The sequence below is a fragment of the Pseudoalteromonas sp. OF5H-5 genome (assembly GCF_021530695.1).
Lineage (GTDB): Bacteria > Pseudomonadota > Gammaproteobacteria > Enterobacterales > Alteromonadaceae > Pseudoalteromonas.
The window spans coordinates 1-57,671 of record NZ_JAKGBF010000024.1 but is presented as its reverse complement, the minus strand read 5'-3'; the positions used below and the strand labels follow the sequence as shown (position 1 = coordinate 57,671).

Annotated in this window: 61 protein-coding genes (1 of these 61 running past the window's edge); 15 read left to right on the top strand and 46 right to left on the bottom strand. The window is 42.8% G+C overall.

Annotation, left to right across the window (positions count from 1 at the left end; all coding sequences use genetic code 11):
- Positions 1–416, top strand: partial view of an RNA recognition motif domain-containing protein gene (locus L1271_RS22715; protein WP_102057648.1) — the 3' portion only. 52 nt of this gene lie to the left of the window's left edge; the window shows 416 of its 468 coding nt (coding positions 53–468); its start codon lies beyond the left edge, outside the window; its stop codon occupies positions 414–416.
- On the opposite strand, the gene murI is transcribed toward L1271_RS22715, so the two are convergent.
- Together murI and L1271_RS22705 are read right to left on the bottom strand one after the other, a co-directional pair.
- Positions 417–1,193, bottom strand: a complete 777-nt coding sequence (gene murI / locus L1271_RS22710) for a glutamate racemase (RefSeq protein WP_102057649.1) — start codon at positions 1,191–1,193, stop codon at positions 417–419.
- A 63-nt stretch (positions 1,194–1,256) separates the two neighbouring features.
- Positions 1,257–2,384, bottom strand: a complete 1,128-nt coding sequence (locus L1271_RS22705) for a DUF5610 domain-containing protein (RefSeq protein ID WP_235368861.1) — start codon at positions 2,382–2,384, stop codon at positions 1,257–1,259.
- 164 nt (positions 2,385–2,548) lie between these two features.
- On the opposite strand from L1271_RS22705, the gene trmA reads away from it, so the two are divergent.
- Positions 2,549–3,643 (top strand): tRNA (uridine(54)-C5)-methyltransferase TrmA, encoded by a 1,095-nt coding sequence (trmA, locus tag L1271_RS22700; protein ID WP_010604384.1) that lies wholly within the window; start codon positions 2,549–2,551, stop codon positions 3,641–3,643.
- Between the two features lie 10 nt (positions 3,644–3,653).
- Here trmA and L1271_RS22695 read toward each other — a convergent pair whose 3' ends face one another.
- From L1271_RS22695 to ccoG, 5 genes are read right to left on the bottom strand one after another with little or no spacing between them, the layout of a single operon-like run.
- Positions 3,654–4,112, bottom strand: a complete 459-nt coding sequence (locus L1271_RS22695; RefSeq protein WP_010604383.1) for a DUF523 domain-containing protein — start codon at positions 4,110–4,112, stop codon at positions 3,654–3,656.
- Positions 4,113–4,160: 48 nt separating this feature from the next.
- Positions 4,161–4,790: a thiol:disulfide interchange protein DsbA/DsbL gene (locus L1271_RS22690; RefSeq protein WP_010604382.1), complete on the bottom strand. Its 630-nt coding sequence runs from the start codon at positions 4,788–4,790 to the stop codon at positions 4,161–4,163.
- 18 nt (positions 4,791–4,808) lie between these two features.
- Complete coding sequence (locus L1271_RS22685) at positions 4,809–5,432, bottom strand: thiol:disulfide interchange protein DsbA/DsbL (RefSeq protein WP_010604381.1); 624 nt, start codon at positions 5,430–5,432, stop codon at positions 4,809–4,811.
- A 16-nt stretch (positions 5,433–5,448) separates the two neighbouring features.
- Positions 5,449–6,423, bottom strand: coding sequence for a serine/threonine protein kinase (locus L1271_RS22680; protein WP_235368860.1), 975 nt, complete (start codon positions 6,421–6,423; stop codon positions 5,449–5,451).
- A gap of 48 nt (positions 6,424–6,471) precedes the next feature.
- Positions 6,472–7,929 (bottom strand): cytochrome c oxidase accessory protein CcoG, encoded by a 1,458-nt coding sequence (ccoG, locus tag L1271_RS22675; protein ID WP_099031905.1) that lies wholly within the window; start codon positions 7,927–7,929, stop codon positions 6,472–6,474.
- A gap of 249 nt (positions 7,930–8,178) precedes the next feature.
- Here ccoG and L1271_RS22670 point away from each other — a divergent pair, with 249 nt between their 5' ends.
- Positions 8,179–8,538, top strand: coding sequence for a hypothetical protein (locus tag L1271_RS22670; protein ID WP_223193819.1), 360 nt, complete (start codon positions 8,179–8,181; stop codon positions 8,536–8,538).
- Complete coding sequence (locus L1271_RS22665; protein WP_099031904.1) at positions 8,538–8,741, top strand: hypothetical protein; 204 nt, start codon at positions 8,538–8,540, stop codon at positions 8,739–8,741. Before L1271_RS22670 ends, L1271_RS22665 begins: the two co-directional genes overlap by 1 nt.
- Before the next feature lie 3 nt (positions 8,742–8,744).
- Here L1271_RS22665 and L1271_RS22660 read toward each other — a convergent pair whose 3' ends face one another.
- The 13 genes from L1271_RS22660 to gspC form a co-directional block, all read right to left on the bottom strand.
- Entirely contained in the window at positions 8,745–9,314 is a 570-nt protein-coding gene (locus L1271_RS22660; RefSeq protein WP_017219430.1) for a UPF0149 family protein, read from the bottom strand.
- A 106-nt stretch (positions 9,315–9,420) separates the two neighbouring features.
- Positions 9,421–10,179 carry a type II secretion system protein N gene (locus L1271_RS22655; protein WP_099031902.1) on the bottom strand — a complete coding sequence of 253 codons (759 nt, stop codon included), beginning with the start codon at positions 10,177–10,179 and terminating at the stop codon, positions 9,421–9,423.
- A 2-nt stretch (positions 10,180–10,181) separates the two neighbouring features.
- Positions 10,182–10,655 (bottom strand): type II secretion system protein GspM, encoded by a 474-nt coding sequence (gspM, locus tag L1271_RS22650; RefSeq protein ID WP_235368859.1) that lies wholly within the window; start codon positions 10,653–10,655, stop codon positions 10,182–10,184.
- Entirely contained in the window at positions 10,652–11,857 is a 1,206-nt protein-coding gene (gspL, locus tag L1271_RS22645; RefSeq protein WP_235368858.1) for a type II secretion system protein GspL, read from the bottom strand. Before gspL ends, gspM begins: the two co-directional genes overlap by 4 nt.
- On the bottom strand, positions 11,854–12,855 hold the full coding sequence (gene gspK / locus L1271_RS22640; RefSeq protein WP_099031899.1) for a type II secretion system minor pseudopilin GspK: 1,002 nt from the start codon (positions 12,853–12,855) through the stop codon (positions 11,854–11,856). Before gspK ends, gspL begins: the two co-directional genes overlap by 4 nt.
- Positions 12,852–13,490: a type II secretion system minor pseudopilin GspJ gene (gspJ, locus tag L1271_RS22635; protein ID WP_235368857.1), complete on the bottom strand. Its 639-nt coding sequence runs from the start codon at positions 13,488–13,490 to the stop codon at positions 12,852–12,854. Before gspJ ends, gspK begins: the two co-directional genes overlap by 4 nt.
- Positions 13,490–13,867, bottom strand: coding sequence for a type II secretion system minor pseudopilin GspI (gene gspI / locus L1271_RS22630; RefSeq protein ID WP_099031897.1), 378 nt, complete (start codon positions 13,865–13,867; stop codon positions 13,490–13,492). The genes gspJ and gspI overlap by 1 nt, the downstream gene beginning before the upstream one ends.
- On the bottom strand, positions 13,864–14,457 hold the full coding sequence (locus L1271_RS22625) for a prepilin-type N-terminal cleavage/methylation domain-containing protein (protein ID WP_099031896.1): 594 nt from the start codon (positions 14,455–14,457) through the stop codon (positions 13,864–13,866). Before L1271_RS22625 ends, gspI begins: the two co-directional genes overlap by 4 nt.
- A gap of 3 nt (positions 14,458–14,460) precedes the next feature.
- The gene (gene gspG / locus L1271_RS22620; RefSeq protein WP_026001105.1) at positions 14,461–14,886 is read right to left on the bottom strand and encodes a type II secretion system major pseudopilin GspG; all 426 of its coding nucleotides are present in this window, start codon (positions 14,884–14,886) and stop codon (positions 14,461–14,463) included.
- A gap of 64 nt (positions 14,887–14,950) precedes the next feature.
- Positions 14,951–16,177, bottom strand: a complete 1,227-nt coding sequence (gene gspF, locus L1271_RS22615; protein WP_010378505.1) for a type II secretion system inner membrane protein GspF — start codon at positions 16,175–16,177, stop codon at positions 14,951–14,953.
- The gene (gene gspE, locus L1271_RS22610) at positions 16,177–17,664 is read right to left on the bottom strand and encodes a type II secretion system ATPase GspE (RefSeq protein ID WP_174171065.1); all 1,488 of its coding nucleotides are present in this window, start codon (positions 17,662–17,664) and stop codon (positions 16,177–16,179) included. The genes gspF and gspE overlap by 1 nt, the downstream gene beginning before the upstream one ends.
- A gap of 91 nt (positions 17,665–17,755) precedes the next feature.
- Positions 17,756–19,822, bottom strand: coding sequence for a type II secretion system secretin GspD (gene gspD / locus L1271_RS22605; protein ID WP_010604368.1), 2,067 nt, complete (start codon positions 19,820–19,822; stop codon positions 17,756–17,758).
- A 27-nt stretch (positions 19,823–19,849) separates the two neighbouring features.
- On the bottom strand, positions 19,850–20,734 hold the full coding sequence (gene gspC, locus L1271_RS22600) for a type II secretion system protein GspC (RefSeq protein ID WP_010604367.1): 885 nt from the start codon (positions 20,732–20,734) through the stop codon (positions 19,850–19,852).
- Between the two features lie 276 nt (positions 20,735–21,010).
- Between gspC and hslR the strand changes: the two genes are divergently transcribed.
- The 4 genes from hslR (at position 21,011) to L1271_RS22580 (ending at position 24,435) form a co-directional block, all read left to right on the top strand.
- Positions 21,011–21,421 carry a ribosome-associated heat shock protein Hsp15 gene (gene hslR / locus L1271_RS22595; protein ID WP_010378496.1) on the top strand — a complete coding sequence of 137 codons (411 nt, stop codon included), beginning with the start codon at positions 21,011–21,013 and terminating at the stop codon, positions 21,419–21,421.
- Positions 21,422–21,432: 11 nt separating this feature from the next.
- Positions 21,433–22,278 carry an Hsp33 family molecular chaperone HslO gene (gene hslO / locus L1271_RS22590; RefSeq protein WP_010604366.1) on the top strand — a complete coding sequence of 282 codons (846 nt, stop codon included), beginning with the start codon at positions 21,433–21,435 and terminating at the stop codon, positions 22,276–22,278.
- A gap of 263 nt (positions 22,279–22,541) precedes the next feature.
- Positions 22,542–24,080 (top strand): phosphoenolpyruvate carboxykinase, encoded by a 1,539-nt coding sequence (locus tag L1271_RS22585; RefSeq protein WP_235368856.1) that lies wholly within the window; start codon positions 22,542–22,544, stop codon positions 24,078–24,080.
- Positions 24,081–24,240: 160 nt separating this feature from the next.
- A complete protein-coding gene (locus L1271_RS22580) occupies positions 24,241–24,435 on the top strand; it encodes a hypothetical protein (RefSeq protein WP_010604365.1) in 195 nt (64 codons plus the stop codon).
- Positions 24,436–24,479: 44 nt separating this feature from the next.
- Here L1271_RS22580 and L1271_RS22575 read toward each other — a convergent pair whose 3' ends face one another.
- The 3 genes from L1271_RS22575 to ompR are packed head-to-tail and all read right to left on the bottom strand — an operon-like array spanning position 24,480 to position 27,268.
- The gene (locus L1271_RS22575; protein WP_233525187.1) at positions 24,480–25,205 is read right to left on the bottom strand and encodes a hypothetical protein; all 726 of its coding nucleotides are present in this window, start codon (positions 25,203–25,205) and stop codon (positions 24,480–24,482) included.
- Between the two features lie 24 nt (positions 25,206–25,229).
- Positions 25,230–26,543: a two-component system sensor histidine kinase EnvZ gene (gene envZ, locus L1271_RS22570; RefSeq protein ID WP_235368855.1), complete on the bottom strand. Its 1,314-nt coding sequence runs from the start codon at positions 26,541–26,543 to the stop codon at positions 25,230–25,232.
- Between the two features lie 5 nt (positions 26,544–26,548).
- The gene (gene ompR / locus L1271_RS22565; RefSeq protein ID WP_010378483.1) at positions 26,549–27,268 is read right to left on the bottom strand and encodes an osmolarity response regulator transcription factor OmpR; all 720 of its coding nucleotides are present in this window, start codon (positions 27,266–27,268) and stop codon (positions 26,549–26,551) included.
- Positions 27,269–27,482: 214 nt separating this feature from the next.
- Between ompR and greB the strand changes: the two genes are divergently transcribed.
- Both greB and L1271_RS22555 read left to right on the top strand, forming a co-directional pair.
- Positions 27,483–27,968 carry a transcription elongation factor GreB gene (gene greB, locus L1271_RS22560; RefSeq protein ID WP_010378480.1) on the top strand — a complete coding sequence of 162 codons (486 nt, stop codon included), beginning with the start codon at positions 27,483–27,485 and terminating at the stop codon, positions 27,966–27,968.
- A gap of 83 nt (positions 27,969–28,051) precedes the next feature.
- Positions 28,052–30,364 (top strand): Tex family protein, encoded by a 2,313-nt coding sequence (locus L1271_RS22555; RefSeq protein WP_235368854.1) that lies wholly within the window; start codon positions 28,052–28,054, stop codon positions 30,362–30,364.
- A gap of 115 nt (positions 30,365–30,479) precedes the next feature.
- On the opposite strand, the gene L1271_RS22550 is transcribed toward L1271_RS22555, so the two are convergent.
- From L1271_RS22550 to bioH, 3 genes are all read right to left on the bottom strand, one after another.
- A complete protein-coding gene (locus tag L1271_RS22550) occupies positions 30,480–31,364 on the bottom strand; it encodes a putative metalloprotease CJM1_0395 family protein (RefSeq protein ID WP_010604361.1) in 885 nt (294 codons plus the stop codon).
- On the bottom strand, positions 31,364–31,672 hold the full coding sequence (locus L1271_RS22545; RefSeq protein WP_010378475.1) for a hypothetical protein: 309 nt from the start codon (positions 31,670–31,672) through the stop codon (positions 31,364–31,366). The genes L1271_RS22550 and L1271_RS22545 overlap by 1 nt, the downstream gene beginning before the upstream one ends.
- A 104-nt stretch (positions 31,673–31,776) precedes the next feature.
- Entirely contained in the window at positions 31,777–32,508 is a 732-nt protein-coding gene (gene bioH / locus L1271_RS22540) for a pimeloyl-ACP methyl ester esterase BioH (protein ID WP_045988268.1), read from the bottom strand.
- Positions 32,509–32,565: 57 nt separating this feature from the next.
- Between bioH and L1271_RS22535 the strand changes: the two genes are divergently transcribed.
- On the top strand, positions 32,566–33,237 hold the full coding sequence (locus tag L1271_RS22535) for a ComF family protein (protein WP_235368853.1): 672 nt from the start codon (positions 32,566–32,568) through the stop codon (positions 33,235–33,237).
- 85 nt (positions 33,238–33,322) lie between these two features.
- On the opposite strand, the gene L1271_RS22530 is transcribed toward L1271_RS22535, so the two are convergent.
- On the bottom strand, positions 33,323–35,845 hold the full coding sequence (locus L1271_RS22530; protein ID WP_235368852.1) for a M14 metallopeptidase family protein: 2,523 nt from the start codon (positions 35,843–35,845) through the stop codon (positions 33,323–33,325).
- 145 nt (positions 35,846–35,990) lie between these two features.
- Here L1271_RS22530 and nfuA point away from each other — a divergent pair, with 145 nt between their 5' ends.
- Both nfuA and L1271_RS22520 read left to right on the top strand, forming a co-directional pair.
- Entirely contained in the window at positions 35,991–36,566 is a 576-nt protein-coding gene (nfuA, locus tag L1271_RS22525; protein WP_010378467.1) for a Fe-S biogenesis protein NfuA, read from the top strand.
- Positions 36,566–36,844 (top strand): hypothetical protein, encoded by a 279-nt coding sequence (locus tag L1271_RS22520; RefSeq protein WP_235368851.1) that lies wholly within the window; start codon positions 36,566–36,568, stop codon positions 36,842–36,844. Before nfuA ends, L1271_RS22520 begins: the two co-directional genes overlap by 1 nt.
- 31 nt (positions 36,845–36,875) lie before the next feature.
- Here the strand turns inward: L1271_RS22520 and L1271_RS22515 are convergent, their stop codons facing one another.
- Positions 36,876–38,123, bottom strand: a complete 1,248-nt coding sequence (locus L1271_RS22515; RefSeq protein WP_235368850.1) for an MATE family efflux transporter — start codon at positions 38,121–38,123, stop codon at positions 36,876–36,878.
- A gap of 27 nt (positions 38,124–38,150) precedes the next feature.
- Between L1271_RS22515 and L1271_RS22510 the strand changes: the two genes are divergently transcribed.
- Positions 38,151–39,194, top strand: coding sequence for a polysaccharide deacetylase family protein (locus L1271_RS22510; RefSeq protein ID WP_235368849.1), 1,044 nt, complete (start codon positions 38,151–38,153; stop codon positions 39,192–39,194).
- Between the two features lie 33 nt (positions 39,195–39,227).
- Here L1271_RS22510 and L1271_RS22505 read toward each other — a convergent pair whose 3' ends face one another.
- The 13 genes from L1271_RS22505 to L1271_RS22445 form a co-directional block, all read right to left on the bottom strand.
- A complete protein-coding gene (locus L1271_RS22505; RefSeq protein WP_235368848.1) occupies positions 39,228–40,256 on the bottom strand; it encodes a protein-glutamate methylesterase/protein-glutamine glutaminase in 1,029 nt (342 codons plus the stop codon).
- A gap of 9 nt (positions 40,257–40,265) precedes the next feature.
- Positions 40,266–40,880, bottom strand: coding sequence for a chemoreceptor glutamine deamidase CheD (gene cheD, locus L1271_RS22500; RefSeq protein WP_010604353.1), 615 nt, complete (start codon positions 40,878–40,880; stop codon positions 40,266–40,268).
- Positions 40,867–41,697 carry a CheR family methyltransferase gene (locus L1271_RS22495; RefSeq protein ID WP_095728126.1) on the bottom strand — a complete coding sequence of 277 codons (831 nt, stop codon included), beginning with the start codon at positions 41,695–41,697 and terminating at the stop codon, positions 40,867–40,869. Before L1271_RS22495 ends, cheD begins: the two co-directional genes overlap by 14 nt.
- A gap of 51 nt (positions 41,698–41,748) precedes the next feature.
- Positions 41,749–44,436 (bottom strand): methyl-accepting chemotaxis protein, encoded by a 2,688-nt coding sequence (locus tag L1271_RS22490; RefSeq protein ID WP_235368847.1) that lies wholly within the window; start codon positions 44,434–44,436, stop codon positions 41,749–41,751.
- Between the two features lies 1 nt (position 44,437).
- The gene (locus tag L1271_RS22485; protein ID WP_010604350.1) at positions 44,438–44,959 is read right to left on the bottom strand and encodes a chemotaxis protein CheW; all 522 of its coding nucleotides are present in this window, start codon (positions 44,957–44,959) and stop codon (positions 44,438–44,440) included.
- Positions 44,956–47,040 (bottom strand): chemotaxis protein CheA, encoded by a 2,085-nt coding sequence (locus L1271_RS22480; RefSeq protein WP_235368846.1) that lies wholly within the window; start codon positions 47,038–47,040, stop codon positions 44,956–44,958. Before L1271_RS22480 ends, L1271_RS22485 begins: the two co-directional genes overlap by 4 nt.
- A gap of 18 nt (positions 47,041–47,058) precedes the next feature.
- Complete coding sequence (locus L1271_RS22475; protein ID WP_010378447.1) at positions 47,059–47,421, bottom strand: response regulator; 363 nt, start codon at positions 47,419–47,421, stop codon at positions 47,059–47,061.
- 9 nt (positions 47,422–47,430) lie between these two features.
- On the bottom strand, positions 47,431–47,703 hold the full coding sequence (locus L1271_RS22470; protein ID WP_010604348.1) for an STAS domain-containing protein: 273 nt from the start codon (positions 47,701–47,703) through the stop codon (positions 47,431–47,433).
- A gap of 155 nt (positions 47,704–47,858) precedes the next feature.
- Complete coding sequence (locus L1271_RS22465) at positions 47,859–48,452, bottom strand: SCO family protein (protein ID WP_235368845.1); 594 nt, start codon at positions 48,450–48,452, stop codon at positions 47,859–47,861.
- Entirely contained in the window at positions 48,449–49,348 is a 900-nt protein-coding gene (gene cyoE, locus L1271_RS22460; RefSeq protein WP_029215745.1) for a heme o synthase, read from the bottom strand. Before cyoE ends, L1271_RS22465 begins: the two co-directional genes overlap by 4 nt.
- Positions 49,332–50,345 (bottom strand): COX15/CtaA family protein, encoded by a 1,014-nt coding sequence (locus tag L1271_RS22455; protein WP_227386784.1) that lies wholly within the window; start codon positions 50,343–50,345, stop codon positions 49,332–49,334. The genes cyoE and L1271_RS22455 overlap by 17 nt, the downstream gene beginning before the upstream one ends.
- A gap of 9 nt (positions 50,346–50,354) precedes the next feature.
- Positions 50,355–50,846: a transmembrane cytochrome oxidase associated protein gene (locus tag L1271_RS22450; RefSeq protein WP_102057668.1), complete on the bottom strand. Its 492-nt coding sequence runs from the start codon at positions 50,844–50,846 to the stop codon at positions 50,355–50,357.
- A complete protein-coding gene (locus L1271_RS22445; RefSeq protein WP_235368844.1) occupies positions 50,839–51,567 on the bottom strand; it encodes an SURF1 family protein in 729 nt (242 codons plus the stop codon). Before L1271_RS22445 ends, L1271_RS22450 begins: the two co-directional genes overlap by 8 nt.
- Before the next feature lie 12 nt (positions 51,568–51,579).
- On the opposite strand from L1271_RS22445, the gene L1271_RS24995 reads away from it, so the two are divergent.
- Entirely contained in the window at positions 51,580–51,876 is a 297-nt protein-coding gene (locus tag L1271_RS24995; protein ID WP_081489941.1) for a DUF2909 family protein, read from the top strand.
- On the opposite strand, the gene L1271_RS22440 is transcribed toward L1271_RS24995, so the two are convergent.
- The 5 genes from L1271_RS22440 to lexA form a co-directional block, all read right to left on the bottom strand.
- Entirely contained in the window at positions 51,782–52,657 is an 876-nt protein-coding gene (locus L1271_RS22440; protein WP_102057670.1) for a cytochrome c oxidase subunit 3, read from the bottom strand. The genes L1271_RS24995 and L1271_RS22440 overlap by 95 nt on opposite strands.
- On the bottom strand, positions 52,647–53,225 hold the full coding sequence (locus L1271_RS22435; RefSeq protein ID WP_102057671.1) for a cytochrome c oxidase assembly protein: 579 nt from the start codon (positions 53,223–53,225) through the stop codon (positions 52,647–52,649). Before L1271_RS22435 ends, L1271_RS22440 begins: the two co-directional genes overlap by 11 nt.
- Positions 53,225–54,799, bottom strand: coding sequence for a cytochrome c oxidase subunit I (gene ctaD, locus L1271_RS22430; protein ID WP_102057672.1), 1,575 nt, complete (start codon positions 54,797–54,799; stop codon positions 53,225–53,227). The genes L1271_RS22435 and ctaD overlap by 1 nt, the downstream gene beginning before the upstream one ends.
- Positions 54,799–55,941 carry a cytochrome c oxidase subunit II gene (gene coxB / locus L1271_RS22425; RefSeq protein ID WP_010604340.1) on the bottom strand — a complete coding sequence of 381 codons (1,143 nt, stop codon included), beginning with the start codon at positions 55,939–55,941 and terminating at the stop codon, positions 54,799–54,801. The genes ctaD and coxB overlap by 1 nt, the downstream gene beginning before the upstream one ends.
- A 360-nt stretch (positions 55,942–56,301) precedes the next feature.
- Positions 56,302–56,916 carry a transcriptional repressor LexA gene (gene lexA / locus L1271_RS22420; RefSeq protein ID WP_102057673.1) on the bottom strand — a complete coding sequence of 205 codons (615 nt, stop codon included), beginning with the start codon at positions 56,914–56,916 and terminating at the stop codon, positions 56,302–56,304.
- Positions 56,917–57,671 lie beyond the last annotated feature (755 nt).

Below are 57,671 nucleotides of genomic sequence, written 5' to 3'. Positions count from 1 at the left end.
CGAGCTTTTTCATTGTTGATCTTGCATTAAGCTCTACTCAGCTCGACGCTGCTCTTATGCTTGCCGTAGGTATTATCATCGGTGGCGTAATAAGCCAGTTTTTAAAAAGTGATACACAACAAGAAAAACAATCAAACTTATCAACCACTACATTATATGTAGGTAATCTACCATATCGAGCCAACGAACATGTTGTCCGCGAGCTTTTCGAAGAGCAAGGGCAAGTATTTTCAGTTCGCCTACTTAAGGATAAAAACACAGGCAAACGACGTGGTTTTGGTTTTGTTGAGATGTCTAAGCAAGATGCAGAAAAGGCGATTACTCAACTCAATGAACGTGAATTTCAACAGCGTACATTAAAAGTAAGAGAAGCAAAGCAAAAGCCTGAAGGTGAGATGGATCACTCACCCGCTTAATTAATCTTTATTTAAATTAATAATAGAGATTACTTCTTTACTACCCATTACTGGTGCCGTTGCATAGAAACGCACTTCCGATGCACTCGGCACCTTTTCTCCTACTACTATTTGACTTCCCAACAATGACACTGCGCGATTGGCTATTGCTTTGCCAGAATCAACCAGCTCCACATGCTTCTGTAAGCAATTCTTGATATCGTGAGCTATCAACGGAAAATGTGTACATCCCAACACTAGCCTATCAACAGTGGCTGGAATGTAAAGCCGGTCTATTTCCGCGCAAAGTGCCTCTTTATCCAACTCGTTATGCCAATAAAAGTGCTCAGCGATCCTTACAAGCTCCGTTGAATGCAAAGTTTCAACTTTACAACCTGAGGTAAAATCCATGATGAGCTTATGTGTATAAGCATTATTTGACGTTGCCGGTGTTGCCAATAGTGCGATGTGCTTGGTCTTTGAACTAGACGCAGCAGGCTTAACAGCAGGAACAACACCTATAATTGGAATCTGGGTATGTTTTCTGGCTTCTTCCAACGCGTATGTTGAAGCGGTATTACATGCAATAACGATAAGATCAACATTGCCCAAGTATTGCTGTTGCCAACGAATAAGTCCCTTGATACGTGATTTGATTAGCTCTTGAGGCTGAAGGCCATATGGGAGAAAAGCGTTGTCCATAACATAACTAAATGAACCCCCCTGCAAACATACCTTTAAGTGCGACAGCACACTGGTGCCACCGATCCCCGAATCGAAAACCAAAATATGCGACAAACTTCATACCTCAAATCAATGAAGTATGAAGTTTGCCATGAGTCCTCGCGAAAATAAACTGGCTTAGCTTGTTTGTTTTTGCTCAACTTGCTCTTTATTTAGTTCATTCAGTTTACTAAAAAAGCTACTAGCATAATCCAAAAATTCATTTAGTCTCGACTGACCTTCATTCATCCAAGCAAGCAGGTTTGGCAACTCATTATCGGCATTGAGTCCCTTAGCTTGCTCTCGCACATCTGCTAACTGCTTATTCAGTGGCATAAATGCCTTCTCTAAGTCTTTCATTGGATTGCCTTGCTGATATTGAGCAATCGCAGCAGATGTTTTACTTTGTCTTAAATCCATCGTGAAATTAGTGATCTGATCTGAGTTTAAGCTAAGCGACTTTGCCAAATCGAAAGCTTCATCGTATTCACCACCGAAAAAGGAATCACTGACATTACGGATATCTTCCATCATATCGTTAATTGCCTGCTGCTCCTCTTCGTTCAGCTCACCATTTACCTTAATTGAGAAACTGACTTCGTGAGAGGACTTAGTGCCATATGCCATGCCATAATCATTACCTTTTTGCGCAACACTCGCAGCGGCTCCCTGAGCATACGCATCGGAGAATGAAATAACGACTTCATCCCCTTCAGCTGTAGTAAATGCATATTCAGCCTGATTAGAAAGACTCGCAAACTGTGCGGCACTGATCGCTAATGCCTTTGGCGACTTTTCTTCAAACAATTCTTTTTCAAAATCATCTAAACCTTTAAAAATCCCTTCTCGTGATTTTTCAATACCATCTTCGATGTCGGAATTGAAAGCGCCCATGCCTTTTAACTCTTCGCTGGCTTCATCAATACCCTGAAGCACGCCCTTACGTGCCCCATCTAGCATGGATTTCAATTCGTCATCATTTTTGCCGTCGACTTTGGCTTTCTTCACTGCACCCTGAACAAAATCGAGTACATTTTTGACAATAGATTCAAAATCAAATAGTGGCTTGTCTTTTTTATCTTGTGTCGGCTTCTCAATCCCCAACGCTTCTGCAAGCTTATCATCAAGAATTTTAGCTGCTAGCTTAGATTTATTCCCCGCATAGCTGTCTGAATTAATTTGGATATTTGGTCCTATCCCTTTGCTCTTTCCAGGCTTATGCTGCATAGCTGGATTGAGCAACTGATTTAATTGCCCGATTTTCATGGTATGCCCTCCAATATATTAGTTAGATTATCGGCATATTTGCGCAAAGCTAAAGTATAATGATTAAAAAAACAGCAAACCAGACGCATCAGTGATGCTAGACTGGACAAATTAGCAACGCTCCCTAAAATAGCGCCTCTTAATTCAACATAGATGGTTTTAGCATGGCAGTAATAAAAATTGATGATTCAGCATACGAGCAACAGTTAGCAGATAAAGCTGAGCGTATCACAACACAATTTGCACAGTTTGATGCACCTGCACTTGAAGTGTATGAATCTGCAACTCGCCATTACCGCCAGCGCTGTGAATTTAGAGTATGGCATGAGGGTGAAGATCTGTTTCACATCATGTTTGACCAGCAAACAAAAGAAAAGATCCGTGTTGATAGCTTTGATCCTGGTGCGCCGCTTGTCAATGAAATGATGCAGGTGATGATACATCAGCTGAAAGGCAACGAAATATTGCGTCGTAAACTGTTTCAGATCGACTACCTCACGACACTGAGTGGTGAAGTACTGATCAGCTTGCTTTATCACAAGCAGTTAGATGAAGCGTGGCAAACCGCGATGCAGACATTGAGAGCCGAGTTGCAACAAACCTATAAAGTTGATTTTATCGGTCGTGCTAGAAAACAAAAGGTTGTGTTTGGCAACGACTATGTAACTGAAAAACTAAGCGTTAACGGTAAAGAGTATATTTATCAGCAGGTTGAGAACAGCTTTACGCAACCGAATGCGGAAGTGAATCAGAAAATGCTAGCTTGGGCGCAGTCCATCAGTGAACCGCTAAGCAACGATCTACTTGAGCTTTATTGTGGTAACGGTAACTTTTCAATTGCATTGGCTGGTTCATTCAATAAAGTGCTGGCTACGGAGATCTCTAAATCATCAGTAAAGTCTGCACAATTTAATATTGCAGCAAACAAAGTCGATAACTTAGATATTATTCGCATGTCGAGTGAAGAGTTTACACAAGCCATGAAAGGGCAGAAGTTTTCTCGATTAGATGGTATTGATTTACAGTCCTATGATTGCCAAACGATTCTTGTCGACCCGCCTCGTGCTGGTATGGATGAATTAACCTGTCGCTTAGTCAGCAACTACGACAACATTATTTATATCTCATGTAATCCAGACACATTAGAGCGTGATTTAGCCTTGTTATGTGAAACACATAAAATCGCACGCATGGCAATTTTCGATCAGTTCCCTTATACCCATCATATTGAATCTGGCGTTTACTTAGTGAGAAAGTGATCTCTAACGATTAACGACTGGCTGCCATCGCTGTGATAAGTGCTGGCAGTTGAGTTTCGCTAAAGACTTGAATACCGGATTGCTGTAATAAAGACGCCGTTAGCCCCTGCCCTACTATTTTTTTACCTGTATGACTACCATCGTAAATCAGATTGCTGCCGCAAGACGGACTGGACTCTTTTAACAACGCAAACTTTATATCGTGCTGAAGACAAGCCGCTAGCGCTTTTTTAGCACCGAGTTCAAACGCGGTGGTAAAATCATCCCCTTGTTTACTCAAAACTTTACCATCTGCTATTTCAGCCGATGGGCGAGGTGTTGGTAAACCACCAGATACTTCGGGGCACAGCGGTAAGACCCAATTTTTTTGCCGCCAATACTGCAACGTATTGTCTTGAAGGCTTTGTGAAGAGGCGTCATACCTCACCGGATAACCTAATAAACAGCTAGAAACTAAAACTTTAAACATAAAAAAGCCCCGCAACAATTGCAGGGCTAGTCTAATACAAATTAGATTTTATTTCTTTGCTAAATAATTCACCAAAGCTGCAATTTGCTCAGGCTTAGTCGTACCAGACTCACGAAGCAATAGCTTGTATTTACCGTTTACCACGAACATTGGTACACCTGTTAGCGCGCCTTTATCAGAAAGTGTCTTCTGCATTCGTTGCATTTTTGAAGCTTTAGTACGAACAGAGAAACTGGCATAAAGTTTATCAAACTTCTCTTCTTCAACACCTTGTGCAATAAAGATATCTTTTACATCAGCAAGTTCATTGATTTTTGCGCGCTTGCCATGGATATGATTAAACATGGCTGCAACTATCTTGTCTTTTTGTGGCAGCACTTCAGCAGTTGCAAGTGCTTGTGCCAACACCTGTTGGATCTCAGGCTCTCTTGGACCAACAAAATCTATATGGCTCTTTTTAAACTTAACGCCTTCGTCCAGCTTTGGTTTAACGTCAACGATTAAATTTTCCATTGCGTTACAGGCTGGACAATAAAAAGAAAAATACTCCATTACCTCAGGCTTTTTCGTGCCACGCTCGGCAATAACTTCATAATGCACACCTTCTTCAAATGGCGCAGCCTGAGCAAGAAGAGGAAGCATTAGTGCAACCGCTAAGCCTTTTAATACTTTCAACATACTAACTTTCTCCAGTCCTTATTTTTTTAATAGATATGCGATCAATTCATCAAGCTGCTCTTGGCTCTTGATACCTTTCATTTCGATTCTGTATTTGTCATTTACGATAAAAGTTGGAACGCCTGTTAGTGCACCCGCGTCAGAAAACTTATTTTGTGCTTTAAGCATGTTATTTTCAGCACTCACGACAGGCATACTCGTTACAGCCTGCTCAAACTTTTCAGCAGAAATCCCATTTAACTCCATTAGTGTTTTCAAATCTTTAATGTCTAACAGTTTGTTTCTTTCAACATGAATAGCATTAAAAATCTTCTCAGCAATCACATCCGCTTTGCCTTCTTGCTCGGCAATAATATAGGCATAGCTAAGATTACTTTGCGTCTCTGTAGGAATACCTCGTAGGAAGTTTACATGGCTTTTTTCAAAGCGAGCTTCCTTTGGTAAATTCTTTTCAATCGCTTTTGCAATTGGCTCAAAGCGGAAACAGTGAGGACAGTAAAAAGAGAAAAACTCGGTAACTTTCTCTGATTTACTCTGTTCGGTTGTTAAGGTCGTGTAGTGCTCACCTTCGGTAAAGTCTGAAGCCATTGCTGCAATAGGCAAAAATAGTGCGACTAATGCGATTCTGAATTTCTTTAGCATGTTACTCTCTCTAATTTTAAGGAAATAGGCTCAAACTTGGTTCATCTAATGCGGCAAATTGCTCTTTTAACGCTAGGATCTGTTGTTCCCAGTATTTGTCTGTCGCAAACCAAGAAAAGTTCCGTTCGAATGCAGGATCCTGCCAGCGCTGTGCCAACCAAGCCATATAATTCACCATTCTCATGGCACGTAGCGGCTCAATTAACGCAAGCTCTTTTGAATCAAACGGCATAAATTCTTCGTAACCCATAAGCAGGGTGTCTAACTGTACCAATTGCTCGTTGCGGTCGCCATTTAACATCATCCACAAGTCTTGTATTGCAGGGCCTTGCTGACAATCGTCAAGATCCACCAACATCAATTGATCTCTAGACCACAATAAATTTCCAGCATGGCAATCCCCATGAAGCCGAAGTGTTTTGGCAACTTGATACTTTGAGGTTGCTTTGTTAATAACTTGCTCAAGAATAGTAACAAATGGAGTATGTAGATGACTAGGTACTAGCTGGCTTTTTAGCAGTGTTTGTTGCGCATCAACCAAAAAACGCTGGGTATTGAGCTGTGGTCTATGCTCGAATGCTCGCTCAGCCGACAGACAATGCAAGCGCCCTAGATAGCGACCTAAAATTTCTAAGTGGTCTAGATTATCGAGTTCGAACTGGCGTCCACCAACGCTTGGAAACAACGTATAGCGGTAACCTTCATGAAAGTGCAGACTACGCCCAGCAATAATTAAAGGTGCCACAACTGGCACTTCAGCTTCTTTCGCTGCCAGCGCGAACTCATGCTCTTCAAGAATTTGTTCATCCGTCCAACGCGCTGGGCGGTAAAACTTCACCACATAACGCTTGCCGTCCTCAGCACCAAATTGATAAACACGGTTTTCATAGCTGTTTAAGGCCAATAATCCCGTTGTCGGATATATCTCAAGTGCCTCAATCGCATCTAAAATAAGATCCGGTGTCAGCGCGTTAAAACTAAAATCGTTCATAATGTTTATAAAAAAGCGAGGTTTTATACCTCGCTTTACCTTACTCTATTATCTTCCTTTGAAGAAATTGGTCGGCTGCGCCAGCCGCTCTTCAGGATCGTCTTGGTTAATAAGCACAAACTCAAATTCAGTTACTGGCTTTTTCAAATCATATGGGTCAATCACAACAGAGAGTGGCACATCTAATGTCGTGCCTGCAGCTAAGTGCACCTCTTGCTTACCGATCACCTGATAATTACTGAGACCCGTTATAGCAATAGAAAATTTCTGCTCAACTTGCGCTTTGTTTATCACTTTCAAGGTATAGGTATTTTCTACCAATCCCTCAATATTGACACGATAAAGCTGATTTCTATCCCGAATAATATCAAGATCCATCGGCTTACGCATCGCAATGTTCGCAACTAATGCACCAGTGATAACGACCAGAATCAATAAATAACCGATTAATTTACCACGTACTGGTTTGGTCTTTTCGCTAGATGATTCTAAATTGCGCTCTGTAGTGTAAGCAATCAATCCGCGCGGGTAGTTCATCTTATCCATAACACCATCGCAGGCATCAATACACGCACCACAGTTGATACATTCATATTGCAAGCCATTACGAATGTCGATACCGGTAGGACACACCTGAACGCACAGGTTGCAATCGATACAATCTCCTAGCCCAAGCTCTTTTGGATCTTGTTTGCGTCCTCGAGGACCTCGACTTTCACCTCGTTCGCTATCATAGGCGACGGTAAACGTGTCCTTATCAAACATGGCTGATTGGAAGCGAGAGTAGGGACAGATGTGTAAACACATAATTTCTCTCATCCAACCAGCATTACCATAAGTACAAATGGTAAACACGATGATGCTAATGACGGAATAGAAGCCTGCTGAAAAAGTAAGTAAATCAGGGATCAATGAGCGGATCGGAGTAAAGTAACCAACAAAAGTGATTGCGGTATATAGTGAAAAGAGTATCCAGCTACCGTGTTTTGCCGTTTTTCGCCAAAACTTGTCAAAATCCATCGGTCTCTGATCTAGTTTTTTCCGTTGATTTGCCGTTCCTTCAAACTTTTCTTCAAACCAAATAAAGATAAACGTCCAAACGGTCTGCGGGCAGGTGTAGCCGCACCATACTCGGCCATAAAAAGTGGTCACCAAGAACAAAGCAAATGCTGCTATCATCAGAATAAAAGCAAAGATAGTCAGATCTTGTGGCCATAGTGTCATGCCAAAAATATTAAACTTCTGCTCAAAAATATCGAACAACACCGCCTGATGACCGTGAAAATTTAACCAAGGTAAAGCCATAAATGCCAACATACCAATAAAGCCGATACGCCTTCTTAGCAGTTGATGTAGGCCAGACACCGCCCGGACATATATGCGATTGCGAGGATTAAAACGATCGGGCGTAGAGCTATTGAGCGATTTCCCTTCAGTGCCACCTATTGGCTTTTGAATTTTTACTTCAGACGGTATATTTTTAACCTTGATTCTTTCGTTCTCCATGGAAGCTCCTTAGTGCTTTGGAACGAGATGCACTTGCTACAGTGACCTTGAAAAATACAGGCTAAACTATTGCAATGTGCCCCATGACATAGTTTAGCGCTTACTATTATACGCTTTGAAACTCTATGATTAATAGTAAGTTGAGCTAAAACCCACCATAAATGATGAGAGACTTGTTGCGACCTGACAGACAAGTTTATTACACTAGGAACAAGATTTTTGTTAGCTAGATCAAATCAGCGTCAGATTATGAAAAAATTCTTAGTATTAGCCATTATAGTCGTTGCTCTGTTTACTGTGGATCATCCATTGATTAAAGAGCCAAGAGATAGATTACTTGGTCAAGGCGTTGAAGTGCTCAGCGAGTCCAGCAAAGTACAACGCAGCACGGCTGCAAGAATCGCCAGAGCCAATGTCGTAAAAACAATTACCATGACAGATGACGAAAAGCGCTACATTGACGAAGCCCTTGCAACAGATGAAAAAGTAAGGCTTTTCCACCTCAAGTATTGTAAAGAAAACGACTATAACCTGTATTTCTACGGCCCCGATCTCGTCAAAATCTGTGAAATTGCGGAGCAAGCTATTCATGAAGCAAAGGGGTTATAATGGACTTTAGTCAATTAAATAAAAAGTCGGCAAAATCCTTTAATGATCAAAAAGCGCTCATCAAAAAGCTTAGTCAAGGACGCGTTGTCAATTGCCCAAGCTGCCAGCAACCCATTGCTCTCGGTTTAAGCCAATCGACGTCAAATAGAGCCGTGGCGCAATGCCAACAGCGTTGCACATTTATCGAGTTAGATCTCGCGTAAAGATTATTCAAATAACCCACTATTCACTGCGGCAACTTCGACTAATTCAGCATAAGATGCGGCAAACTCATCAGCCAATTGTGCTTGAGTTAGTTGAAACTCGGTCAGTGACTGTCCTACTTTGTCACAATAAATCGTTAGCTGTTGCTCACCAAGTGCAAAAAGCCCCAGTTGTTCTGTGCTGACTTGCAAAGCTTGTTTAATATCGTCGGCGAGCGGACTGGACATCAATTGCTCATAAAAGGGCGTCGCCGCCATTAAAAATCCTTCGGCCCAATTAATTTTTTGCTCAAGTGGTGTTTCACCATTCCAAGGCAATTGAAATTCAGTTTCATATACCTGCTCAGAAATCTCATGATGTAAAGCCATCAATGCAAATGCAATACTCTCATCTAATTCTGGATCCGCATTGGTTAAAGTCTTAAGCCACTTATCAACCTCAATACCGTTTGGGTCTATGCAGGTAGCAAATAAATATCCTTGTAAAAAAGCAATATCAATAGAAAGCTTGCGCGCAGAAAAGTAGTTTTCTAAATTCAGCTGATCAGCTGCAGTAAAAGAGAAGTCGTGCATAGTGTTGCCTTGAACTTAGGCGCCGTATAAGCGCCTACAAAAATGCTTTTATATTAATAACTAACCTGAGATTAGATTAACTAAAGTCTGATATGACAGAAGTATATTATAAATTTACTGGGTAACGACCTTCGCCATCCGGTCTACCCAAAAACTTAACAGCATCGTGTACTTCTTTTGGTAGACTTGCATCTGGCTTGATATTACCAGACACGCGAAACTGGAAATTGGCAGCTAATGTCGCATCAGCCTGTAAGCCCAAACGGTTTTCAGGGTCAACAACCACGGCAATATCTCCTGATTTACAATCGAGCTGACCACTAAGATCGCCGATACTAAACCAACCATTCATGCCTTTAACATCAATATTTGGACTACTTATCTCACCATTTAGCCCTTCACAGTACGGTGCACCACTTTGGTACTCCTTCACATTGACGATAACGCGCCCTTTGGCATCAACCGGCAATGGCAGAGTTACTTGATCCATAGCCTGCTCAACACTGAAACGAAGTGAGGCATTATTTACCGTCACTGATTTACTTACTAAATTCGATGAGAAATTAGCTTTCCCTGAGATCTCATTTTTATCTCTCGCATTACCAAACTGTACATTGCCTGCCAGATCACCAAGTAGTAATGACGACGGTTCAAGCTCCCACTTAACCTGATTCAATTGAATGTTATTGAATCTCACACCGCTCACTTGACCATGCCAAACAGAACCATTTACTGCACCTAGCTGCAAATTAGCTGGCAATTGACCTTTAAAAACTTGCAGCAACACCGCTGCTGGCATAGTAAAAGCACTAAAAATAATAAATGCGAGTAAAAATATAATGAGTAGAGATAGTGTTTTTTTCATAATTATTTCTCTAAAACCAAGCGACTAACACGCACAAAGCCAGGTAAATTCCCTTGTGTAAGGTCTAGGTTATCTACTTTTACTCCATGCTTATTTGTCAGTTCATCTATCCAAGCAACAAGTTTATTAAATTCCACATCATCGATGGTTAAACGCAAGCTTTCGCCACTAGGTTGCATTTTGCTGATATCAATTTGAAAACGGCCACGGGTGTTATTGACTATCTGACTGATATTGCCGCCGCTAATCACCTGTGCAGGACTGCTAGATTTCAGCTTACTCACGCTTTGACCAACCCAATTTACGAGTTCGTGATTACGTTTTAGCTTAGTTTCGGCATCGCTGACAGCCTGATTCAAAGGTTTGAATATACCCATTACTAGAACAAAAACGACAAAAATAACGCCAGCAACAATCAACAGTTTTTGTTCTTGCTCTTTTAAACCACGCCAATAGTTCACTACTTGCTGCTTCATGCTGCACCTCGAATGCGAATTTCACCCACCACAAAGTCACCATCATTGTTCAGGGCCCCCTGTTCAACACTTACACCGCGTTGCTCTAAAATTGCTTTGACCTGACCAAATACTTGGAACTCTTTTGCGCGTGCTCTAATTCTAAGCTCATTCCTACGTTTGTCGTAACGCAGCGTTTCAGGCGCGAAGGCATCGACCTCTTCATAAATAGCCACAAAGTGATTAGTTAATTCGAGCAAACCGCCTTGTTCCGTGCCAGATAACGCATCAAGCTCATTCTGGATCTGTTTTTTCAATAAGTGCGGACGCACTACTTTATTTGGAAATGCCTGTTGATACATAGCGACCGCTTGGGTTTCTAGCTGATTAGCTTGATGACTTATCACATACAGCTGAGTGCCTTTAATTGCGATAAAGCTCACTACTGCCACGCTCGCCGCTATTAGGCCACTGCGCCAGTCACGCCACCACTGCGGCTGCTTTTTCTTCGCAGCGAACCGACCTTGACGCAAATTAAAATCAATATTTGATAGTGATTTCGCGAAGATGGCTAAAGGTAAATCGTAATCTTGTTGTTGCGCAGTAAGCGTTATCGTTTCTGAGAAATCGCTTGCAGGGCTAAAATGCGCCAGCTGTTCAACACCCGCAATGGCGAGGTACTCATTAACCCAGCTAAGTTCAGCAGTGCCAACTTGCCAAGCATTGTGTTTGAATAGCCATTGCTGACCTAACTGCACGGCACTAGTCATCTCTTCATGAAGCGGCAGACATAAGGCGTCCGGTAGCGCTTTACTTACACTGATCTCTGCATCATCGAAGGCACTAAACCAGCTTTGTAGCCAACTGCTATCACAAATCGCGACATCGATAGTATGTGTGTCGGCTTTCATGCCCGGTTTACCAATTGCGATAAATAGCGCATCGATGTCGGTCGCGACATGCTCCTCAAGCATAAACGGTAAGGCTTGCTCTAGTTTTCTATTCCATTTTGCTGGTAACTCTAGCGTACGTAATTGCACCGCAGTCGCTGGTAGTAACAAAACAACCGGTCTCGTTTGCGCTTTTTCGGCAAGGCTACCAAGTTGTTCACTCCCTTCTAATTCACCACTGGCAATAATTTGTTGTTGTTCTGTTGACCACACTAACCAGTGTATTGTCTCCTGGTGTGACTGACCCACACGGATCAATAATTGTTCTGTCACTCTACGCCTCCAAATTTACGAGCAAGCACGTACGCTTTACCATCTTTTGTTTCTATAATTGATGTGAGAGAAAAGCGTCGCTCATCAAACACAGCTGTTGCTCGCAACTGAAAATAATTGCTGTTAATCGTAAAAATTTTGGAAGTCTTGTTAGGGTCTTTGACCCCTTGATTCGCGACTTCCGTGTAAAATTCATTGATATCGGTAAAACCTTTTTTTGGTCTTGCAGAAATAATAGCTTCAGCACCTGATTTCGATAAACCAGGTATAAGCGCACTGAGTAAAAGCGCTTGCTCTGGCAATATCGTATTGACGTTTACCGCGAGCTCCTCACTTCCGGGGATCACGCAAACATAAGGCTTAATCTTTTCCATCACCAGCGGATTAAAGCCCTTAATTACTCGTAGCTCACTTACGGACGCCATCAAATTATTAGCCGTTAAATAAGGCGTCTGATTAGACATATACTCGTCTTCTTCTGCCCCTGAGCGGTAAGTAATGCTATCTTCGTCAAGCCAGTCGTACACACTATCAGCAAGGGCTTCCTCGCTTTCGTTACTCGGCAAATCCTCAATATTCTTCAAAAGTTCCAATAGTGCAGCATGGGCTGGGTTTGTATTCTTTCCACCAATCTGCTGACCACCTTGGTTATTTCCATTTGTTTGTGACTTTGCTCTCAAGGCATTCAGGTTTAAGCATGCCTGTAAGTCTGTAACTTTACCGCTCAACGTACCATGGTCAACAGGGTAAGGCACTTCTTCACGAGCCCAAGGCTGGTCTAGATTAACGGTATCAGGATCATCTTTTTTCGCTTGTATCAACGCTCTTTTGACTAATTCCTCAGCACCATAGCTATACCACTTGGCTTGTTGCTGAGTTTGAATATTCGAGGCCTTTTGTACCTGCACCATTAAACTACTTGCCATTTCAGCGGCAATTGTCGCTGCCAATGCAACGATGAAAAGTACGATAACTAGAGCTGCACCTTGCTGCTTCATGGCTGTTGCCCCTTATCATCAGCAACACCACTGCCTGGCGTTAAAAATAAACGGCTTATTGGATCCGAGTCTTTTCTTTGTAATGTAACTTTAACCGCTTTAGGTAACGATTTAGACTTCCAATCAGCTTGCCATTTTAGTTTGTCATCCAAAAATTCAAACTTTAACTCTTCTACATCTTCCAAGATAACCTGAGCGCGGGGCTCTGTTCCATCTAGCTGATCAACGTATATTCGATAAATACGCTCAAGCTTGTCATCGATAACCCGATAGCCCACAGCCTGCAGTTCAGAGCGAGGCAATAAACTAATAGGGTTAGTCCAACCATCACGAACAAAAGCGATACCATCGTATTGGCTATCGAGCTCATAACGACCATGAATGATATAAGTTGGGCTAAAGTCCCCAGCTTCATTTCTAACTTCCCGCTTAGTGATCTGATTAAAATCCTGATCCATCAACCGGAAAGTCGTTTGTAGCCCTTCTATTTCGGCAATTTTTTCCGCTGAGGCCGTTTGAGCCTTTAGCGTTGAATCTAAAATTTGATGAGTCGCCGTCACCACTACCGCTAAAATCGCTAGAGCCAACAAGACTTCTATTAGTGTGAAACCACGCTGTGGTGTATGAACAGTCACTACTTACTCCGGTACATAAAAGTGGTGATGTCATACACTGAGTTTTTGAGTTCAGGCTCGCGGAAAACGTGCACGGTGAGCTTTACAAAGTTAGGATCTGCGGTTTGTAGGATATGTTGTTGCCAATACCAAGTGACCCCGGCCATTTCCTCTTCGCCTTTATTACCATTTTTCCCATGCCAGTCATCACCTTGCGCGCGCAAAAATACCAAGCGATTTTCTGCCACCCACGATGCATAGGTTTGTTCTTCAAGCGAGCTGATATGGTTTATATGTTCGCTTGTTGCTTGCATTGCAGCAATACCAGCCACAGCGCAAATACTTAACGCAACCATGACTTCAAGTAAAGTAAATCCTAAGCTTTTTCTTGGGCTCATTCTTCCGGTTCCCGCTTAAGCCCGACGGGCGCCATAAACTCACCTTCAATGAAGAAGATAGGCTCTTGTAGCTCTTTATTTTCCACACTTAATCTAAATGCGCTGACCTCACCGGAAGATAAAATAAGTACTTGCGGGATCTTGAGTTTTTTAAGTTCAAGTAAATTGTCGTCGTCGCCGCCACTCATCAGCTCTCGCCAATTTGCTTGCTCAAGTAAGTTATCTTGAGACCACGGCAGATCTTCTAAGATCAATTCCACTTTGTACTGCTCAGGCAGCTCAATTGGTTTGTAGATATCGTCGGCTTCGAAAGTTCGCCATTTCTCACCATCAAAAACCAAAAACTCAATCACACCTTTATCCAGATGAAAGCCAAGTTCTACCTGATTTAGTACTGCAAATTCTGACGCGAGATTAATCGTCCCCTGCACACGCATAGCCATGGTTTCGAGCTCTTCCTCATCACTATCACTGACGGTATAAGTAATGAGGTTTACTGAAAAAGCAATGATCACCAAGACAATAAGGACTTCAAGTAAACTGAAGCCCTTTACCTTGGCTAATGTCGGCTTGTACAGAGGTGCTAACATAGATTAACGTTCGTCTTCCGTATCCCAGTTTCCGATATCATCATCTGTTCCAACTTCGCCATCTGGACCCATTGAAAAAATATCGATTTGGCTCATTTCGCCTGGGCTTACTAATTGGTAAGGATTACCCCATGGATCTTCTGGAAGCTTAGAAATGAAGCCACCTTCAGGGAAACGTTTTGGTACCGGGTCAATATTTGTTTGCGTTACCAAAGCTTCCAAGCCTTGCTCTGTGGTTGGATAGCGTTTGTTTTTTAGCTTGTACATCTTCATTGCGTCTTCAATCTGACGAATATCTAGACGTGCCTTTTCCTTTGCTGCTTCTTCTTGTTGACCCATCACGTTAGGCGCAACGATAGATAAGATCATACCGATGATAACAAGTACCACCATCACTTCTAGTAGTGAGAAACCTGATTGTTTTTTCACAATGTTTACCTCAATGCTGTTATTGATGACCATGCAAAAACATGCGATGGCCTTTCCTTTTTGACTACAATCCTACGGCTTTGTTCATCGCCATAATCGGCTGAAGAATCGCCATAACTATAAACAGTACAATAATTGCCATCGTCGCTATCATCGCAGGTTCTAGCAACTTCAGCGAGACATTTACCATACTTTCAAATTCTCTTTCTTGGTTATTCGCAGCACGCTCAAGCATCTGTTCTAATTCCCCCGACTTTTCACCGCTGGCAATCATGTGCAGCATCATAGGTGGGAACATTTTAGTCTGTTGCAACGACGCTCTAAGGCTTGCACCTTCACTCACCCGAGTCGCTGCTTCTGCAACGGATGCTTTGATTTTTTCGTTCTCAAGTACTTGACCTGAGATTTTCATGCCCTCAAGCAGTGGAACGGAACTCGATGAGAGAATACTTAAGGTACGCGCAAATCGTGCAGTATTGACACTGCGAGTTACCTTACCAAGACCTGGTAAACTCAGCAGCTTACTATCATACCAAAAGCGGATCTTAGGTTTTTGTAATGCTTTTTTAATCGCGTAGGTGCCAATGACAACCACTGCCAATGTGATCATCCAGTAGTTTTGTACAAAATTACTGGCAGCCATAACCCACTCTGTTGTCCAAGGCAGTGCTTGCTTGGATTTCTCAAAGGTCTTCAAGATCTTTGGTACTACCGTTCCCAATAGAATGGAAACAATCGCGATAGCAAAGATGACCAAAATAATGGGATACACCATCGCTTGCGTAATTTGGCTGCGCATATGCTGGCGCTGTTCAGTGTAATCGGCCAAGCGATTTAGTACTTCATCTAAGTGCCCTGACTTTTCTCCAGCGGCAACCATTGAGCGGTACAAGTGATCAAATACGTGAGGAAACTCCGACATACCATCTGCAAGTGTATAACCTTCAACGACTTTTGATCTTACCGCCATCAGCATACGCTTTAGTCTTGGCTTTTCGCATTGCTCAGCTACAGCCATCACCGCAGCTTCAACAGGTAAAGAGGATTGGATCAAGGTTGCCAACTGGCGCGTGATCAAGGCAAGGTCTGATACCGAGGGACGGTAGCCTTTAAAAAGCGTAAAACCACCACTACTTTGGTTTTTATCTTTCTCCGCAGCAGGCAAAACTTCAAGTGGCATCATGGCTTTTTCTCTTAGCATCTGCCTAACTTGCTTCGCCGTATCCGCCTCTAAAATTCCTTTCTTCTCTTTGCCTTTACCATCTAAGGCGCGGTATTCAAACGCTGCCATTAGCCTTCCTCACGTGTTACACGCATTACTTCTTCTAAGGTTGTTTGGCCAGCAAGTACTCGCGAACAGCCATCTTGTCGGATGCTTGGCGTACGCTTACGAATATACTTCTCAACCGCCTGCTCACCTTTACCGTTATGAATAAGTTCACGGATGGGCTCATCAACGATGAGAAGCTCATGAATACCCGTACGGCCTTTGTAACCATTGAAATTACACTCTTCACAGCCGACTGCACGGAAGATTTGCGTGCCACTGTCTTTGGCCACACCCAGTAGTTCACATTCTCGTTCATCCGCCAAATGCGCTTCTTTACAGTTAGGGCAAAGTGTTCTTACCAATCGCTGTGACAGCACGCCTAGTAGTGATGAACTTAAAAGGAATGGCTCAACCCCCATATCTTCCATACGCGTGATAGCACCAGCGGCCGTATTCGTATGCAGTGTGGATAATACCAAGTGGCCGGTCAAAGATGCTTGAACACCAATTTGCGCGGTTTCTAAATCTCGGATCTCACCAACCATCACCACATCGGGATCTTGACGTAGGATCGCACGTAAACCTCGAGCGAATGTCATATCCACTTTTGGATTTACTTGTGTTTGGCCAATGCCTGGGATTTCATATTCAATCGGATCTTCAACCGTTAAAATATTGCGATCCTTAGAATTGATTTGTGTCATGCCTGCGTACAAGGTCGTACTCTTACCTGAGCCCGTTGGACCGGTAACCAGTATGATGCCGTGAGGCTTGGCTATGATCTCTGCAAACGCATCGCGGTTTGCTTGGGTCATGCCCAAATCTTCGAGATCTAATCGCGCATTATTTTTGTCTAGTAGACGCAGCACCACTCGCTCACCAAAGCTTGATGGCATCGTTGATACACGCACATCCACGGCTCGTCCCGCGATCCGCAGACTAATACGACCATCTTGCGGCACACGTTTTTCTGCGATGTCGAGCTTAGCCATTACTTTGATACGAGAAACTAATAATGAAGACAATTTACGGTTTGGCTTCAAGACTTCTTTCAGTACACCATCAACCCTAAAGCGAATAACTAGTTCTTGCTCGAATGTTTCGATATGAATATCCGATGCACCTTCTTTTATCGCTTCACTCAACATGGCATTAATTAGCTTGATGATAGGCGCATCATCATCCGCGGCAAGCAAGTCTTCTGTTTGTGGCAATTCTTCAGCAAGCGAGAACAAGTCCATCTCGTTGCCGATGTCTTCCATCATCTGTTGTGTTTCAGAGCTGTCTCTTTGATAAGACGCCTCAAGCATATGCTCAAAGCGTTCTTCATCTAAAGCTTCGAGATGTAATGTCTTTCCTGCAACTCGGCGTACCTCCATCAGCGTTTCAAGATCAAGCGTACCTTTGTGAAAGAGCTTAGCCTGATCGCCATCAGGGCTGAGTAACACCCCTTTGCGACGTGCAAACGAAAATGGCAAACGTAAAGTGATTGCTGGGACGGGCGGCATTTCAGCCACCTCACCTAGTATTGGCTCAGCGCTTTGCAGCTGCGCTGCCATCTCTTCAGCTTCAGCTCCTAAATCCGGCGTGACTTTCTCATCAATCATTTTCACGCTCTTTTTTGTTTTGTTCTTTTAAGAACTCTTCATACGTAGGAGGCAGAGTAAGCTTATCATCCCACTTAGGTAAGATTGGCGTGTCTTCAAATGGCATTAGCTCAATGCCATCTTCTCTTTGTTTATGCTGCTCACCACGGATAAAGTTATATTTTGAATGGCTAATTTCATTCATACTGCGGCTATCACGTACAATAGTCGGACGAATGAATACTAATAGATTGCGTTTTTCCTTTTTAGTCCCTGTTGATCTAAATAGGTGACCTAATATTGGAATGTCACCCAATAGTGGTACTTTAGATACACTTTCTTGAACGGTTTCATCAATCAGACCACCTAAGATAACCATGCCGCCATCATCAGCAATAACCGTGGTATTGATAGCACGTTTAGCCACTCGAATATCCACCGACGTCGCACCTTTCACGCTTGATACTTCTTGTTCTATCGTCAGTTGAACCGCTGTGCCATCGTTAATCTGAGGGGTTACTTTTAATTTAATACCCACTTCTTGGCGGTCTACCGTTTGGAACGGGTTTGAATTATTGTCGTTCGCCGTTGAACCCGTAACAATTGGCACTTCTTCACCGACGATCATGGACGCTTCTTCGTTATCCATAGTCGTAACCGATGGCGTGGCAAGAATATTTGAGTTGGTATCAGTAGTTACCGCTTGAATGATTGCACCCCAATCATTCTTGACAATACCTGCGGCTAACCCATTAATACCGCCTAGAACTTTGGCAAGCCCAGTCAAATCGCCCTTAACAGTCTCATCATATTCCGTTGTTTTTCCAGATTCTGTACCTGTTATATTTTTAGTGACTGTTTTGTCACGTGCTTGCTCAGCAGCAACCGCTATGGATCCAATTGGTGCAGTTGTACCGTCATTAAACTGTAGCATACCGCCTTTTTCAGAGATCCATTGTAAGCCAAGGTTAATACCATCGGCTTCAGAAACCTCAACAACAATCGCTTCAACCAATACTTGGGCACGACGGATATCCAGTTTTTTAATAACTTGACTCAGTGAACGCATAGTGTCTGGCTGCGCCGTTATCACCAATGAGTTTGAGTCTTCATGCGCCTCAATGCTGGTTTCATTTTTGCTACTACTGCGAGTTCTTGCTTGCTGACCTGCGGCTTGCTCTTCTTCAATCGATTTACTCACGCCTTGAAGAACCTTAACCAGATCTTCAGCTTTTGCGTAATTCAGATAGAAGACCTGAGTATTGCCTTGGGATTGCAACTCGTCGTCTAAACGCTTTATAAGCTCAGCAGCTCGGCTACGCGCCTGTGACTCGCCGCTGACAATGACGCTATTAGTGCGGGTATCTGACACAATTTTCGGGATAAGGAAGTCTGGTACACCGCCTTTCCCTGAATCTTGAAAAATCTTTTCAACGACTTTAACAACATCTTCAGCAGTGGCATGCTTCAGCTTAACGATATCAACACGTTTATCACCTGCTTGGTCAACCGTTTTGATTATATCAACTAGGCGATTCACCGAGGACGCGTGGCCAGTTAGCATCATCACGTTTGCTGAATTTAGATTGGTTACGTGACCACCATCTTTTTGGTCACTGAACTGACGAATAAGTGGACCAAGCTCTTGCACGCTAACGTTCTTCACGCGAACAACGCGTGTTACCATTACGTCACCATTACCTAGCTCTTCACCAGATACCAAAGGTACATTTGACTTTTTACCATCAGAACTACGAACTACCTTAAGCACACCGCTATCCATTTCAATAACAGAATAACCATACACTTCCAGCACGTTTAAAAAGAACTGATAATAAAGCTTTTCATCCATCAACTCATAACTGCGAACATTGATATTACCGCGCACGTTAGGGTCTATGATGATAGTTTTATTCAGCTTATCACTAACGATATTAATGAATTCATTAATATCGGTACCTTTGAAGTTCGCGGCATATTCAACCGCAGAAACAGAAAGTGAAATACCAGCAGCAATCAAGAGCGTTGCATACTTAGCTAACCCTTTTTTGGTTTTTGTGAGGTGTAGCTTTTTACCCATTATTCTAAAACTCCAAAATTAGTAACTTTACAGGCTAAACTGCACATCCATCACTTGACCGTCTCGCTCAATCGTGATGTTCGCATCTGTGCTCGTTCTAAGTTCATTAATAGCTGACATAGCCTGTTTCATATCCGTGAGCTGAAACCCATTAATTGCGATTGCTAAATCATTCGCTTTAAGCCCCACCTGTTCGAACAATTCAGGATCCTTTCCAGGTGAGAGACGATAGCCAATAACTTCGCCGTTACGCTGTTCCGGAGCAATCTTAATATAATCAAATAATTTACCTGGATCGCTGAGCAATTCCTGGCGACGATTTGCTAGTTCATTTCGAGATGGGGTTGGTGAAGCTGTGCTGTTGACGATTTTCTTTGACTTTGTTGGCATCGCCACAGTGCGACTAAACTCTATACCATCTAACATCAGCGTTTCAAAACGCCCACTGACATCCAAAATCACACGATCAGGTAACACTCGGGCAAGCTTAGCGCGAGTGCCTGTGATTGGTGCATCAACTGAGTAGGTCTCCTGGCGACCCTGAGACTCGATAATAGCAAGACCCGCACCATCATCTTGGCTTACCGCTACGATACCGGTTAGCCTAACGTTAAGCGTTGTTTCTGGTGCATCAGAAACCACGGGCTGTGGTTTGGTATCAGGCTTAGCATTTGCCTCACCAAACAAATTTTGAGCGACAATTCCTTGGCTTGTGATACCGCTACTTGATTGACTATACAGTTGTGATGCTGGAAGCAAGGGTTGTGTTTGTGGCACTGGCCATAACAACCAAAATAATTGCGAAAAGAGAAACGCAACGTAAACAACCGACAGGACAACAATGATACGACTCAATTTTGCGTGAGGCAAACCAAGCCAAAACTTCTGAAGCTGTTGTAACTGTAATTCCATATAATACTTTTCTTATTTTCTTGAACGCCCCAGTGTACCGCCTCGAAATTTTTTCAACAAGCGTGCATTTGTTAAACTTTTAATTAAATAGGTACACCGTAGGCCAATTAACTGAATCTAAACTTAACCTTGGAACATAGACACACATATTAGTTCATTTTTTAGGTAAAGTGCGATTAACTCACAAGTTTAGTGCCTGTCATCTACTTTGTTTGCATAACGAAATATGCTAAATTTGTTAGGTTAAATTTCACACTAGCAAATAGTTAACGAATTGTGACAAAACTCCAACAGGAAAACAACCAATCTGAACAGAAAGTTCGTATTGATAAGTGGTTATGGGCTGCTCGCTTTTACAAAACACGAGCGCTTGCTCGCGATATGGTCCAAGGTGGCAAAGTACATTACAACGGTCAACGCTGTAAACCAAGTAAAACGGTTGAAGTCGGCGCGGTAGTGAAATTAGCCCAAGGATATGAAGAGAAAGAAGTAACCATACTCAAAATCATGGAAAAGCGACAAGCGGCTCCAATTGCTCAAACTCTTTATGAAGAGTCTGAAGCAAGCATTGAAAAACGAACGCAAAACGCGTTGGCGCGCCAAAACAATAGCTTGTTTGCGCCTCGTCCTGCCACTAAGCCGGACAAGAAACAACGCCGTGAATTACTTAAATTGAAATCAAACTAGGATTTTCATTGATGCAGACTGATTTACTTCATCGTTATATTTTTGACAAGCTAGACGTACGTGGTGAGCTTGTACAAATAGAACAGACTTTTACTGACATCATTAGCGGTCACAACTACCCAGAGCCTGTGCAACACCTATTAGGCGAGTTATTGGTTGCAACCAGTTTACTGACCGCTACGTTAAAATTTGAAGGTGACATTGCGGTTCAGCTCCAAGGTGATGGTCCAGTAAAATATGCGGTGATCAATGGTAATCACAAACAACAGATGCGTGGCGTGGCAAGGCTGCAATCTGAGGTTTTGGGATCATCTATACCTGAGCTCATGGGCAAAGGGTATATGGTTATCACCATTACACCGACAAAAGGCGAACGCTATCAAGGCATAGTTCCCCTTTCTAAAGAATCACTTGCCGAATGTTTAGAAGAATACTTCGAGCAATCTGAGCAATTGAAAACCCGTTTATGGTTCGCAACAAGCCTAGTCGGCGATAAAGTGAAAGCGGCAGGTCTGTTTTTACAAGTACTGCCCGTCAATAAAGAAAAGTCTGTTGCCGATTTCCAACATCTTGAAGCACTAAGCGACACGATTAAAGATGAAGAGCTACTAGATTTAGACGCCAATACCGTACTAACTAGACTGTATCACGAAGACAATCCTCAACTTTTTGAACCGCAAGCTATCTCGTTTGTATGTGGATGTAGCCGAGAAAAAACCGAGAATGCGCTGGCCAATGTCGGACTAGAAGCCTTGATGGAAGACTTGCAAAAACACGGCGAGGTCAATATTAGCTGTCATTACTGCTTGAAAAACTACGTTTTTAACGAGCAAGATATTAAATCGTTATTTAATTAAGTTGCGCTTTAGCCCTTAATTACAAAATGAAACCGCCATTTTTGGCGGTTTTTTTATGGCTATTGGGTGATACCGGTGTCATAAAACATACAAAAGTTATGACACCGGTATCATTGAAATTATTCAAGTTTTTTGACGTTTTTATGTAATTTTAAGCACTCTAAAGGCTCGAATATCTCAATTTCATCTGTTACTATAAATTTAGCTAAGGGCAAGAGTACCCCAGAGCTATCCCGTTCAACTCTCACTTTTTAGGTATAAACATGACTTCAAGCGCTACTCGTTTTGTCGATTTAACCGCAGCTGAACTTGTCGAACACGCTATCCGTCGTGGCGAGGGCACTTTAGCCGCAAATGGAGCTTTTGTTGCAAAAACTGGTCGTCGTACTGGACGTTCACCAAACGACCGTTTCATCGTAAAAGAATCAAGCACAGAAAATGACATCCAATGGGGTAACGTAAACCGCCCATTCGAAGGTGCTAAGTTTGATGCTTTATGGGCTCGCGTAGAAGCGCACGTTCTTGAAAATGACCACTTCGTCTCTCACTTAGAAGTCGGTGCGGATCCAGAGCACTATTTACCAGTCGTTGTAACGACTGAAACTGCTTGGCACCACATTTTCGCTAAAAACATGTTTATCGAACCTAACTCTTATAACAAAACTGATTTACCTGAATGGCAGGTGATGAACGTTCCTTCTTTTGTTTGTGATCCTGAGCGTGATGGTACAAACAGCGATGGTACCGTTATCATCAACTTTGCACAGCGCAAAGTGCTTATCGCAGGTATGCATTACGCCGGTGAAATGAAGAAGTCGATGTTCTCTGTACAGAACTTCTTACTACCAGCAAAAGGTGTGCTACCTATGCACTGTAGTGCAAACGTTGGCGAAGCTGGTGACACAACGTTATTCTTTGGTCTATCAGGAACAGGTAAAACTACGCTTTCTGCGGATCCTAAGCGTTTTCTTATCGGTGATGATGAGCACGGTTGGGCACCTGGTAGCGTATTCAACATTGAAGGCGGTTGTTATGCGAAATGTATCGACCTGTCACAAAAGAACGAGCCTGTTATTTGGGATGCAATCCGTTTTGGTACTATTTTAGAAAACGTCGTGCTAGATGAAACGCGTACTCCTGATTATACCGATTCAAGCTTAACGCAAAATACGCGTGCAGCTTACCCTCTTGAGCATGTTGAAAAGCGTAAAGTTGAAAACCGCGCGGGCGAGCCTCGTGCAGTTGTATTCTTAACTTGTGACGTGAGCGGCGTATTACCTCCAGTTTCAATCCTAAGCGAAGAAGCTGCGGCTTATCACTTCCTTAGTGGCTACACAGCGAAAGTAGGCTCAACTGAGATTGGTTCAACTTCTGATATCGAATCAACTTTCTCAACTTGTTTTGGTGCTCCTTTCTTCCCGCGTCCAGCAGGCGTGTACGCTGAGCTACTAATGAAACGCGTGCGTGAGTTTGGCGCTAAAGTTTACCTAGTAAACACAGGTTGGACTGGTGGTCCTTATGGCATTGGTAAGCGTTTTGACATTCCAACAACTCGCGCCGTGATTGATGCAATCGTAAACGATACATTAGAGGACGTTGAGACACAGCACATTGAGGCACTAAATTTAGATGTACCAGTGGCAGTGGAAGGTGTTGATAGCAAGCTACTTAATCCGGTAAATACATGGCAAGATCAGGCTAAGTATGCGGAATATGCAGCTAAACTTGCGGCTGACTTCAAAGAAAACTTCGCTAAATACGATGTTTCTGAAGCAATCAAAGCAGCAGGCCCTCGCGGCTAACCTAAGAAAGATTCCTTTATCAAAAGCGCCCCTTGTTTGGGCGTTTTTTTGTGCCTAATTTTTTACACATGAATATCTTTCAACAAACTTATTATTAACATCTAGGTACATACATGCTTATATATTGCTGATTATTTAAACAGCACGTATAAGGAAAACCATGAAATTACAATTAAAAAAGAAACAACTAAAATCGCTGCAAGCGAAAGATCTAAACAATCAGGCGACCAGAAAAATTGCTGCCGCGGGCGCGACTTTTGGCTCTAGAGTTGATTGTGGCAGTTGGCAAATTTGTGATACTCACGTTGCAATTTGTGAGTCAATGGGACTTTGTCGTTCAGTAGATATCTGCTAATAACGCGATAACCAAGTCCTTTAATAGGGCGAAAACTCGCCCTATTACGACGTACTCCAAAGCTTATTTAGCACCAACTTTTTAAAGGTTAATACAAATTGTTTCATTGTGATTGGAATGATAGCCACAAGCGCAATTCCCTTATCAAAGTCAGGATTAACACAACAGTAAAGTGCAATCTCAGTTTTGCTGCTTTCTCTAAAGCGTGTAATTTCAGCCTCGCTGTAATTGGTTTTGCGTCCAACAGCTTTCAAACACCTTAGGCCATTATAAGGGCTTACCAAGCCAACTGGATTGATGGTGTCATAGAGAATTGCTATCGCGCTATTTTGAGACAAGCTATTCGGATAAACTTCGGCGATATTTTTTGCCATGGCCCTGAACATGGCGGGACTGAGCATGGTATCTGCATATAACAGTTTTCTACGTGGGTTACGTATATAACGTTTTAATACCTCGATAAGAGAAAACCTAAAGGTACTGTTTTTCCCTCTAAAGTCAGGCAAAAAAGCAGCTGAAGCGCCAACAATGCAAACATCCTTGTTGCTATCATCAAAGGTCAATAAGCAATAGCCGACAATGTCACCGCCTGATAAAAACAACCGGAGTCTGCGCTTTGTGCTTTCGCCTTTTTCAAAGTACAAAGCAAAGTAATGCTCTACCTCGACATTGGAAAAGCTTGTCGCTATCACTCGCTTCAATTGGTTTAAATACTGTGTATCTAACACTCCCTTTTGATAGCTTAAATCCCTATGCTTTATTGTGCTCAACTTGCTCGCCTACCCTATTGAAAATCATGCTTCCTCAAGCTTTCCCCGATAAGCTGGCAAAGAAACCTCCGCGATCAGACCACCACCATCTCGATTTCGTAGTCTTACTTTACCGCCGTGTGTGGTCACGATACGTTTGATAATGGCAAGCCCTAAACCACTCCCCTCACTCCCTCTAGCCTGATCTCCCTGTTTAAATGGTTCGAATACAGACTCTAACTCTGACTCAGGGATACCTGGTCCTCTGTCCATTACTTTTACGATAACAGCACGGTGCTTGGGGCTGTATTCTGTCGTCACCTCAATATCTTGTTCAGAATAACGGATTGCATTTTCAATCATGTTAGTAAACACCCGCTTTAACGCGACGGCATTCATCATCACCGCAGGTAAGTATTCCTCTGCTTGCAAGTGAATTGGTCGCTGATGCTGCTGCTCTGCATGAACGACTTCTTCAATAACCGTGTTAACGTCATCAGCCGACATTTCTGCACCGTTGTGATGACGGAGATATTCGATGAATTGGTCAATAATCGCATTCATGTCTTCAATATCGTCGATTATTCCCTCGCGCAGGTAGTCTTCTTCATCCGACATCATTTCAGTTGCTAGACGAATTCGGGTTAAGGGTGTACGTAAATCGTGTGAAACACCAGCCATTAACAATCGCCTATCACTTTCTAGGTCTGCGATCCCCTTAGACATTTTATTAAACGCCCGAGTCACCTCTATGACTTCCGTGGACCCTTCTTCAACAAGCCGGGTTGAAAAGTCCCCGACCCCTACTCGACTAGCAGCAATTTGTAGTGATTTTAGCGGTTTGTTGAGATGCCTAGCAAAAAGCCACCCTCCTAACACACTTAAAAAACCAATACTGGAGAGGTAAAAAACTAAAAACTCCATTTTTGTTTCACTGAGTCCGCTAAGCGGTACTCTTACCCAATACCCTGGCGCTTGCGGTGCTTCGACCCAATAAACAACCGGATCTCCTTGGCTTATCCTGACTCGCGCAGAACCATTAAGTTGCTCCGACATACTACGAGACAGCAATGTATATTCTTTGGCCTGCCCCAGCCCATTTACATAGGCCTCTCTTTGTGTCATCACCTCAATGCCGGTTATCTCAAAAAATTTGCGAGATAGTGTATTGTCCACTTCAACACCATCTTCCCAATCAATGAAGACCGTTTTAACCTGCTTAGCGAGCATCAGATTCACTTGTTCAAAGGTTGGTTTGAAGACGTATAAGGTAACGGTAATGTAAGACACGACTTGATTTATCAATAGTAACGCGCCGACAAAGAAGACGGTTTGCCCGAATGCACTACGAGGTAACATGCTGGCTACTTCACGCCGTCAGGCACAAATACGTACCCAAGACCCCACACCGTTTGTATATAGCGAGGATTAGAGGCGTCATCTTCAATCATACGACGTAAGCGCGAAACCTGAACGTCAATGCTACGCTCAAGTGCGCTATAATCACGCCCTCTAGCAAGGTTCATTAACTTATCTCGACTAAGCGGCTCGCGAGGGTGACTCACCAGTGCTTTAAGTACCGCAAACTCACCTGAGGTAAGTGAAATTGTCGCTTCTCCATGTTGCATCTCTCGCGTCGCTAAATTAAGGGTAAAGTTACCAAAGCTCACTTCATTTTCTTCTGCCGCAGGCGCACCTGGTACTTCTTTGGCACGACGACGAAGAATGGCTTTTATTCGCGCCAGCAGTTCTCTTGGGTTGAATGGTTTTGGAATGTAATCATCCGCGCCAAGCTCAAGGCCAATAATACGGTCAACTTCGTCACCTTTCGCCGTCAACATAACAATTGGGATCTCATTCTCTTTTTGTCTTAAACGACGACAGATGGAAAGGCCATCTTCTCCAGGAAGCATCAAATCTAACACCATTAAGTGAAAGTTTTCGCGTTCAAGTAGTCTATCCATTTGTTCAGAATTGGCTGCGCTGCGGACGATAAATCCCTGCTCAACGAGATAACGCTCTAAAAGACTGCGTAAACGCATATCGTCATCAACTACGAGCACTTTGGTGGTTTCATTTCCCATTTATATTTCTTCTATTTATTAATTTACTAAAGCTTGCTGATCTGCGACATTTCGTGCACAAATCATCATCCTGTTCATTTAACGCTCATGGCGATAATGGACCATGATATTATTATGCTTAAATATAATTGAATTTGGTGCTTTTCGACACCATACATTGATACTAGATTGTTACCGAACATTACAAGGGTTTAACCCAAAATACCTGAGAAACATGAAAACGAATTTGATCACGCCCGAAGGATACCGCCAACTGCAGCAAGAACATGATCATCTGTGGTTTGAAAAGCGCCCAGAGATCACCAAAATTGTGAATTGGGCAGCGAGTTTAGGCGATCGCTCCGAAAATGCCGACTACACCTTCAATAAACGTTTATTAAGGCAAATAGATAGACGGGTGCGCTTTTTACGAAAGCGTATGCCCGAACTAAAAGTCGTGGAATACAGTCCCGAACAAGAAGGTAAAGTATTTTTTGGCGCTTGGGTAGAAGTAGAAAGCGAAGAAGGCGAGGTTCGTGCATTTCGGATTGTTGGACCTGATGAAATATACGAACGCAATGACTACATCTCCATCGATGCGCCAATGGCAAGGGCCTTACTAAGCAAACAAGTCGATGATGAAATTACGGTCACCACACCGCACGGCCGAAGACTTTGGTATATCAACCAAATCGAATATCGCAGAAACACCGAACAATGATAACATTGAGCTAAATTTTGTTTGCCCAAGATGAGTATTATCTAGGCAACACAGACCGATTAAGAAGAGTATAAGGATTTTGCATGAGCAATATCACACAACGTTTAGCAACTGAGCTTAACGCCAGAGAACAGCAAGTTAATGCTGCTATTAGTTTGCTAGACGAAGGGGCAACCGTTCCATTTATTGCACGTTACCGTAAAGAGGTAACGGGTGGCTTAGATGACACTCAACTGCGTTTGCTTGAGCAAAGGTTAGGTTACTTACGAGAGCTTGATGAACGTCGCGAGTTTATTTTAAAAACCATCGATGAACAGGGTAAACTCACTGCTGAGTTAAGTGCAGAAATACAAGCCGCTGACAGCAAAACCGTACTCGAAGATTTATATCTCCCATACAAACCAAAGCGCAGAACAAAAGGCCAAATCGCAATAGAAGCAGGTTTGGAACCCTTAGCTGACGCTTTATTTGCAGATCCAACGTTAGACCCAGAACAACAAGCGACTCCTTTCATTGATGAGAACAAAGGCGTTGCAGACAGCAAAGCAGCTTTAGATGGCGCTAAATTCATTCTCATGGAGCGTTTTGCAGAAGACGCTAAACTACTTGCTAAGCTCCGAGCACACCTTAAAGACAACGCGCAAATCGAAGCAAGAGTCATCGCAGGTAAAGAAGAAGCAGGAAGCAAATACCGTGACTACTTTGAACATAATGAGCTACTAAATAAAATTCCATCACACCGTGCGCTGGCGATGCTAAGAGCACGTAACGAAGGCTTTTTGCAGTTATCTATCAACCCGGAACCAAGTGCAGAAGACGCCGCTCAATTTTGTGCACAGATCATTGCCGATCATTACCGCCTAGCCGTCTCTGGTAAAGCTGCCAGTGATTGGTTGATGGGTGTAGTCCAGTGGGCATGGAAGATTAAAATCGCCCTGCACTTGGAAAACGAATTCTTAGGGTCAATGCGTGAAAAGTCAGAGCTAGATGCTATCGAAGTTTTTGCGAAAAACCTAAAAGATCTGCTGATGGCTGCGCCTGCTGGTGCAAAAGTGACAATGGGTATTGATCCGGGATTACGTACTGGGTGTAAAGTCGCCATTGTCGATGCCACAGGTAAACTGATTGCAACGAGTACTATCCACCCTCATGCCCCTCAAAACCAGTGGGATAAGTCGCTGAAGACACTAGAGCAAATGTGCCGCCAATACAAAGTTGAGCTTATTGCTATCGGTAACGGGACTGCGTCTCGCGAAACCGACAAACTGGCCGCAGAACTGCTAAAAAGCGCTACCGAATTAAAGCTCAACAAAATCATGGTGAGTGAAGCTGGCGCATCGGTGTACTCAGCCTCTGAATTTGCCGCAAACGAATTTCCAGATCTTGATGTATCTCTACGTGGCGCAGTTTCCATTGCAAGAAGATTACAAGATCCGTTAGCAGAGCTTGTAAAAATCGAACCAAAATCAATCGGTGTTGGCCAATATCAGCATGATGTTTCTCAAAGCCAGTTAGGGCAAACGCTAACTGCTGTGGTCGAAGACTGCGTAAACTCAGTAGGTGTCGATGTGAACACGGCATCGATACCATTATTAACGCGCGTCTCGGGTTTGAATAAAACATTAGCCAGCAATATCGTAAAATACCGCGACGATAATGGCTCTTTCACGGATCGCAAAGCGCTTAAAAAAGTTGAGCGATTAGGACCTAAAGCATTTGAACAAGCAGCTGGTTTCTTACGTATCGCCAATGGCGACGATCCACTGGATGCATCAGCAGTGCATCCTGAAGCTTACCCTGTTGTCAAAGCGATTTGTAAAAAACAAAATCTAGAAGTGAATACCCTTATCGGTAATCGCGAAGTCTTGAATGGCCTTGTGGCAAATGACTATGTAGATGATAAGTTTGGGGTACCAACGGTCACTGATATTATCAAAGAATTAGATAAGCCAGGCCGAGATCCTCGCCCAGAATTTAAAACGGCGCAGTTTAAAGCTGGTGTTGAGACAATCACAGATCTTAAAGTCGGTATGATTTTAGAAGGTGTGGTCTCTAATGTTGCCAATTTTGGGGCTTTTGTGGATGTAGGTGTACATCAAGATGGACTTGTTCACATTTCAGCACTCACGGATAAGTTTATTTCCGATCCACGTGAAGTCGTTAAAGCGGGAGATATCGTTAAGGTCAAAGTGATTGAGGTTGATGTGCCTCGTAAACGCATTAGCTTTACCATGCGCTTAAACGATGAAATATCTCAAGCTCCAGCGCAAAAACAAAACGCTAAGCCGCACAAAGGAAAACCGGTGCCTAAGTCTTCTAAGCCAAAGTCACGAGATGCAGGTAACGCCGCGATGGGTAATGCGTTTGCTGAAGCCTTCGCAAAGCTGAAGAAGTAATCTCAACAGAACAGTGAACAAAGAAAAGCGCGGCCTTGGTCGCGCTTTTCGTTTGTCGGGGTTTTAACTCGTTTTCACTGCAATGACCCGCGGAGGAGAAGGCCAATACCTACGGTTAAATTTGCACTGATAGCGATGCGGGTTGGTTAGGCATCGCTACATGTTGATAAAAATTTGAGATCCTGAGCGATCTTGCTTGGATTTCAGGGTCAGCTTCAATTGGCATCGCAACAGCGTAAGGATCTGCATCCTGCTTAAGCTTAGCTTGCTCCTCTTCACTCTCTGCTTTTGCCTGCTCACCACTCAAGCGGCGAGTTTGAATGTTTTGTACCCGCTTGCTATCACTTTGCTCTTCACCACTGATAGAAGCTTTTGCCAACTCAGCCTGCGCCGCCGAGAGTTTTTGAGTCGCATCTGCTGCGATGGCTCTGTCAGCGCCAGATGGTTCTGCTGGTGCTAACGCTGCCGCTCTCACCGTTTGCATTTTTTCAATCGTGCCCTGCGGGTCACCTTCAAGCGGCGCAACGTCGATCATCACCTCACCGCCAATAGCGTAGTTATTGCCATCAGGACCGCGCTGATATTCATAACTCGGTGATCCGGCATATTGCCCGCCTACTCTGGCATGAGCCTGCTCATGTAATCTTACTTCTCTATCTCGAGATTTTAATTCTTGAACGACCTGCTCATCTTGCTCTGTTTGTTGCTGCTCTTGTTCATTCTTTTCTTTTTCTTGGCCTTCGCCTTTTTCACCTTGCTCTTTGCCTTGAATGGTTTTGCTTTGCTCTGTTTTACCATCAGAACCGTAAACTTTTGCATCGTCTACGTTAGAAGAGCGGCCTTTTTCAGAATCGGAAAGGTTGCGGTTTTCGGTAAATGAGGGATTAGTTGGTGCAGGTTTTGGGATCGCTTCACGCAGCTGGTTATCGCGTACAACCGTTTCGGTGTACACGTTGGCAGTGTTTAAATTCATCGCCGGTGGTGGCGTTACTATGTTCATTACACTTTAATATCAATCAACGTACCTAGCACTTCATCTGCAGTGCGAATAGTTTGCACATTGGCTTTCGCGTTAAACTCTTCAACTTTTAAGGCTACCACTGATTCGGTCAAGCTTGGGGTTTCGCTCACAGGAGCTGTCACAGCTTCACCGGCACTGGCACCTTGCAACTGCCGCCCAGATGCACGTTCAGAATCGCTTTGTTGATCGATGGCAGCGCGGTTAATATCAGCACTTGCTTGGGCAATCCCCTGAGCTGCGCGGTTATAACCGTCGATTCCATTATTTAACACATCACCTATTGGCATATTCGCACCTAGATAAACCTTTTCTTACTGACTAATTATTGCGCAAAATATCAACAAAGAAAAGTAAAAGCGGCAATTTTTTGCCGCTTTATTATTCCAAATATCTAAATAATTGATTTAAGGAGTGATAAAAAGGCTTCTTTATGAGAGATAAAAGGCGCATGAGAGGCTTTTGCAAGCGTATGAGCCTTAAAATTTGGATTGAGTACCTGCATTTTCTCTACAGCCGCTTGTGGCACAAGAGAGTCTAAACGGCCGAATATGCCTATTGTGGGGAGTTGCAGCCGTGAAAATTCATCACGTAAGTCCTGCAATTTCAATATCTCCAGTCCACCAGCTAGTGCTTTCGCCTCCGCTTCCGGCAGTGTGCCTAGTAGCGCTTTGAGTTGTTTTATGTCTTCTCTGGCATGTTCACTGCCCATCGCTTGAATAGCTAAAAACCTTTCTATCGTTTTTGCGCTATTGGTTTGCAGTTGAGTCTCAAAGTTGTTTAGCACCTTAGGGGCTATTCCGGGCCAATCAGCTTGCTCACAAAAAAATGGCGTTGAAGCGACCAAAATAACCTTGCTAACTCTGTCTGGAAAATGAGCAGCTAAATACAATGCAAATAAGCCCCCCAAAGACCAGCCTATCAACACGCTTTGTGGCATCAGCTGCTCAGCAATAAGTAAAGCGTTACGCTCAAGAGAATAATCGCCCTCGGCGCTTGGTGTGCCACCAAATCCAGGAAGATTGACCGCTTTAATTACTGTTGTAGGTGCTAAAGCTTCCTCGCATAACTGCCACACCGCTTTGTTCATCCCCCAACCATGGAGCAGCACAACTTCATTTTGCATTTATCTGTTCTCTATACCAAACTTGACGCCATGATAGCTAACCCGGGATGGAAAGCAATGATCCAACTTAATCGGTTATTACCTAAAAAGTGGTGTCAGCCTTGTGTATGTTGTGAACAACGCACAACAGAAACCTTGCTTTGTCCACACTGCTTACACGCCTGCTTAGACTTTATGGATCAAGAGATTAATCTACTTAATTACCCCAATATTCAACGCATGGTTAGCCTTGAAGACTGCGATGGGTTAACCGTGGCGAGTTGGTACCGTACGCCTATAAACACATGGTTGCAAGGAGTAAAGTTTAACCACAGCAAAGCGTATCAATGTGCCTTAAATCTGCTGGCTCAAACACTATGGCAGCGCTTCGGTGAAGAAAATGGCTTCCCTGTAGACCTTGTTTGTTGTTTGCCACTACACCGAAGACGGTTAATCCGACGAGGTTACAATCAAGTTGAGCAAATTTGGCAAGGGCTACCACTCACCCAGACAATACTGAAAAGAACAAAGCACACCAAGCCGCAATCTGAGCTGACCAAGGCTAAACGAAAACGTAACTTAAACAATGCCTTTGTGCTCAGCCAACCTGTTGAAGGAAAAAATATCGTATTACTTGAGGATGTGATCACAACGGGCGCGACCATGAATGCAGCGGCAAAAGTGTGTAAACAAAACGGGGCAAAAATGGTGTGGGCGATGGCTATCAGCCTCACACCATTCGACGCTTAAAAGCGTATTATTTGCTTGATATCACGACAATAGATATCAATCAAATCGCTAGAAATCTCGCTGCACAGATAAGCTGTTCTGGACCTTATATGCCGTGCGCAAAGAACAACGCGTTATTTAGCAGTCGGCTAGAACCGAACCAAAAGCCACGAAATACCGGATTGTCAGTCATTCCTACAGCCACTCCACGTCCAGACTTTGACGCAATCAAGACAGAAGAACCTGCGATCTGTTCAACGTTAATATTATCAGCATACCCTGCCAATAAAGGCTTTTTAGTATACGTCAACGACTCGATAAATGGTTTATTATTACGATGCATCACCCAAGTGCTATTTTTAAAGACAGGTAATTCCTGGTTCTCAAAGCCAAAAGACAAAGGATGGCTTAAATCCAAACGCGCATCAAAAATTGCGCCGGCAATCCGCTGTTTTGCCGAAAGGCTATCTTGATCTGCAAAGGTGAGATTTTTGCTGTCAAACTGGGCTCGCATTTCTTTGCTTGAAACCATTTCAGCGTCTAGTAGCTGCTGTTCGATTAGCCACTGCGCACCACGCTTTTGCCCCCAAATCACACCGCCTTTAGCAACCCAACTCAAGAGCTTAGCTTTGCTCTTGTCACTTAAATCTCCATATTTACCATCAGCCAATAAAATGTGGGTATAGCGCGTAAGATCGAGTTTCTCGATATGCTGCTTTTCCACAATCGACGGGGCAAGTTTTAAATGCCTATCCAAATGATACCAAAGCTCACCCGCTTCATATTGACTTACACCCGCACCACCTATGATGAGCACTTCTGGCTTTTGCAGCTGCAGCATCTGTCTTGAACCAAAATCGACGCCACTTTGGGTAAGGCCTGTAGTCACACTATATACTGGAAGTGAAAGCTCTCTGGCGATTGTTTCAAGCTGAGTAAACCAGTCCGCTTGCTGCTGAATACCACTTGCAATCACCAATGTCCCGACCTGAAAGTCATGAGAGCCTGAGGTGGTTGACGCTGAAAATGGTGACATTGCAGCTGCTACTTTCACTCCAGCCTGTAAGAGTCGATTTGCTAATTGTGGCGCCAGGTAATGATGCCACTCTATGGTGTAGGCATAACTTCCTGCAACGGGAGCCAATAGATTTGAGTCAGTGCTCGATTCACCTTGAAGCTTTAAACCCCAGCCACTTTTTACTGCGGCAAAATCTAAATCATAAGCATACGGCATCGTCCAACCTGAAACATCGTAGAACGTGTTGTCCTTAAAATGCGTCTGTGTGCTAAATAGTGCTTTTATCAAGCGATATTGCGGCTGGGCCAGTGGAATGTATAAATCCCCTTGCTGATATTCGGTGTTATCAACTTCTTTGGCTTTTGAGAGGTATTTCACCTCTATCTGATGCTGCTTCAATAAATCCACAAACGCTTGAAAACGGTAGTTATCTTTGCCGCGAGCAACAACGTAACCGTTGATTTCATCTTTACTCGCAAGCTCGTTCACTTGTTGATAAAACTGCTGCTGATAATCAAGTAAAGCGCGTCGATGCGTCGTGCTGGCTTGAAATGTCGAGAGACTCGTCGTGACCTGATTTTTAATCGTTTCAGGAAAACTCAACACGCCATACTGAGTTTCTTGTGCATGCCCTCTACTACTCGCTTGTTCGAATAAAATGCCAACCGCACCATTTACGTCAGGGTACGTAGAACCTTTACCATAATAAAAGTCATCAAAACTCTCTTGAGTAAAATATAACTCCCCTTGCGCATCAAGAGCTTTGGCATGAAACTTACCAATCTCGTTGGTTAGCGCTACGTTTTGTAATGGGGTAATTGGGTGAGTCCTTGATGGGATCCCTGGTTGGAAAAAATACGTACTATTTGGTCCCATTTCATGAAAATCGGTCAGTACGTTAGGTTTCCAACGATGGAACGCTTTGATCCGTGCTTTTGATTCAGGATGCTGTAGTAGTAACCAATCACGATTGAGGTCAAACCAATAATGGTTAGTGCGACTAGAAGGCCAAGACTCATTATGCTCACGATGTGCAGGATCGGTTGATAGAGACATGCTCTTATTGGCATTTGCCCATGTAGCAAAACGTGATAAGCCATCAGGGTTCAAGGCTGGGTCTAACAATATCACCGCATTATCAAGGAGCTGCGTAACAGACTCGCCCTGCGCCGCGGCTAAATAATATGCCATGAGTACCGCGGCATTGCTTCCTGAAGACTCATTACCGTGCACGCTATAGCCCATCCACATCACAACAGGCTGGTCTGAACGGTTTTGGCTACTGCTCAATGAAGCAATATGATCTTGCTGAATACGTGCCAAGTTTTGTTGGTTTTGTGGCGAGCTCGCTTTTAGGAGTAACAAAGGACGTCGCTCATGGCTAAACCCGATTGTTTCGACACTCAACCTTGGGCTTTCACTTGCAAGGGTATGTAGATAATTAACGATTTGATCGTGGCGCAAATGCCACTGCCCAACTTCATATCCAAATGCTTGTTTTGGCGTAGTTATTGTGGGATCAAATTTTACTTCATCGCCAAAATAATAGGCAATGGGCTTGGCCTGCAAGCTAAAGCTCAACAGCACGATAATACAGCTTATTAACCGCATGATAATGTCCTTTAATTCCGATTACTTTTCAAGCTAACAAGCACACCGCCGATTGCCAAATTTTTACGCCGAACACTAGCGACAACACGACGAGGAGAGTATGATACGTATTAACCGAGTAATTTAGTCAAGTATAGAGCGAATTATGATCCATATTTCAGATTCTGCCCAAAGCCATTTCGCGAAACTATTAGCCGATCAGGCTGAAGGCACCAATATTAGGGTTTTCGTGGTTAATCCAGGCACCTCTCAAGCTGAGTGTGGCGTGTCATATTGCCCAGCAGATGCCGTTGAACAAAGCGATATCCGCTTACCGTTTAATGGTTTTGAAGCCATCGTTGATGAAGAAAGTGCACCATTTTTAGAAGAAGCCGATATCGATTTCGTTACCGATAAAATGGGGAGTCAGTTAACGCTTAAGGCACCAAATGCCAAAGCTAAACGATTACGTGACGATGCGAGCCTAGCTGAACGCGTAGAGCACATGCTTGTGACAGAAGTAAATCCACAGTTGGCCAATCATGGTGGTCAAGTTAGCCTAGTAGAAATTACCGCAGATGGTATTGCAGTACTTCAATTCGGCGGTGGTTGTAACGGCTGCTCAATGATTGATGTCACATTGAAAGAGGGCATCGAAAAAGAGATGATCGCTAAGTTTGAAGAAATCAATGGCGTACGTGACATCACAGAGCACGCGCGTGGCGAACACTCTTACTATTAATGAGCAAAACCCTCATTTATCGCTTAGGGTCTCACCCTAAGCGAAGCCTCAAATTTTTCCTTTTTGGCCTTGTTATTGTGTTACTCGCGGGTGCTTTAATCGCACTGGGTTATTATCAAGATCATCGCTTTCAAATCGCAGGTTTAGTGCTTTTATTTCCTGGTTTGTGCTGTGCCTTTTACGGTTATATTGGTATTTTTTCTAATCGCTTTTCTCAAGTGATAGAAGCCAGAGAAAAACGCCGCCAAGCCCTAAAAGATAACGACCCATTTGCTTAACGCAGCTCCATTATTCGAGTAAAGCAGCTTCTCAAGAGAGCCGATGATATTTATATGCCAAAGTCAATCCACGCAACCCCATAAAACAACTCATCGCAAGCCAGAGCGCATGATTACCGAGTGGCAATGCAATCAAAAACGGCAAGAAGAAACCGAATACCGCAGAAACTAACATGCTGTTTCGCATTTCTTTAGCACGAGTAAGCCCCACAAAGATACCGTCAAATAAAAAGCAACTCATGGCAATCAAAGGTAATAGCACCAACCAAGGTAAGTAAGTACCTGCTAACGTTATCACTTCGGGGATATTGGTTAATAAGCTAATGATCCAGCCACCAGCTAGATAAAAAATAGCGCTGTATAAAAGCGCAAATGCAGCCCCCCAAAACAGGCTTACTTTTACCCATAATTGCAATTGCCCCAACGAGCCTTGTCCTTTTGCTCTGCCGACCTTAGCCTCCGCAGCATAAGCAATACCGTCCATCGCAAAGCTGACTAACATCAAAAAATTCAGTAAGACAGCGTTGGCCGCTAGTGTGATCTCACCAAGCCTTGCGCCATAGAAAGTCATGAAACTAAAGCAGAGTTGTAAGATTAAGGAACGAATAAAAATATCACGATTCAAGGTGAGTAAACTGAACCACTGTGCGCGCTTTGGTAGAGTGAATTTCAACGTAATACCGTGACGCTTTGCGACCAATGCGCTCAAAAACAAGGATAAGCCTAATGCCGAATAGTCTGCAATCAGTGAAGCCCAAGCTGCGCCTGCTACTCCCCACTCAAATCCGACAACAAATAAAATGTCCAAAGCTATATTCACTATGTTTGTGAACAACACCAGATAGAATGGCCCTCGCCCGTAATGCATCCCAAGCATAAAGCCCAGCAGCACAAGGTTTAACATTGCTGCAGGCGCACTAAATACACGGATTTGAAAATATAATTTTGCTTGCTCAAATACTTCACTAGAAGCATTTGAAAGCTGAGCAATAACTTGGATCAGCAGAGGAGATAACACAATCAAACTCATGGCGAAGAGCAGCGCAATGAGCATACTGGTATATAGTGAACGTGTTAGCTTGTCATGGTCCTGCTGGCCGCTTGATTGAGCGATCACCCCTGTTGTACTCATTCGCAAAAAACTTGCAAGCCAAAATAGTACCGAAATAGCGCTAGAGCCAAGCGCAATCCCAGCCAAAAAATGCGCATCTCCCATATGACCAATCACCGCTGTATCGACTAATCCTAACAGTGGCACCGTAATATTTGATAGTATCATCGGACCTGCAAGTAGTAAGAGGCTCAGATGTTGCGCTTTATGGCATTTAAGAAATTGATACAACATATTATTTTTGGTTTGGCCCTATTTTCAGCAAATAGTTGGAGTGCGGTTATCTTACAGTATCATCACGTGAGTGAGAAACTCCCAGCGGTCACCAGCGTGAGTGAAGAAACCTTTAAATCTCATCTTAACCACATTAAAGAACATGGTTTTTCAGTGATACCTTTACCACATTTGTTAGATAGCCTGAAGTCGGGTAAGTCTCTACCAGAAAAAACGTTAGCTATCACCTTTGATGATGGCTATGAAAACAATATCACTGCGGCGGCCCCGATCCTGGAATCTTTTGGCTTTCCTTATACTATTTTCGTCAACCCTCAACTTATTGACGAAAAGAAAAGCTATGTCATGACGTGGGATGAACTGAGAGCATTAGCAAAACGCGGGGCTATTATCGCAAATCATAGTGCTAAGCACGATTACCTCCATCTCAAACTAAAAGATGAAACAGCGGCGCAGTGGCGTGCGCGTGTTGAGGGCGATATCACATGGTCACAGCAGCGAATTAAAGAAGAAATTGGCCACGATTACCCCTACCTCGCATACCCGTACGGCGAGTTTAATCATGAATTACAAAAACTAGTAGCAGAGCTTGGACTTATTGGTATTGGGCAACACTCTGGTGCGGTTGGTGTTTCTTCAGATTTTACACGTATCGCTCGCTTTCCCGCATCAGGAAACTACAGCAACTTAGAAACATTAAAAACTAAACTCGAGACCAAAGCGTTCTCTCTACAAAAATTAGATTACCTTGATAGCGTCACGAACAATAAATCCCCAGCAATCACGTTGCATTTTAACAATAAGGATTTTCATCAGAGTCAATTTGCATGCTACGTTTCAGGTGTTGGGCAAGCTGAGCTGACATGGCTATCAGAAACCAGCGTACGTATCCAAACCCCGAAAGCACTATCCATAGGACGGTCACGATATAACTGTACTGCGCCTTCAATCAAAGACACAGGACGATATTATTGGTTTTCACAACCTTGGGTTATTGAAAAATAACAGCTTTGGGTAGGAACAAATTAGCTCTTACCCTTACTTTTTAACCGCGCTCAGCATGGTTTCAGTCACTTTACTCAAAGGTACCAGACTTTGCACTGCACCAAGCTCGTACGCTGCTCTAGGCATTCCCCATACTACACAGCTTAGTTCATCTTGTGCAAACGTCTTGGCACCAGCGACTTTCAAAGCTAGCATTGCTTTTGCTCCATCACTACCCATCCCCGTGAGCATAGCAGCACAAACATGCTTCCCCATTGGCACAAGGGAGTTAAATAACACTTCAACTGAGGGTTTATGACGATTAACAGGCTCAGTATCATCTAATCGGCAGACATATCCGGTTGCAGTGTGTGCCACCTTGAGATGTTTGTCTCCCGGTGCTATGAACACATGACCTGGTAATAAAACATCACCATCTTCCGCTTCTTTGACTGATACCGCACAGGTGCGATCCATTCTTTGCGCGAATGAGGTACTGAAAACTGGTGGGATATGTTGGGTGATAACAACAGGAGGCGCGTGTGTTGGTAATCGCATAAGCACTTCTCTGATCGCTTCAGTTCCTCCAGTTGAGGCGCCTATGGCTAAAATAGTATTACGCGAAAATGTATAGTTACGGCCAATTTCTAATTCGCTTTCCTGTTTTGGTGCTTTAAAAGCCCTCACTCTAGCACCAGCCGCTACTCTAATCTTCTTAACCAGTAAATCGGAATAAGACATTAAGGTATCAGTAACATTGCTGGTGGGCTTAGAAATAAAATCAACTGCACCTAACTCTAGTGCTTCTATCGTGGCGGGTGAGCCCTCTTGGGTCAACGTAGAGATCATCACAACAGGCATAGGCCTTAAACGCATTAAGTTTTTAAGAAAATTAATGCCATTCATTTTTGGCATTTCTATATCCAAAGTTAATACGTCAGGCGAAGTAGATTTAATGAGCTCTCTAGCTTCATAAGGGTCTTCCGCGGTGCCAACGACTTTAATACCATCCGCCTGACCTAGTATTTCTTTTAACAACCCACGAATTAACGGCGAGTCGTCAACAATCAGAACTTTGATCATATTTCACACCTAAAATAGCTCAATATCCGTTTTATTGTCTTGAGCCTCAATGTCATGTAAGTAACGCACTTCACGTTGTTCAATTGTGTTATTGTGCATGGTTCGTAACTTTTTCACTTGCGCTTTGCCACTTTGAGGATGAAAGATAACTTTTCTTGGCCAGGGGCCACCTACATCCTGTGAAATTAAATTCAAACTTTCCTCTTCCACATAGGCTTGAGCAAACCTGATGTTCCCTTCCCCAATATCAGTCATTGCGCTAATAATTTTTCCACCGCCAAAAAGTTTGATTTTTAAATTGCTTCTAGACGCCCCATTTTTGAGTACTTCATTTATCAGATACTCCATCGCCCAGTTACCATAACGACAATTTAGGTCATCCGCATGCACTTCTCGTAGCGCTTTCGCTCCGGGTAACATAAAGTGATTCATACCACCTATCCCCAATTTCTCGTCATATACGCAAGCTGCAATACAAGACCCTAATACCGTCGAAATCAATTCGTCCTGCTTAGATACATAAAATTCCCCAGGTAATACTTTTGCAACGACTTTAGAACGTCCTGAATCCCAAAAGCGTTTTACATGTTCGAATCCTCTGAGAACAGGTCTAAACTCTCTCATTCAACTGGCCTTTTTGATAAATGGTTTTACCTAGGTTTTTAAATTCCAGATGCTCTTTTCCCATCGTCTCGGAGTGCCCGATAAGTAAGTAACCATTGGGAACTAACATGTCATGATATTGCTCAAACAACTTATCTTTGGTTTCTTTATCAAAATAAATCAAAACATTACGACAGAAAATAACATCAAAGGGTCCTTTCATTGGCCATGGCTCTAGAAGATTAAGTCGTTTAAAATGGATGAAAGATTGCAATTTAGGCTTCACTTTATACATTGCTCCATCTGCACTTCTAAGAAACCATTTTTTGAGCTTATCTTCATCTAAACCCGTGACGTTATTTGCCGTATATTCTCCGAGACTCGCTTTGCCCAAGACGTTGGAATCTAGATCTGTTGCTAGCACTTTGACGTCCCAACCACTTGGAAAAGCATTCGCAATGGTCATCGCGATACTATAAGGCTCTTCACCTGTAGAGCATCCAGCAGACCAGATTCGGACTCTTCTGTCGTGTTTGTGCCTAGCAATAATTTCAGGAACTATTCTTTTCGTTAAGAACTCGAAGTGATGATTTTCTCGAAAGAAAGAAGTTAAGTTAGTTGTTATTGCATTAATAAAATGGCTAAACTCAACATCTTGATTTTCTTCCAAAAAAGACAAATACGCCTCAAATGATTTTAGCCCGTTGGCTCTTATGCGCCTTGCTAACCTTGAGTAAACCATTTCCCTTTTATGCGGCCCGAGTACTATGCCGCATGTGTCATAGACCCGAGCCGAAATTTCGGAAAAATCCTTATCGGTCAACAGAAACTCTCGCATCGTCGTATTCCTTCAGCCAACCCCACTAAGGAATTGGTCTATTACCAAACCCTAAAACTCTTCCCACTCTTCCGAGTCATCAGCAAACTGATTACTTCTCGTGTTTTGCTGCGAGGGCTTATTGGAGTTCATTGTCCGTTTTGGTAATTGCTTTTCTGGCGCTTTATAGTTCTTCGGTGACTCAGATATTTCTAAGCTACGGTGTGAAGATTCATCAAGAGTGAAGAAGTTTAATAATCTTCTCATATCATTTGCTTGCTCAGCCATCGACTCCCCTGCGGCTGACGCTTCTTCAACTAAGGCAGCATTTTGCTGCGTCATTTCATCCATTTGTGACACTGCTTTATTAACCTGCTCAATACCTGAACTCTGCTCAATCGACGCTTCAGCAATGTCAGAAATCATGTTTGTCACCCGCTTAACAGACTCAACTATTTCTTTTAGTGTTTCACCTGACTCATTAACCAGTAACGTACCATCTTCAACCTTACTTACACTGTCTCTGATCAGGTCCTTAATTTCTTTAGCTGCTGCGGCAGAGCGCTGAGCTAGATTACGAACTTCACCAGCAACCACAGCAAATCCTCTACCTTGCTCTCCAGCCCGAGCTGCTTCAACGGCTGCATTTAATGCCAATAGGTTTGTCTGGAAAGCAATTTCATCAATAACACCTATAATGTCAGCAATTTTCTTACTTGAATCATTAATTTCAGACATGCTTTCAACTGCGCGTGTGACTACTTCACCGCCTTTGGTCGCCTTGTCACAAGTATCTTCAGCCAACTCATTAGCTACTTTCGCGTTATCTGCATTTTGTCTAACTGTGCTCGTCATTTCTTCCATGCTAGAAGCAGTTTCCTCTAGCGAGGAAGCTTGCTCCTCGGTCCGCTGACTCAAATCTGCGTTTCCTTGAGATATTTCATCTGCACCACTGGCAACTAGATTTGCAGATGTACGTATGCGACCAAGCATTTCGGTTAACTTCTCAGCAGTGGTGTTTGCGTCTTTTTTGAGCTTTTCATAAGCCCCGCGATAATCGCCTTCAATACGCCTAGTCAAATTACCAGTCGCCAATGCGTCTAACATATCCCCCATGTCTGTAACAGTCTCATCGACAGTAGACACTAAACTATTTAACCCTTTGGTTAGTCTTAAATAGAAGCCATCTTTCCCATCTTCTGATAAACGAACACTAAGGTTACCAGCGTTAGCCGACTGAACGAGGCCATTCACCTCTTTCTCAATCGTAACTTCTTTGGTTCTATCTTCCCATTCGACAACGGTGCCCACGCGTTCATTATTGCCGTCAAATATCGGATTGGCGACTAGACCAAAGGTTCTTCCGCCGACAACGATTTCCGTTTTATACTCAGTTTCGAGCCGAGAAAGCATACTGCGTTGATGACTTGGGTTGCGGTGGAATACATCAATATTCGCCCCCATAAGATGGTTACTGTCAAAATTAGGCAGGTCACGCCTTAGGTCGCTCTCAGCATTTCTCATCATATCTTTCACTGCGCGATTCAAGTAAACGATCTCAAACTGCTCATTTGCTATCATCGTATTCGTTGAAACGTTGTCTAATGCTCTTCGGACGCGTAAGTTTTCAGCTGCGGCAGTTTTCTCTTCTTCTTCACGAACTAAACGCTCTGTTTTGTCGTCCCACTCTACAACGGTACCAATCCGCTTTTTCTCTTCATCAAACACCGGAGTCGCAATTAAACCAAAGGTGAAGCCAGCAACTTTGATATCTGTACTGTATACATCACTCAGTTTCTCAAGCAGATTTCTTTGATGGCTAGGGTTCGCATGAAACACATCAATACATTGCCCTACAAGCGTATCCACATCAAAGTTCGGTAATGATTTTCTAAGCTGCGTTTGATTGTCTCTCAACATTCGCACAACCGAATCATTAACATAAATAATATTCAATCCTTCGTCCGCTAGCATTACGTTTGCCTGACAAACGTCCAGCGCGCTCGATATACGAGCATTGTGACTCGCCAAGTCCGCCTGCTTTTTCTCTAGCGCTAATTCTCTTGTAAGGTCTTTCCACTCAACTAAAGTCGCGATCCTTTGCCCTTCATCATCGAAAACAGGCGTGGCAATAAGATCAAAGGTCAAACCTGCCACTTTGATTTGTGTGACATATGGACGGGTCAAATTAGCTAGGATGCCTCTCTGATGGCTGGGGTTTTTATGAAATGTATCAATGTTTGCACCAATCAAACTATCGACATTAAAGCCTGGCAATTCTTGCTGTAACTTAGCCTGATTTTTACGCAGCATACTGGTTACGGAATCGTTCAAATACACAATATTGAGAGAAGCATCTGCAAGCATAACATTGGCCTGACAGACCTTTAAAGCTAGCAACAAACTATGGCTATGATCTTGACTATCTACTGCGTCACCATTTAATAAATTAGCAACCGCTTTGTATAAGGATGATTGACGTGACGCATTACTTGCATTGAGTAAGCTAGCATCTTTACTCTCTATCGCGGGAACAATTTCCTCAACATCTTGCAACTTAGAAAGCAGAATATTTGCGCTTTGCTTAAGTAGTAAAATTGCCAGCACCACACTGACAGCTGCTATAACCATCGCCACATAGGCCTGTGTAGACATATTAATATTCAACATTTGAACACTAATTGCCAAGCCCACAAATATTATGGCACCCGCAATCAGAACCCTATTGTTGAGTTGACTTGCTAATGCTTGATCGCTCATGTTATCCCCCGACAACCAATTGCTCATTCTGCTTGACTTCAAGATCTAATATCTTCTTCAAATTTAAAAGTACGACCATTTTTTCACCAACATTTACAAGTCCTTGTACAAATTGACTATTTTCCGAGTCTTGAAAATCTGGAACATCCTTCGCTGTTTCTTCGTTGATGCTGTATACGTCAGAAACAGCATCAACAACTAACCCCATAATTTTTGTTGCCTCTTTTATTACAACGGAGACAACGATAACCACGGTTAGAGCTCCATATTCGATTTGCGGTAAGCCGAATCGAATCCTTAAATCTATGATTGGTACTATCGTGCCACGTAAATTAATCGCACCGTTCACATACTTAGGAGCATTTGGAATTGCAGTGACTTCTTCCCACCCTCTGATTTCCTGTACGGCCAGAATATCCATGCCATACTCTTCGCCCGCCATCATAAAGGTGAGAAATTGTGTATCGTCATCTCTGTCTGCAAGCATGACTTGTTCATTAATCGAGGCTTTTTCAGTGATCATGACACCACCTCATCTAACTCTTGTTCTACTAATAACTCTTGAGTTCCTGGACGCTTTAAGCCGCTCAGTTTGATAAGACCACTAATATCGACAATTAAAGAGACTCTGCCATCACCTAAAATTGTCGCCCCTGAGATCCCATTTACTTTCTGATAATTCGCTTCGAGACTTTTAATAACGACCTGTTGTTGCGCCAGTAAATCATCAACCAACAACCCCACTTTGTGATTATCACTCTCAACAACCACTAACAGTGTTTTATCCAACTCTTCTATTGCACCACCATGATTAAATAATTGATATAGCCTTAGTATTGGTATGTATTCATCTCGTAACCGTAGCACCTCTAAGCCATTACCTACTTTGCTCACTTTTTTAATATCTATTTGTAAAGACTCAACAATAGAAATAAGTGGAATGATGTAGGTATGCTTTGCAACTTTAACCAGTTGACCATCAAGAATGGCCAGCGTTAATGGCAATCTAATTGTAAACGTTGAGCCAACCCCTTTTGCTGAAGTTACTTCAACGCTGCCGTTTAATGCTTGAATATTTCTTCGAACAACGTCCATACCCACGCCGCGACCAGAGATATCACTCACTTCATCGGCTGTTGAAAACCCAGGCCTAAAAATAAGTTCATTAACCTCTTCAATAGTCAGCTCATCAGTTGCTTGAATTAGGCCATTGGCAATCGCTTTACTTTTTATTTTTTCGGTATTCAAGCCTCTGCCGTCATCCATGATTTCAATCACAATATTTCCACCTTGGTGGAAAGCATTCAGTGTCACCGTACCCACAGGATCTTTTCCGGCTTTTATTCTGTCTTCCGGTGTTTCTAAGCCGTGATCCAAAGAATTTCTTACTAAATGCACCATAGGATCGGAAATTTTTTCCATCACGGTTTTATCTAATTCTGTTTGCTCTCCTAGCAGTTTTAGCTCAACCTGTTTGTTCAACTTCTGTGATGTGTCTCTTACTAAACGAGGAAATCGGCTGAAGACAAAACTAATAGGTAACATCCTGATCCGCATTACATTTTCTTGTAAATCTCGCGTATTATGGGCTAATTGAGCGAGGCCTTCTTGCATCGCAGCAAGCGTATTTTCGGTCGGTTCTTGCTCGCCTAATTGAGTCAACATAGCTTGGGTAATAACCAACTCCCCTACCATATTGATAAGCGAATCAACTTTATCAATCCCAACACGGATCGAAGTCGATTCTGCTGATTTCTTGCTAGCCTCAGGCTTAGCCTTTGTCGCTGAGGATGTTTTTGGTACATCAATATTTTGAGTGTCGTTGCTCGACGCTTCTTTCTTCTCACTCTCTGGTTCTGGCGTTGTGGAGACACTCACATCATCTTCAAATAAACCACCACATAAGGTAATAGAAATTTCAGCATCATCCTCAACCCACTCAAATACTTCTTTAATCGCCGACTCTGGATGACTGGTTGTTAAGTATAACCGCCAACTGAGGTAGCAATCCTCTGGATTGAAGTCATCAATTTCAGGTATTGCATCACAAAACGCATGAGTTTCTAAATCCCCCAATTCTGATAGCTCACTTAACATATAGAGCGGTTCGTTACCGGTTTTAAACAAGTGGGGGAGCGGTTTAAAGTCTATTTGATAGGTTTGAGATTCTTGCCCTTGAGGTATGCTATCGGCAGTATCTGAGCTAACACTCTCTTTACCACCTAAAATCTCTTCAAATTTAACTTTCAACTCATTCGCATTGGAGAGATCTGGCTCTTCTTCGGCTTGTAATGCGGTTAGTAAGGCCCTTAAACAATCAACGGATTGGAGCAGCAAATTGACATGTTCAGCGGTCAACTGTCGACGCCCATCCCTGATTTGATCGAGTAAGGTTTCCAACACATGCGTGAAATTAGCGACAGAAGTAAAACCAAATGTTCCACTGCCACCTTTGATGCTGTGTGCTGCGCGAAATATAGTATTGATCGTTTCTGAGTCTTCATGGCCTGGCTGTAAATTCAGCAGCTCAGCTTCCATTATGTCTAGGCCTTCAAAGCTTTCTTCAAAAAAGACATCAAAAAATTGGCTTAAATCAATACTCATATCGACGCCTCTCTGTATCTATCTTATGACTTTTTTCAATACCGCTAGTAGTTGTTCAGGGTTGAATGGCTTCACTATCCAACCAGTTGCTCCCGCCGCTTTACCTTCTGTTTTTTTATCTAACCCCGACTCGGTGGTCAGCATTAGTAAAGGGGTGAACTTATAGTTGGGTAGGCTACGCAGCTCTTTAATAAGTGTGATCCCATCCATTACAGGCATGTTTACATCAGAGATCACGGCATCGAACCCTTGTTGCTTGGCAATAGATAGCGCTTCACTGCCATCTTTGGCTTCCGTAACATCAAAACCTGCTTTTTTCAAAGTAAAGCCAACCATTTGGCGCATTGACGCCGAATCATCCACAGCTAAAATCTTTTTCATATTCACCTCTTAATTTTCAATACTATGGAATAAATAATGGGTTAATCCCAACTCATTGACAGCCTGCGCTAAAGCGTCACTTTCACCATGCCATACAATTTTATGTTCTAACGAGAGCAAGTGTTTCTGTACGGCACAGAGCAGTTGTATAGATGCTGTATCGGCTCTTTGCACTTCACTAATATCAATCGTGATGTCTGATGTTTCCATAGAGTCTTGGAAAATCTGATGGTACAGGCTTTCCACATGGTTAATCGCCATTTCAGGTGGAAGTTTCAACATGAGCTGAAGACTATCCTTGTAAAAATGAGTAATAAAATTAGCTTAGACCGTGATGGTAAAAATGCCACAAAGATTGATTAAAAATCCGCAAATAATTAAAGCGTTAGAGGTAAGATAGTGCAGCGACACTAGGGTCGACCAGTGTCGCTATAAGACTAATTGATGATCTTCTCAAGGTCAGCAAGAAGTAGTTTGTCATCGATTGTAGGGACAGCTCCCACTGTATGTGTAGGTTTGAAAATAGCCTCAAGTTGACCTTTTGGGTTAATTAATGCTACAGACGCACTATGATCAACATAATACTCTTCTGTCTGTTCCTGATTTATTGCGTATATTAAACCGAGATCTCTCACAAACGGAAATAAAGCAGAATGCTCGGCAGATACCGCTTTAAAATCAGGATCAAAGTGCTTGATGTAGGCCAAACGCTTTTCTTCAGTATCTCGGTTGGGATCGACCGATACAAACCATACTTGTAAGTCACCTTTATTTTTTACAGATTGATATACGTGAGTTAATTTCAACAGCGTCATCGGACACACGTCGGGACAACTCGTGTAGCCCAAAAATAGCAAACTCCATTTATCGGTAAAGTCTTGGTTTGAGACTATCGCACCGTGTTGATCCCTTAATTCAAACGCTTTAACGTCCTTAGGCTTTGGGTACCAAACCACTTTTTCCGACACATCTGGTGCAGGCCCACAACCAAACAAAGTTAACATAGAGATAATTAACAGAAATTTTTTCATATAAATGCTTTATCCACAAAAAGTGCAATGAACACTATCAAAAGATGCCAGATAGAGAAATAAAATACCCTCATAGCATACTCTAAACTATTTGTTCTCATAAGCTTTGTCGCTTTGTAAATAAAAGCGACATTTGCCATACCAGAGACCAACAAGTAGATCCAACCAGACATTCCCACTAGATAAGGTAGCAAACAGACTAAAGTCAAAATGATGGTATAAAATAGCACACAGAGTTTTGTAAATTCGTTTCCATGCGTTACTGGTAACATGGGGACTTCGGCTTTTTCGTAGTCTCGTTTACGAGCAATAGCTAATGCCCAAAAGTGGGGAGGTGTCCAAGCAAAAATGATCATTACTAACAACCAAGGCTCTGCACCAAGCTGACCAGTCTCACTGACCCAACCTAACAGGGGTGGCATTGCTCCTGCTAACCCCCCAATTACTATGTTTTGAGGTGTTGCGCGTTTTAACAATAACGTATAAATCACGGCATAACCGAATAGCGCGGCTAAGGTAAGTAGCGCACATAACTGATTGGCGAAAATAGTTAATAGAGCATACCCAGAAATTGCGAGGCCTATCGCAAAGATTAAAGCTGATGATACAGAAACAGAGTCTGTCGCTAACGGTCGGTTTCGTGTTCGCGCCATCTTTTTATCTATTTCTCTATCCACGATATGATTTACAGCTGCTGCACTACTCGAAAGCAAACCAATGCCAAACAAACTCATTAATTGTGCCAATAATGTTTTATCACTTTGTGGTGCTAACATCATCCCGACCCAAGCAGTAATAACCAACATACATACTACTTTAAACTTACACATGCCAAAGTAGGCTTTGAATAAAGTAGTTGCTTTTTGAAGCTCTGAAAAACTAGTTAATTGAAGCATGTTTTACTCCTACTTTTTGCGCCAAGCTGATAAAGAAACACAATTTCACCATTGCTAATAACACCATTGCTGCCATGAAGTTATGGAATAAGGTCAACAACAGAGGAAATTGGAAGTGTACGATTGCCCCCCCCACCAAAACTTGTATAGAAACTAAAGCTAAAACGACAAGCGCTGAATGTCGGAGTAAGTGGTTTTGACCAGCTCTAAGGAGTGGCCAACATGCAGCAAGTAGCGTTAAAACGGTAACAACTGCCCAAACCCGATGGATAAAGTGAATAGATACTCTAGATTCAAACGGTAACACTCCAAACTCGTAGGTCGCTGAAGCTTCAGGAAGCGTAAATAAGCTCTGCCAAGAGAAAAGCTGAAGGTTGTCACATAGTGGCAGCCCTGTACAATGTGGAGCAGCATAATTGGCTGCAAGCCACCCACCAAGCGCAATTTGTATAATCAACACACCAAGAGCCACATAACATAAACGACAGGTAAGGCTGGTTACACTAGCTGTAATAGTGGTGTATTTCAGCCTTAAAACCAATAACACCAGCAATGCAAGAATACTAAACCCACCTAGTAAATGACCCATCACAATGACTGGCTGTAAATTCATCGTCACGGTCCACATCCCAAGTGCCCCTTGAAATAACACAAGCAATAGCAGTAGATAGTAGTGACGGTTAGGGCTTTCTGTATTTTGCTTTTTGAACAGCCTTATGCATGCAAGTGCCAAAATAAGTAACCCGAGGAAGCTGGCAAAATAGCGATGGATCATTTCAATCCAAGCTTTTTCTGCTTCCACTTCTAAATGTGGAAAATTGTCTTTAGCCGCAGATAGTTCATGAGTCTCATTTGGTACTGTTAAAAAGCCGTAACACCCAGGCCAATCTGGACACCCAAGTCCCGCGTCACTTAAACGTGTGAAGGCGCCAAGTGTCACTACAGTTATTGCGACGAAACAGGCAAATATTGCGATTTTTATTTTTACCTTGGACATATTTACCTCCTAACTTGAACGAGAGTAATTCAATAATTTCTTCAAATCACTCAGTAGCCCTTTTTGCACATTTCGCATTTCTTCTAAGCTTGCTACTGGTGCATACTTGAGTACAAATAACCCTGTTTTATCAACCAAATAGAGATAATTTTCGTCTAACTGGTTGAGGTATATCGGCAAAGAAGTAGCGTACTCAATACCTTTTTCATTTCGCTCTTGTAATACCACAAGCGATACTTTCTGCTGGTTTTTCCCCAGCGCTAAATACAAATTAGGTAAGCTATCTAGTAGTAAAGAACATTGCTTATTACACTGTTTTGGTCGCTGGTAAACGATACTCCACTCAGTATCTAAAACCAGCTCTGATTGGCGAACCTCCTGACTTAAAAATTCACCGTGATTAGTCGTGCTATGTGGTATCCAGCCTACCTTCAGGGCAACAAATGCCAACAGTAAGGGGAATACGAACAGCCCTATAAACCATGCCGCACTTTTAGACATTTTTATTCTCCTTTTTTGAAAGTTTCCAGCCAATTACTACCGCAGCCAAGGCAATAAGCAACCACTGTAAAGCATAAGCTTCATGTTTTTGCGGTGACATTACTACCGGTTGATAATGGGGCTCAGTCCCGGCAAATCTGTTTTTAGTCATGTAGGCAATTAGAGGTAAAAGAGGTTTACCTGACTCCGCAGATAAGTAATCAACATCAATATATTGGATCACAGATTGTTTTGTTGCCTCCTCTGCCGCAGACTTAGCTAAGGTGAACCGCTTACTAGCACTAGATTTGATATAGACAGGTAGAGAAACGGTACCACTTGGAAGAGAAAAAACGGTAGGCACGCGACTAGCTTGCTGTGGCACAAAACCCAAATTCACAGCTAGATACTCATCAGTTTCGGAAATTTTAATAATGCCAATTACATCAAAACCGACTCGGCCTTTCACGACTTGATTATCTAAATACCAAACCGCATCGCCTACAAAATTCCCTGTAATCGACACTTCAGCATTAACATATTGCGTTAGCGGCTGGGGTGTTACTTGCTGCTCATTAGCTACGCCTAGCGATTTTTCAATCTCAACTTTATGCTGCAACACATGTTTTTGCTGTGCTCTTTGCCACTGCCAATAAGAGAGCGAGCCACATAAAAGAACAACTATTAATGCTGCCAATATGGGGGGTTTTGATCTACCTTTAAAAAGTGCACCTAAATCCATCGGACACCCCTTATGATTAAAATTATTATTGTTGTACTGCTACTACTCGTTTTTCTAAATCTATTTAGAGCTATGCTAGTCATGCTCAAGTCAGAGCAACAAGAGTCGATGGCGAGGCTATTGCAACAAAGAGTTTATGCATCAATAGCTGTCGTACTTCTAATCTGTCTTGCTGCTCAATTTGGCTTTATAAAACTACACTCTTCACCCGTTGTTACAACACATAAACAAATACAAACAGGCACAACCAAACAACATCAACAAAATGCCAATACCAAGCCCCAGCTTGAAAAGCAAAGTGGTTCTTAGCGGTAAAGTGGCCCTTCAACACCCTGATCCATATAACGAAAAGAATAATCGCGCCAAGAGTGACATGAAAGCCATGAAATCCTGTCAGTAAAAAGAATGTATTACCGTAAACCCCCGACTGGAGAGTTAACCCCAGATCTTGGTAAGCGTGAATATACTCTTCCACTTGCAAGGTTAAGAATGCGACGCCAAGTAGTACTGTTAATCCCAAGAACGCCTTTACTTTCGCCCGTTGCTCTTTTTCTAAAGCTACATGAGCAAAGCTAAGGGTGACTGATGATGCTAATAGAATAATCGTATTGATCAGTGGAAGTCCCTGCCAACCCATAGCTTGAGTGACAGTTCCATCTGGAGTTGTGAGCAATGGCCATACAGCTTCAAATTGAGGCCATAAAACCTCATTGGTACTGGCATTATTACTTGCACCGCCTAACCACGGCACAGCTATCATTCGTGCATAGAAAAGTGCACCAAAAAAAGCAGCAAAAAACATAACCTCGGAAAAGATAAACCATCCCATTCCTTGCTTGAACGAACGATCCATTTGGGCAGAATATAACCCATTTTGAGATTCTTGGATCACATTCCTGAACCAACCAAAAATCATATAGATCAGCACAGCAATACCCACGAGCAGTAGCATTACTCCACTATTACTGGTTGATTTAAGTTGAATAATCGTTAAGCCAGCGCCAACAGCGATAAAGAAAAGTGCAAAAGCCCCGACGATTGGCCATGGACTTTGCTCAGGCACGTAATATTTTTCTTGTTCATGGTTCATATTTGAACTCCTCTCGAGCAACTAGCATATTCAGTCCATCACTGTCTTGTTTGCTAACTCGCTCTGTAATATCAAACAACGTATATGAAAGCGTGAGTTCCTCAACATCACTTGGTAGCTCCGTATCTACATAAAACCTCAAGACAAACTCAACTTCTTCTTTGCCTTTCATTGATTGCTGATCAAAACAAAAGCAGGCCATTTTGTGTAAATACTTTGCAGCTTTCCCCGGGGACACTGAAGGGATCGCTTGCAACACACGCTCACTATCACTCAAGTTTTTTGCAATAAATTTGACATCGGTTAGCTTACCGGGTTGAACACTAACCGAATGTTCGACTGCATCGACCTTAAATGGCGCCTGGCTTTGACTATGCGTTGTGAAGCTCACATCTACTTGTCGACTTTGTGCAATTGACTCGCTCTGCTTTGCGATTTCCATGGATGGCTTACCATTTAGGCCTGTGACATCACAAAAAACGTCATATAGAGGAACCAGTGCAAAGGCAAAAGCAAACATACCTAGCGTCAACAAGATAAGCTTCTTAAGCAGGCGGCCATGTTGCATTACTTAATCTCCGGTGGCGTTGAAAAGGTATGATAAGGAGCCGGAGATGGTACTTGCCACTCTAATCCCTCTGCCCCATCCCATACTTTCCCAGAGGCCTGCTCTCCACCTTTTATACATTTATAAACCACTGCAACAAACAACAGTTGAGAAAGACCGAATGCAAACCCTCCGATACTAATGATCGCGTTGAAATCAGCGAACTGTAGAGCATAGTCAGGGATCCGCCTTGGCATGCCAGCAAGACCAACAAAGTGCATTGGGAAGAACAATACGTTCACACTAACCAAGGAGAGCCAAAAGTGAAATTTAGCCAATTTGATATCAAACATGTGCCCCGTCCACTTTGGTAACCAATAATATGCGGCGGCCATTATTGAGAACACAGCTCCCGTAACTAACACGTAATGGAAATGCGCGACAACGAAGTAAGTATCGTGATATTGGAAATCGGCGGGAGTAATCGCTAACATCAAACCGGAAAATCCACCAATTGTGAAAAGTACGATGAATGCAATAGCAAAAAGCATAGGCACCTCAAAACTAATAGCACCTCGCCACATTGTAGCTACCCAATTAAAAACCTTAACGCCAGTAGGCACTGAAATGAGCATAGTTGCATACATAAAAAACAACTCACCAGCTAAAGGCATACCCGTTGTAAACATATGATGAGCCCAAACGACGAACGACAGCAGTGCAATTGAAGCGGTTGCATAAACCATTGATGCATAGCCAAACAGTTTCTTTCTTGAAAATGTCGGTACTATCGTAGAGATTATGCCGAAGGCAGGTAATATCATGATGTACACTTCAGGATGACCAAAAAACCAGAATATATGCTGGAACATAACAGGATCACCACCACCTGCTGCATCAAAAAAGCTCGTTCCAAAGAACTTGTCTGTCAGCACCATAGTTACGGCGCCAGCAAGTACCGGCATAACAGCTATCAGAAGAAATGCAGTTATCAACCAGGTCCAGACAAATAAAGGCAACTTCATCCATGTCATACCTGGAGCTCTAAGATTGACGATGGTCACGATAACGTTGATAGCACCCATAATAGAGCTAATGCCCATTATATGAACAGCAAAAACAAAAAACGCAGTATTGTCATTGCTGTACGTTGTAGATAGTGGCGCATAAAAAGTCCAACCGAAAGCAGGCCCGCCGCCTTCCAAAAATAATGACATCAGTAAAATTGCAAATGCAAAAGGTAGTATCCAAAAACTCCAGTTATTCATTCTCGGTAACGCCATATCAGGAGCACCAATCATCATTGGGATCATCCAGTTGGCAAGACCTGTAAATGCGGGCATTACTGCGCCAAATACCATTATTAGTCCATGCACTGTCGTCATTTGATTAAAAAAATGCGGATCTACAAGCTGTAACCCAGGTTGGAAAAGCTCGGCTCGGATCACCATCGCCATAGCACCGCCAATTAAAAACATGGTTAGTGAGAACAATAAATACAGTGTTCCAATGTCTTTATGATTGGTAGTAAACAGCCAGCGCTTTAAGCCTTTGGGAGCTGTATGGTGTGAATGTTCGTCTACGATGGCACTCATTACTTACCCTCCTCTAGTGCATCTATCTCACGCTGTATTTGGCTTGGCTGAATAACATCGCCAGTGTCATTACCCCAGCTATTTCTTTTATAGGTGATCACCCCCGCGATCTGCTTAATTGTTAATTGCTTTGCGAAAGATTGCATCGCAGTTCCTGGGCGACCTAAAAGTAGAATATCTATATGAGCTTTAATATCTCCAGTGACGACTTTACTTCCTTTCATTGCAGGGAAGACTCCTGGTAGCCCAAGCCCAGTTGGTTGATGGCAAGCTGCGCAATAAGCCATGTAAGTTTGTTCCCCAACCTCCATTAACTCTTCTTTCGAAAGAGTTTGTTGCGCAACTGCCTGTGACTCCGCCTCTGCTTTTGCTTTTTCAGCTTTAGCATCGTTAAGCCAACTATCAAATTTATCAGGACTTACGGCCTCGACGACGATTGGCATAAAGCCATGATCTTTGCCACATAATTCAGCACATTGGCCTCTATAAATTCCCTCATCGTTTACCTTTGCCCATGCCTCATTTATAAATCCCGGATTGGCATCCTTCTTCACCGCAAAATCAGGCACCCACCAAGAATGGATGACATCATCCGAGGTCATCAAAAAGCGGACTTTCCTATCTGTAGGAATAACTAAATGCTTATCAACTTCAAGCAGGTAATTTTCATTTTTTTCTTTAAGATCACTAATTTCATCTTTCGAAGTAGAGAGCAAAGAATAGAACTCAACATCATGCCCCATATACTCATAGTGCCATTTCCACTGAGAGCCTGTGACCTTAATGGTCAGATCAGCTTTACTCGTGTCTTCCATAGCAATAAGCGTTTTTGTGGCTGGTATTGCCATACCAATGAGTATCAGGAAGGGAATTGCAGTCCAAAGTATTTCCACTTTGGTGCTTTCATGAAATTGCGCCGCAACAACGCCTTTTGACTTTCTGTGTTTTATAAGCGCCCAAAACATAATCCCAAATACAATCACTCCAATGACACAACATATTAGAAATATGGTCATGTGAAGCTCATACACTTGATGACTAATGTCTGTAACACCTTGCCTCATATTGTAAGCGCTGTTAGCAAGTGAGGGCATGGCGATTAGCACCGCGATGAATGCTACAACTAATCGACAAATTTTCATTTGACGTCTCCTTCAAGACAACTCGTGGTTGTCTCTTGTTATTATTGGATGACTGTCATATTGTCTATTTGTACATAGACTTACTGCACGACTATTAACCAATTAGTCAAAAAACAAACAAATTGCAAGATTTTCGAGAAGACCGACTTTAGAATCAAAACTGGGGACTATAGGGAGTAAAACGAAGAATGATGAAAAATAGTGTATAAAGATCAGAAAACTAAAAATATTACTAAATGATTAAAGTCACTATAATTATCTAACTTTCACACAGTTAGAAAAGTTAATTATTACTTTCTAAACAAAATATAGTTAAAGCAAGCGCAACTTTATATTTAACGCTACGCTCGCTCTCATAAACTACATCCAGTCTGCACTTCGGATAACACCGACAGCTAACCCTTCAATGGAGAAATTTTGATGTTCTAGATCTACTTCAATCGCTTTAAATTCTTCATTCTCAGCATGTAAAAAAACTTTCTTTCCTTTCTTTTCAAGACGTTTAACAGTCACATCTTCTTCTACACGAGCAACTATCACTTGCCCATTTTCTGCCACTTGAGTTCTGTGAACAGCCAATAGGTCACCATCTATAATACCAATATCCTTCATGCTCATACCATTAACTCTCAAAAGGTAATCAGCATTAGGTTTAAAAAAACTAGCATCTACATTACAGTGGCTTTCTACATGTTGCTCTGCCAAAATAGGCTCACCAGCAGCAACACGACCAATAATAGGCAAACCAAGTTGTTCTGATTCATCCTCTACAAGTCGAATCCCTCGGCTTGCGCCTGGGACCATTTCGATAACTCCCTTTTTCGCAAGCGCTTTCAGGTGCTCTTCCGCTGCATTTGCACTCTTAAAACCCAAAGCATCAGCTATTTCAGCACGAGTTGGAGGCATGCCTGTATCTTTTATGAATACTTTTATTAATTCAAAGATTTGTTCTTGTCGTTTTGTTAGAGGACGCATTAACTGGTATTCCATACAGTGGTTTATTTACTGTAAGTATATACAGCTCAAAAAAAAATCGCAAATGTTTCTTTCTTCGCCATATTTTAAGTGTATTTATTGATAGCATTAATTAGATCAGCATTAAACAAGAATCGAAGTCTGTGCTTCAGAGCATAACCTACGACTCTACGAAATAAGGATTATTAAGATTTAGGGCTGATAAATCACCTCCTACCATTTTGCACTGTGCTGATACTGTGGTGGGAGCGCATTTACTTAGGTTTAGAAAATCTGGCGAGGCTTTTTATATCTCAAATTTCTATACCTCAAATAGCAAAAAACCCGTCGCATTGCTACAACGGGTTTTGATGTACATGGGTGTTCCACATTATTTTTGAGCCGAAACTTTCATTGCAAGCCATCGGCGGGTGAACCACCTCCCACCATGTTGCACTGTGCCTATACTGTGGTAGGAGCGAGTTTACCTCGCGAGGTTTTTTCGGAATTTCATTGCAACCCCTCGGCGGGTAAACCGCCTCTTAGCATGTTGCACTGTGCTGATACTGTGGTGGGAGCGAGTTCACCTCGCGATGTGTTGATTGGCTTGTGAGGCTTTCTATATCCCGAAATTATAACCCCCAAACAACAAAAAACCCGTTGCATCTCTGCAACGGGTTTTGATGTACATGGATGTTCGAATGTCGATGAAGTTCATGGATGAACGCTTTTCATCAACCTCTTATTTGGCCCTGGCTCGCTACGAAGTAGGATGT

Bases quoted from the DNA above. Each gene is read 5' to 3' on its own strand.
- L1271_RS22585 (WP_235368856.1), top strand. From the start codon at position 22,542: ATGACTTCAAGCGCTACTCGTTTTGTCGATTTAACCGCAGCTGAACTT.
- L1271_RS22445 (WP_235368844.1), bottom strand. From the start codon at position 51,567: ATGGATTTAGGTGCACTTTTTAAAGGTAGATCAAAACCCCCCATATTG.
- L1271_RS22705 (WP_235368861.1), bottom strand. From the start codon at position 2,384: ATGAAAATCGGGCAATTAAATCAGTTGCTCAATCCAGCTATGCAGCAT.
- L1271_RS22475 (WP_010378447.1), bottom strand. From the start codon at position 47,421: ATGAAAAAGATTTTAGCTGTGGATGATTCGGCGTCAATGCGCCAAATG.
- L1271_RS22695 (WP_010604383.1), bottom strand. From the start codon at position 4,112: ATGTTTAAAGTTTTAGTTTCTAGCTGTTTATTAGGTTATCCGGTGAGG.
- lexA (WP_102057673.1), bottom strand. From the start codon at position 56,916: ATGCGTCCTCTAACAAAACGACAAGAACAAATCTTTGAATTAATAAAA.
- coxB (WP_010604340.1), bottom strand. From the start codon at position 55,941: ATGAAAATTTGTCGATTAGTTGTAGCATTCATCGCGGTGCTAATCGCC.
- L1271_RS24995 (WP_081489941.1), top strand. From the start codon at position 51,580: ATGATTAAAATTATTATTGTTGTACTGCTACTACTCGTTTTTCTAAAT.
- L1271_RS22510 (WP_235368849.1), top strand. From the start codon at position 38,151: ATGTTGCGCTTTATGGCATTTAAGAAATTGATACAACATATTATTTTT.
- L1271_RS22665 (WP_099031904.1), top strand. From the start codon at position 8,538: ATGGACTTTAGTCAATTAAATAAAAAGTCGGCAAAATCCTTTAATGAT.
- ccoG (WP_099031905.1), bottom strand. From the start codon at position 7,929: ATGGAGAACGAAAGAATCAAGGTTAAAAATATACCGTCTGAAGTAAAA.
- L1271_RS22685 (WP_010604381.1), bottom strand. From the start codon at position 5,432: ATGCTAAAGAAATTCAGAATCGCATTAGTCGCACTATTTTTGCCTATT.
- L1271_RS22655 (WP_099031902.1), bottom strand. From the start codon at position 10,179: ATGAAAAAAACACTATCTCTACTCATTATATTTTTACTCGCATTTATT.
- L1271_RS22530 (WP_235368852.1), bottom strand. From the start codon at position 35,845: ATGCGGTTAATAAGCTGTATTATCGTGCTGTTGAGCTTTAGCTTGCAG.
- L1271_RS22555 (WP_235368854.1), top strand. From the start codon at position 28,052: ATGAGCAATATCACACAACGTTTAGCAACTGAGCTTAACGCCAGAGAA.
- cyoE (WP_029215745.1), bottom strand. From the start codon at position 49,348: ATGCTTCAATTAACTAGTTTTTCAGAGCTTCAAAAAGCAACTACTTTA.
- greB (WP_010378480.1), top strand. From the start codon at position 27,483: ATGAAAACGAATTTGATCACGCCCGAAGGATACCGCCAACTGCAGCAA.
- L1271_RS22485 (WP_010604350.1), bottom strand. From the start codon at position 44,959: ATGATCACTGAAAAAGCCTCGATTAATGAACAAGTCATGCTTGCAGAC.
- gspE (WP_174171065.1), bottom strand. From the start codon at position 17,664: ATGCCGCCCGTCCCAGCAATCACTTTACGTTTGCCATTTTCGTTTGCA.
- L1271_RS22580 (WP_010604365.1), top strand. From the start codon at position 24,241: ATGAAATTACAATTAAAAAAGAAACAACTAAAATCGCTGCAAGCGAAA.
- L1271_RS22470 (WP_010604348.1), bottom strand. From the start codon at position 47,703: ATGTTGAAACTTCCACCTGAAATGGCGATTAACCATGTGGAAAGCCTG.
- L1271_RS22520 (WP_235368851.1), top strand. From the start codon at position 36,566: ATGAGCAAAACCCTCATTTATCGCTTAGGGTCTCACCCTAAGCGAAGC.
- L1271_RS22680 (WP_235368860.1), bottom strand. From the start codon at position 6,423: ATGAACGATTTTAGTTTTAACGCGCTGACACCGGATCTTATTTTAGAT.
- L1271_RS22690 (WP_010604382.1), bottom strand. From the start codon at position 4,790: ATGTTGAAAGTATTAAAAGGCTTAGCGGTTGCACTAATGCTTCCTCTT.
- gspD (WP_010604368.1), bottom strand. From the start codon at position 19,822: ATGGGTAAAAAGCTACACCTCACAAAAACCAAAAAAGGGTTAGCTAAG.
- cheD (WP_010604353.1), bottom strand. From the start codon at position 40,880: ATGAGAGAGTTTAGACCTGTTCTCAGAGGATTCGAACATGTAAAACGC.
- gspM (WP_235368859.1), bottom strand. From the start codon at position 10,655: ATGAAGCAGCAAGTAGTGAACTATTGGCGTGGTTTAAAAGAGCAAGAA.
- L1271_RS22505 (WP_235368848.1), bottom strand. From the start codon at position 40,256: ATGATCAAAGTTCTGATTGTTGACGACTCGCCGTTAATTCGTGGGTTG.
- L1271_RS22670 (WP_223193819.1), top strand. From the start codon at position 8,179: ATGAAAAAATTCTTAGTATTAGCCATTATAGTCGTTGCTCTGTTTACT.
- gspK (WP_099031899.1), bottom strand. From the start codon at position 12,855: ATGAAGCAGCAAGGTGCAGCTCTAGTTATCGTACTTTTCATCGTTGCA.
- L1271_RS22455 (WP_227386784.1), bottom strand. From the start codon at position 50,345: ATGTCCAAGGTAAAAATAAAAATCGCAATATTTGCCTGTTTCGTCGCA.
- nfuA (WP_010378467.1), top strand. From the start codon at position 35,991: ATGATCCATATTTCAGATTCTGCCCAAAGCCATTTCGCGAAACTATTA.
- L1271_RS22535 (WP_235368853.1), top strand. From the start codon at position 32,566: ATGATCCAACTTAATCGGTTATTACCTAAAAAGTGGTGTCAGCCTTGT.
- gspC (WP_010604367.1), bottom strand. From the start codon at position 20,734: ATGGAATTACAGTTACAACAGCTTCAGAAGTTTTGGCTTGGTTTGCCT.
- hslO (WP_010604366.1), top strand. From the start codon at position 21,433: ATGCAGACTGATTTACTTCATCGTTATATTTTTGACAAGCTAGACGTA.
- envZ (WP_235368855.1), bottom strand. From the start codon at position 26,543: ATGTTACCTCGTAGTGCATTCGGGCAAACCGTCTTCTTTGTCGGCGCG.
- L1271_RS22450 (WP_102057668.1), bottom strand. From the start codon at position 50,846: ATGTCTAAAAGTGCGGCATGGTTTATAGGGCTGTTCGTATTCCCCTTA.
- trmA (WP_010604384.1), top strand. From the start codon at position 2,549: ATGGCAGTAATAAAAATTGATGATTCAGCATACGAGCAACAGTTAGCA.
- ctaD (WP_102057672.1), bottom strand. From the start codon at position 54,799: ATGAGTGCCATCGTAGACGAACATTCACACCATACAGCTCCCAAAGGC.
- bioH (WP_045988268.1), bottom strand. From the start codon at position 32,508: ATGCAAAATGAAGTTGTGCTGCTCCATGGTTGGGGGATGAACAAAGCG.
- L1271_RS22515 (WP_235368850.1), bottom strand. From the start codon at position 38,123: ATGATACTATCAAATATTACGGTGCCACTGTTAGGATTAGTCGATACA.
- L1271_RS22660 (WP_017219430.1), bottom strand. From the start codon at position 9,314: ATGCACGACTTCTCTTTTACTGCAGCTGATCAGCTGAATTTAGAAAAC.
- L1271_RS22625 (WP_099031896.1), bottom strand. From the start codon at position 14,457: ATGTTAGCACCTCTGTACAAGCCGACATTAGCCAAGGTAAAGGGCTTC.
- L1271_RS22480 (WP_235368846.1), bottom strand. From the start codon at position 47,040: ATGAGTATTGATTTAAGCCAATTTTTTGATGTCTTTTTTGAAGAAAGC.
- L1271_RS22465 (WP_235368845.1), bottom strand. From the start codon at position 48,452: ATGAAAAAATTTCTGTTAATTATCTCTATGTTAACTTTGTTTGGTTGT.
- L1271_RS22545 (WP_010378475.1), bottom strand. From the start codon at position 31,672: ATGCCAATAGGTGATGTGTTAAATAATGGAATCGACGGTTATAACCGC.
- L1271_RS22495 (WP_095728126.1), bottom strand. From the start codon at position 41,697: ATGCGAGAGTTTCTGTTGACCGATAAGGATTTTTCCGAAATTTCGGCT.
- L1271_RS22435 (WP_102057671.1), bottom strand. From the start codon at position 53,225: ATGCAACATGGCCGCCTGCTTAAGAAGCTTATCTTGTTGACGCTAGGT.
- L1271_RS22440 (WP_102057670.1), bottom strand. From the start codon at position 52,657: ATGAACCATGAACAAGAAAAATATTACGTGCCTGAGCAAAGTCCATGG.
- ompR (WP_010378483.1), bottom strand. From the start codon at position 27,268: ATGGGAAATGAAACCACCAAAGTGCTCGTAGTTGATGACGATATGCGT.
- gspI (WP_099031897.1), bottom strand. From the start codon at position 13,867: ATGAGCCCAAGAAAAAGCTTAGGATTTACTTTACTTGAAGTCATGGTT.
- gspF (WP_010378505.1), bottom strand. From the start codon at position 16,177: ATGGCAGCGTTTGAATACCGCGCCTTAGATGGTAAAGGCAAAGAGAAG.
- L1271_RS22550 (WP_010604361.1), bottom strand. From the start codon at position 31,364: ATGAACATAGTAACGCCACCACCGGCGATGAATTTAAACACTGCCAAC.
- L1271_RS22490 (WP_235368847.1), bottom strand. From the start codon at position 44,436: ATGAGCGATCAAGCATTAGCAAGTCAACTCAACAATAGGGTTCTGATT.